Origin of the sequence: Spiroplasma endosymbiont of Melanargia galathea (assembly GCF_964031075.1) — a bacterium.
GTDB lineage: Bacteria > Bacillota_I > Bacilli_A > Mycoplasmatales > Mycoplasmataceae > Spiroplasma_A > Spiroplasma_A apis.
Genome location: NZ_OZ035000.1, coordinates 807,398 through 865,068, shown reverse-complemented (window position 1 = coordinate 865,068; position 57,671 = coordinate 807,398). Strand labels below are relative to the sequence as shown.

Here is a 57,671-nt window from a genome sequence, read left to right as displayed (position 1 = left end):
ATTGTCATTTAAAAATATGTTTTTTAAATGCAATTCTTACGTTAAAAATGGTGCGTACATTTGAAACGAAAAGAATTTGACTAACCGAATCGGATATTTATAAAATTTGGAAAACTATTTTAAATTACCATACTGATAAGTATTTTAATTTTTTAATAAATGAGAAAAAGTGTTTTATTTTATAAATGTTGATTTGGCAGTTTGTCAAAATATTTTATAAAAGGAAACACTCTTTTTTTATGAATAATACTTAATATCAGTAATCTATCAAACTAGCATAATAGTAAATTTAAAAGTTTTTATTTAAGAGATAAATTAACTAAGTAATACTTTTGTATTTTTATAAATTATCCTTAAACATTAGTTTAAAATTTAATTGATGATATTTATTAAAAAAACTATTTATCAAACTATTTATCTAAGTAAGTTAGAAACTAAAACTAAAGTTTTTTTATAAGACACATTAATTAATGAGCTAAAACTAAATATTTTACTTGCTTACTCAAATTATGAGATTTACTTCTCATCAAAAAAACTCAAAAAAGATTTTATTTTTATCTCTCATAATTAACATAAACAAATGGCTAATATTAGAAATAAAAATAAAATAGAAAGGATAAATTAATTATCATGAAAAGAGAAAACAAAAACCCTGATGTTGGTGACCTCACACTTGAGCAATTAGTTGAAGTTACTTCTTTGAAGAATGAGATTAGTTCTTCAAAAAGAAGTTATTTTGGAAAAATAAAATATATTTTCAATAAATCAACTGGCTCAATAGAAGAGTTCATTCAAAAAGCGCCACTTCTTGGTTACTCACTGAAAAGAATTATTTACGCATTTTTTACACTTTATTTAGCAATTGCATTTGTATTTATAATGCTAAGAATTGTAACTACAGATGCAGCTTATTTATCAGATGTAAATTTAGAAAAGCTAGGAATTCAATACGGTGATGAAAGATATAATACATTATTGAATAATAGGATGAAGGCCTTTGGTGTTGCGGGACCAATGTTAGAGCAAATGTTTATTTATTTAAGAAACATTACCCCTTTTATTCCAAAAGACATAATTCTAAATCCGGTTGTTGATGGAGTTACAGGTGAAGTTGGTGGTGAACTAACAAGAATGTGATTTTATTTAGGAGTATTTATGAACAAAGCTAGTGGAGGACAAGTTCTTTCATTGGTTCAAAGTGCTTTTGCAAAATCTATTCCAGTTTCATTTACTGTCGGAGGAACTGCTGTCTTACTATCTTATTTATTAGGTGTTCCGTTAGGAATTATAGCTGCAAAGAATAAAGACAAGCCTGCTGATAGTGCTATAAATGGTACGAGTTTAGTTATAAGTGCAATACCTGCTTTGGTAGTTATTTCACTACTATATAAAATGTCTATATATCTGTTTGGTGCTAATGGTACTTATGATGGATCATCCACTTTCACAAAAATTTGACCAGTAATTGGGGTAATGTTATTAATTATGCCAATGATAGCTGTTCAAACAAGAAGATTTGTTATAGATGAGATGACAACTGATTATGCAAAATTTGCATTATCAAAAGGTCTGAGTGAAAAGTATGTGTTTTATGTTCACATTTTTAGAAATGCGGGGATAAGACTTATTAAAACAATGCCAGAGGTATTTGTTATCACCCTGTTTGGATCAAGTATACTTGTTGAAAGAACTTGGTCAATTGATGGAATGAGTAAATTCATTCTTAACGGTGTCTCTAACAAAGATACATTTGTAGTGCTAGGTTATATATATGTTTCTGCAGCTGCTGGTGTATTTTCAAGCTTAGTAGGAGACTTATTATTAGCGGTATTAGACCCAAGAATAAAACTTACAAAATAAAGGAGAGTCATTTTATGAATCAAAAACAATATACAGCTGAAGAAATGTCTTCTATTGATAACTCTCTTTTTAGAGTTGTTGGTAGTAGGGTCGAAGAAGCTGAAAGAATTACTAATAAACCATATAGCTATTGAAAGTCAGTTTTTACAAGAATAGCTAAATCAAAAACATTTATCATATCAACATTATTATTAATTACAATAATTTTACTTGCTTCAACTATTGGTATTGGTTCTGACCCTGTTCCAGTAGTAACTCCAGGTATCGATATCGAAAATCCATCATGAGATCACCCATTTGGTTTGGGTAAATTTGGTGAAGATTTATGAACTAAAATGTGAATAGGAACAAGAACAACCTTAATCTTTACTTTAATTGTTGCATCTATTCAAATATTTTTAGGAATACTGATTGGTGCAATCTGAGGTTTCTATACAAGATTAGACATATTGTTTATCGAGATTACTAGATTTTTGAGCTTAATTCCTTCATTGATAATGTGATTGATAGTAATTTTCCTATTTGGTGGTGTCACAACATTACCGATACTGATATTCGCTATCTCTCTAACAAGTTGAATTGCCCTTTCAAGTATTATTAGAGTACAAATTATGTTGGTTAAAAATACAGAATATAATATTGCTTCAAAAGTTTTAGGAACTCCAAGTTCAAAAATAATTAGAAAAAATATTATGCCAAAAATATTACCAATCGTTATTCAAACAGCATCATTTGCTATACCAACTGCTATAGCAATTGATTCATTACTTGCTTACTACAACTTTGGATTTGTAACAAATACATTAGACTCTGCATCTTTAGGTTCTATTTTGAATGAACTACTTCTTGGTTCTGATTGAGAAATATACCCACACTTACTATTAATACCAGTATTTTTTGTTGGGGGAATTTCATTGTTGTTCTTTTTAGTAGGAAAAGTATTTGCAGATTCATTGGATCCAAAAACACATAGATAGGAAACCAAATCATGAATAAAGAAAAAAGAATATTGTCTGTTAGAAATATGGAAGTAAAATTCCAAGTTAGAGGAAGATTTTTAACAGCAATAAGAAATGTAAATTTAGATATTTTTGATAAAGAAATCCTAGCGATAGTTGGGGAGTCTGGTTCTGGAAAATCTGTCATCACGAAAACTTTTACTGGAATGCTTGAATCTAACGGGTGAATTAGTAATGGTTCTATAGTTTATAGGCCAAATAAAGAGTCAGTCGATGATACAAAAGTTTATTTTAAAGAACCATTAGACTTAGTTAACTTACAAAGTCCATTAATTTCTAAAGACTTGATTAAAGTTGTGGTTAAAACTAATAAACAAAATATTAAAAAAATATTAAAAAAAATTAGAAGTATTTATAAGCTTAATCCATTGTTTTTTTCTAAAAAAGCAGAAAAAGATTTTTTAGAAGTTTATAGATTAGAAAAAAAGTTATCAAATGAAACTAATGAAACTTTGCAAAAAATTTATGAAGAAAAAATTGCAAGTTTGAAGGCAGGCTTATTTAATAACGAAGAAGAAATAAACAAAATTATTGAAATCAAAAATAATAATAAAACAAAATACAATGAGTTATTAAAAAACAAGCAAGATTATTTACACGAATTATCAAAAGATGTCGATTTTAATAAATCTAATTTACGAAACAAAAAAATAAATAATGTTGAAGCAAAAATTAAATTAATATCAGAAAAATTAGAAATAATAGAAAACGACGAAGTTCGTGATTCTATTGTAAATAGTTACTTCGATGATATTATTCGCTATGAAATCGATATCAATAAAATCAAACCAATAGATATGTTATGTAAAAATAAAATATCTAAAATCATTTTATTGATTGAAAGATTTATTGACACAAATAACGAATGAACTGAGGAAGAAAAAAGTTTTGTTATAAAATATTTCTCACTTAAAAAACATTTAAAGCGTTTTGAAGTTGAGTTAGAAACATTGTGTCATTCTATCATTAATAACAAGGTATTGGATACAGATCATTTTTACAATATCTTAGTCGATTGAAAACGAGTTAAAAACTCGGACTTAGTAAATAAAATAAAAGCTTCAAAAGAAGTTAGACAACTTAGAGGTAAAACAATTTCTACTGTTTTCCAAGATCCTATGACTTCATTAAACCCACTTTTACCTGTTGGTTTCCAAATTACCGAAGTATTAAGAAAACAATTAGGTATGGGTAGAAAAGAAGCTAAAGTAGAAGCTATAGAATTATTAAGAAAAGTTGGTATAACTGATCCTGAAAAACGTTTTAAAGATATTCCTGGAAGATATTCAGGTGGTATGAGACAAAGAGTTGTTATTGCCATCGCCTTAGCTTCAAGACCAAGAGTTTTGATTTGTGATGAACCAACAACAGCGCTTGACGTAACCATACAAGCACAAATTCTAGACTTGATTAAAAGTCTACAAGATGAATATAAGTTTACTGTAATATTTATTACTCATGACTTAGGTGTTGTTGCTAAAATCGCGGATAGAATTGCGGTTATGTATGCAGGTCAAATTATTGAAATTGGAACAGTGAATGATATCTTTGAAAATGCAAAACACCCATATACTTGAGCTCTTTTATCTTCATTACCACAATTAGGTAAAAAAGGTGATGAACTTTATTCAATTGAAGGTACACCTCCATCATTATTTAATGAAATTAAAGGAGATGCTTTCGCACCAAGAAATAAATTTGCATTAGAACTTGACTATATCAAGGAACCTCCAATGTTCAAAATTAGCGAAACTCATTTTGCTAAGACTTGATTATTAGATCCAAGGTCACCAAAAGTTGAAAAACCAGCTATTCTTAATAACTTGAAAGAAACAATTAGAGAGGCCGAAAAGGTAGGTTAACATTATGTCAACAAATACAGAAAACATACTTTTAAGTATTAGAGACCTTGTAATTGAGTTTCGCACTAAAGGAAAGAAATTCAAAGCCGTAAAGGAAGCAAGTTTTGATATTCATAAAGGAGAAATATTTGGTATAGTTGGTGAGTCTGGCTCTGGAAAAACAACAATTGGTAGAGCTATAGTTGGTGTTCAACCAATTAAAGATGGTGCAATTTATATGAATGACACCATTGTAGGGGGTAAACCAACAAGTTTATACACTTTAAACAAAGATATTGCAAAAAAAATTAATAGTATGTTAATTAAGGCTGATATGACTTCAAAAGAACTTGATAGAACATTGGAAGCATTAAAAGATATTTATTATTTTTACAAAGACCAAAATAAATTATTAGATATTAAAGAGCTAAAAAGTAAGCTTAAAGATAGCAAGATAAAATATGTTAAAGATATTTCATTAAATAACTTAAAAGACATCAATAGAATAATTAAAAACCAAGACAGAATGATTAAGTTCACTACAAACTTGAACGCATACATACCTGAAATCTCAAAAAAACTTGAGAAATCTGTATTATCTAAAATCATAGAAACTAAAGAAGCAGTTTTGGACTTAAAGGAATTTGCAACTAATGTATATAACTGCATTGAAGAGATTTTAAATTTAAGAGGTAAGTTCATTGCCAACAAAAATAAAGATATTGAAGTGTTTTTCACAGCAATATTTAAACAATGAAACACACTTGTTGAAAATCACAAAGACTACTTGAAAAAAATTAAGTGAGTCTCTGATATGCAATATCAATCATACGCATTATCAGCACCAAAAAGTAAGAGAGAATCTTTCATCAACTACTACAATAAACTTATTTATATAAAAAGAGACGAATTCTGAAAAGAATGTGTAAATCAATTAAATATTTTAAAAAACCAAGGTATTGATGAATCGGATGAAAACTTTAAAAAATTGTCTTACTACATTCAAGATTTTTGGTCAAACAAAAATTTCAATACCAATGCTTCTAAGAAAATTTTAAGTTTATTGAGTGAAGGTCACCCAATTGATGAGCGTATAGTCTCACTAGGTAATAAATTAAAGAATACAGACTTTGAAAGAAATCTAAAAAACCTAATTGACAACAATGCAACATTATCAAAAAAAGAACTTAAGGATTTATCTAAAGAACTTGAACAAATAAAAAAAATAATTCAAAAAAATATTGTTAAAGACAAAGAGTTGATAGAGAATTTCTACAAATGGAAAGACATTCAAAATCCATACTCTGAAGAAGAAGTTGATTCATTTATAGAGTTAACTGAGTTCTTAGAATTACCTTCTATTGATGAATTTGTTAAAAACTCTTTCTTGTTTGCTGGTCAAACAAGAAAAGAAAAAAGAAAAAATAGAAGAAATATACAAATGATTTTCCAAGATCCTGGTTCATCATTAAATGATAGAATGGCAATTGAAGAAATTATTGCAGAAGGAATGGAAAACTTCCCAGAACTTTACAAAGGTGACGAAGCTAGAGAAAGATTTTTGAAAGAGCATAACGAACAAAATCCTCATGATCAATTAACAATGGAACAAGTAACTCACTCAATGGTTAAAAAACATATCATACTAAATCTTGTTAAATCTGTTGGTTTACTACCAGAACATTTATCAAGATATCCTCATGAATTCTCTGGTGGTCAAAGACAACGTGTTGGTATTGCAAGAAGTTTAGCTATGAGACCTCAATTGATAGTTGCAGATGAACCAATATCAGCTTTAGACGTTTCAATTAGAGCACAGGTATTAAACTTATTTAAAAAATTCCAAGAACTATTAGATTTGACATTTATATTTGTTGCTCACGATTTATCAGTTGTAAGGTATATTGCAGATAGAATTGCTGTTATTTATCATGGTCAAATTGTTGAACTTGCACCTGCAGAAGAGTTGTTTAGTAATCCTTTACATCCTTATACAAAAGCTTTGTTATCTGCAATTCCAATTCCTGAACCAGAATTAGCAAAAGAAACAAAACTTCAATTATATGAACCAGAAAAAGAACACTTCGATTACATATTTGAGCTACCATATTTTAAAGAAATTTTACCAGGGCACTTTGTCTGAGCAAATTCAAGAGAAATTAGAAAAATAAAAAGCAATCTTAAAAATCGAGAAAGGAGCTAAAAATGAATAAACTATTTAAAAAATTCCTAAGTTTATCTAGTGTGGCAATGGGTGGGTCATTAATTACCTCTTCAGTTGTCTCATGTGGATTATCTCTATCATCACTAATGAATAGAGAAATAGACAATGAAACTTATAAAGGAATTTATCAATTCAACGTTACAAGTTGAAACACAGCTCATACTATGCAAGCGGAAGACGGACGATTTTTATCAGATACAAATGATACACTAATTTCATCAGATCCTTACGGAAGAATGTATGGTGCATTAGTTGAAAGTGAGTATGGTGAAAATAATGGTTCAACAGGTACAGTAGGTATCTCAGATGATAATTCTAAGAAATGAACATATAAGTTTAGAGATAATATTTTTTGAACAAATAGCAAAGGTGAGAAGGTAGATAAAGTTAAACCTTCTGATGTTATAAAAGCAGCTAAATATGCTTTAGTCGAAAATAATGGTTCTGATGTTTCTACACTTTGATTATCATTCATCAAAGGCGCTGATACAATTTACGATGAGATCAAAAATCTAGACAAGCAACAATCAAGTGGTTCGTCAAGTCAGTTGATAGATAAAGTTTTTGAAAATCATAAAGATGATTTCGGAATACAGGCCAACGACGAAAAAGGTTTACTAACTTTTATACTTACTAAACCATCTCCTTATTTCGAAAGTTTATTGAACTACTCAGTATTCTCACCAATTTATGATCCATATAAAGGTATGATTACAGATTATAAGGAAGCATATTTTAATGGTGCTTATATCCCTGAAGTAGTGAACCCAAATGGAAAGATTGTTTTAGTAGCTAACCCAAATTATCACCTTAAAGAAAATCTAAACATAAAAAGACTTGAGTATAGCTATTTAGAAGCTGGTTCTTCATCTAGAACTAGAACATTATTTGAGTCTGGTTCAATTACTGGATTTAATTTGTCTGCAGATGATTTAAAAGGATGAAATGATTACATCGGTAAGGATTATGATAACCCTAAATTTGATGGAGCTTATTATACAAAATCAGCAGATAGTCCAGGAACATTTCTACTATTCTATAATTTCTTTAACTCTGCTTTAAATAAAGGAAACTCACAAGCACTTTCTGCATCAAAATTATTACAGTCAAAAGATGTTAGAGCATTCTTATCTACATCAATTGAAAGAAGTAAATTTGTAAGAGCATTTTCAAAAACAATTGATGATTCTCAGATTTCTAAAATGCTTAGAAATACATATACAGGATTTGATGTTGCGAAAAACCCAAGTGAGTCTAATAAAGATTACACAGAATATATTTCAGATATATACGACCAAAAATCAACTATACAAAACAACTTAGCTTCAAAAAGCTGAACTTTGAAAGATGGTAATGATGCATATTTAAACAAATCAGAAGCTTTAGTGGGTAAAAGTCAGTCTCAATTAATTGAAAGTATTAATGAATTTATTGATAAAGAAAAACTTGAAAGAAAAAATGGTAAAGTCGTTTTAAGATTTATTTTAAATCCTTCAACAAGTACATCATTAAATCCATATGTTAACTTTATGGTTAAAACATTTAATGCAATTCCAAATAACCCAATAAAAATTGAAACTTTTGTTCCTACTTCAACAGATGAATATCGAACAGAAGCATCAAAGGGTAACTTTGATATGTTTGTTTCTGGTTGATCTCCTGATTTTAAAGACCCATCAACATTTTTAGAAACATTAACACTTGGTGGTTCATATACCGCTTATAATGGAAATAAAAGATTATTCAAATCAAAAGCATCAGCAACAGATGATGAAGTGTTTGAGGGAAAATATTACGTAGATAAAAAGTTAATTACAAGTGAAACAAAAGATTTATTTAATAGCTGATATAAATATTCAACTGATTATGAAAAGACTGATCTTGAACAAACTGATATAACAAAAAGATATAAAGAGTTTGCAAATGAAGAGTATAGTATGTTATATGAAAACTTCAATGTTCTTCCACTTTATACAAGAGCAATGCCAAAGACATATGTGGTGGACTATACTGAACCTTACTCTAGATCTTATGAAGCATTTGGAACAAGTCAGTTCAAGCACTATGGTGCAAAATTGAATAAAAAGTTATTAACAAGAGAACAATCTACAAAAATTATAGAGGAGTATTCTGAAAAATTAGCAATCATTGACAAAGATTGAACAAAATGTAGAACTGGTCCTCATTGAAAAACACAAACTAGTTGTTAGTTTAAAAAATCTACTTAATTGTAGATTTTTTTTGTAATATATTTATATAAAGGAGTACAAGATGACCAACAAATTACTGGCAAAGAAATTAATAAAGTATCTAAATAACACAAAAGCTAATGAAAGTATTTACAACCAAGGTGGCTTTAAAAGTGTTTTACATTTATATAACGAGTCTCTGATAACCGAGAAGGTAGATAGAAGAATAATTTGTCTAGACACAAATGGTTGAAAACAAGTTAGTATTGGAGGAGATGTTACATTAAGTGCAATCTATCATCTGAGTCCAAAAAAATCTAAAAAATGAATAATAGCAGTTCACGGTTATTCTTCATCAAAAGAATCTAGCGCACTATCAACTTGATATTTAAATGACTTGGGGTTTAACATTTTAGCTTTTGACTTCCGTAATCATGGACAATCTGAAAAAGGTTTAGTAACTCTTGGAACTAACGAAGTTGAAGATTTAATGCAAGTTATCAAATATGTTAACGCTACATTTAAACCAAAATCAATTGGACTTGTTGGTTTTAGTATGGGGGCATTTACAGTTAATGCTTTTGCATTACGAAAAGACTTTGATTGGAAAAAAATAAAATCAAGTTTGGAATCACTGACTCACCATATTTTGGTGTTCGTGAAATTTTTAATAAGTTATTCTTAAATATCACACCACTTATATCAAACTATTTAAAAGATGTTGTAAATGAAGCGATACAAGTTTATCAACAAGATTACGGCGTTGATGTAATGAAACATAATTTGTCAAAGATGATTGTGAATTGTGACAAAAGTTTTCCTATTTTGTTCATCCACTCAAAAGAAGATACAATTACTAATTGCGAAGACACAAAAAAGATATATAATTTAAGAAAGATTTTAGATACCAAAGATAAAATTAAAATTTTTGAAAAAGGTTCTCATATAAGATCATTGATATATAATACAGAAGAATATTTATCGTTAGTAAAGGAATTTATTAAAGGTAAAGTATAAAAAAGAGGTTAAATATATGCAAAAGGAAAAAGAAGTTCTTGTTGAATTGGAAAACATCTCGAAAATTTTTGATAGAAAAGTATGAGCAATTAAAAAAATAAACCTAAAAATATATAAGGGAGATGGGATTGGTATAATTGGTCCTAATCAATCTGGAAAGACTGTTTTAGGAAGATTGATAGCTAATCAAATCAGGCAGACAGGTGGTATTTTAGAATATAATTTTAATCGTGGTGACGTTTTATCTTCAGTGGGTTTTCAGTTTAGGGATACCATTTGACCAGATGGATTCAAAGTTAAAGAAATCGTTAATTTATATAAATCTATATACAATATGGAAGATGAAGCTTGATTGGATGAACTCTCAAGTGTTTTTAATATACAAGATAGATGAGATAATTACTTAAACTCTTGTAATAAGTCGTGATTGCAATTATTTTCATTATTCCTTGCCTTCATTCACAAACCTGAACTAGTAATACTTGATGAGGTTTCAAATACAATAGGTATGGATATGAAGGTAAAAGTCTTGAGCTTCTTGAAAAAATATAAAGAGGACCACAAGGCCACATTTGTAGTCATTTCACCAGATAATTCAATTTTCGATTACCTATGTAATCGAATAATTGTTATGGAATCAGGATTAATACTGTCAGATGATTATGTTAATGACTGAGATTCTAACACTAGATTTGAAGACTATACTTTAAAGGTTATGAAAACTATCGAATCAAAAGAAGTGAAATTAAAACCGGACCCAGTATTTAAACCTATATTAAAAAAATATGAAAAAAAATTAGAAAAAGCAACGGAGATTTATGATGTATTCATAAATAGTTTTGATAATATTGAAACTGTTCAAAATGATAAAATCTTTAATAAAATAAAAAATATTAATTTCAATAGTCAAGAACTTCACCAAAAAATAATAACATTAGCATCAACGGGTTTGAATAAATCTACTATTGACGATGTTAAAATAGCAATCAAGAAACTAATAAAATTATTCAAAGACTTGAAAAAGCAATATAAAAAAGTAGGAACTACACATAATTATTGAAGATTAATAAAACGTTATTTACAAAAAGTAGAGTTCTTTCCAAAATATTTATCAAACGACTTATACGGTGTTTTTAAAACTAACAAAATTATAGTAGATGGAAATGAAATTACCGCCGAATTATCGAAGAAAGAACTAACTCAGCTAAGACTTCTTAAGAAAAAATATATTCAAGAAGAGATTAAAATCATGAAGTTTGAAGCTAAAATTTTAAAAAGACAAGAAAGAAGTAAAAAACAACTACGAAATCTAGAGCAAAAAAACACTAGTGTTTAGAAAGGAGTTTAATGATGAATAAGCATTGAGAAGTATTTAAAACCTTATGAAAACTTCAAATGGAAAACTATCGAAAAGATATATTCAACCTTTTTTCAGGGTGAATTATAACAATCATAACTTTGATAGTTTGATTATCCTTTAAAGACACTTCGGTTGGATCAAACTCAATAAAATATGACCCCTTTGTAGTAGCATCTGCAGTAGGGGTTAGTTGTATTAGAAATTGCTTATTCAACTTCATTAGAACACTAAATGAATTCAAAGCTAAAAACTTTTTTAACAGAATATTCTCAACAAGAGTATCTAAAACTTTTGTCTTTTTCAGTTTGATCATATTTAATCACGTTATAAATCTGCTTGTTTCCTTAATAATTGTAGCAATAGCAATGTTGTATAAAGATCAAAGAATGTCCATACAGGATGTAAATTGGATAATGTTCATAAGTGGTTACTTACTTCTTGTAATTATGTGTAACATGATTGCTTTTATAGTAGCATTCACAATCAAAAAAACAGAATGAGCGTTAGCTATTGGTAATATTTATTATTATGGAGCAATATTTTTACTTGGTTTGGGTATCCCATACAAATTATTAGCAAAAAACGAGTTTATCATTTATATAAGTTATATATTCCCACAAAGATATGCACTTAATATAATGGATGCTGGTTGAATCAATTCATCAAATATGTCCTATCCTGACTTTGATCAAGGATTTGGATATGGTGGGCATACTTGGATCCCTTATTTAGTATCGATTATTTTGATAATGGGTTCCTTGATATTGGTGACTATCATTTTTAATAAGTCTTTTGAGTTTGAGAATAGAAAATACAAAAGATTTATTAATAAAAACAAACATTTAGGAATAATTTACACGATAAAAAGAGCAAGTTCTGTAAATGATCTTAAAGAAATTATCAAAGTTCGTAATGAAATAAATAAATCAAATGAAACTATCATATTAAATAAGCAAAAAAGTCTAGCAAGAAAATATTGAAAGTTGAAAAAAAACTCAGCTTCGAAAAAGGGTGACAATAATGAAGGAATCTAATAAAACATTCAAATTCAAAAATAACTTTAAAGTATTTTTTGATTTTTATAAATTATCTCTTAAGACTTTTTTTGTTTCACCATTAAACATATTATTGGGGATAGTTATAATATTTTTTGTTTTATGAATATGACTTCTTTATAGAGAGAATGACCCTTTTATATTATCTTCTGCAATTGGTAGTTTAATTATTAGAAACGGTCTACATACTTTTTATCGTGGTTTGAATAGCCATAAAGAAACAGGATTTACTAAAAGAATAGATTACACACCAATTAATGTGTGAATAAAACCATTTGCATATATTCTATCTTCATTAACAATTAATGTGATTGTATCAATAGCACTATTATCATCAACATTAATAGTCTTTGATACACAAATGGAATTAGTTAAACATGTAAATTGACCTATGTTCATAAGTGGAGCTTTCTTCCTATGATTATTATCGGTTCTTATGAGCTATAGTATTTACACTTTTTTCAAAAGATCAAGTATGGCGTTAATTTTAGCTTTACTTTTGTATATTTTAGCCTATTATTTGCTTGGTTGTGCCTATCCTTACAATATTATAGCTAAGTATGATTGGTTGAATTCTTTCCTTTATGCATTTCCACAGCGTTATATGATGAATGTTATGCAAGCAGGATGAGTTGGAGCCACCAATTTAGTCTTTACAGACATTAAAAATGCTGGTGAATTCGCTGTTGATTGAAAACTAACACAAAACCTCTGAGTACCTTATCTTGCTACTTTTGGGTTCATTTTACTATTTTCAATTCTTTTAATAATGGTTATAATTATAAAGGTTGAGAAACACAAAAAAGATAAATTTGGGGTTAGTTTAATCCTTAGACTATCAACAAAATACATCAATGACTTGAAAAGATGCGCAAGTCTTGAAGAATTAAAGACGCTAAGAAAAAAACACTTAGAAGAAATAGGGTATCGTTCAGATACTAAGGATTGATCTAAAGTAACTTTCAAAAAGAAAAAGTAATGGAGGTATTATGAAAATAATTAAATTAGATGAGAGTAAATTGAATAGTACAGAAGGAGCGATTGTTAAGCAAATTAACGAAAACCCTGATTATTTCTGTAGTCATTCAATACAAGATGTCTCAAAAGCAAGTAATGTAAGTCCGAGTACAATGACAAGGGTTTGTCAAAAGTTGGGTTTCAAAAGTTTTAAAGCAGCACAAATGTTTGTTTATGAGAAATCAAGAATGCAAAGTGATTATTACAAATTATGAGATAATAAGACGATTGAACAAATTATTCATAATGTGAGAGGTAGTGCTTTATTTACAATAAATGAAACATTAGACGCAATCGATCATAAATATATAGAAGAAATAGCTTCTAGAATATATAATTCCAAAAGAGTAATTGTGTTTGGTATAGAACAAGAGCAAACATCTATCAACTCTTTTGTACTTAACTTAGCAAGAATAGATATTGATGCAATCAGAGTAAGCAATATACATAGTTTTGCACAAAGAGCAGTTTTTTTTGGTAAAGAAGATTTTTGTGTATTTGTAACGAGAACAGGTTGAACGAAAGAAATTATTGAGGCTGTTAAGTGGTCAATGACCAAAGAAATACCTATTTTGATATTAACAACTGACATTGAAACCACTAAAAACCATATAGGTACCATGTCTTGCGATGATATTTATTTATTAGAAACTCATACAATGAATATTGATAAAATAAAATATCCATCAATCTCATCAGTTCCAGGAGAAATGATTATTTTCGATTTACTATTTAATATAATCGTTGGTATGAATAAAGAATTTAGTGATAAGTTTCAAAAAACTAATGAAATATCGTTAAATTGAAACTTTGGAGGTCATTTATAATGGACGCTCAGGCACTTTATAAAGAAAATAAGGAACTAAAAGAAGAAATAGAGATTTTTCGTAAAAAACAAGAGTATATCGATAGCGGAGTTCTTAAGACAAAGCAAGTTTACGATATTGCTCGTTATAATGCTGAAAAAATAATTACAAAAGCTATTGAATTTGTTTATGATGTTAAAAATGATATTGAAAATACATTGAATAAAATCAATGCTAATCAAAATTCGTTCAACAAAGAAGTTAATGAATTTTTATCAAGAAACGAACATTTTATAATTAAAGATAAGGCAGAAATAAAAAACATCGCAGATATGGTCTTAAAAGACATTAAAATATAAATTGTTACATAAGTAGGTCAATAGGAGTTAAAAAAATGAAAAGAATATTAAATATCTTTAGCACAATAAGTTTAGTTGTTTCAACAAGTTCACTAACAATTTCTTGTTTTGAAAAGACCACAACTAACATTGCATCATTAAATTTTAATGGAAATTTGACTGATACACCAATAATTGAAGTTAACGAAAAAAACTTAATAACAACTTTTGTCCGAAAAAATCTAAAAAATGGTCATTATTCTGATAAAGAATTGGAACTATTTTCAAACATAACTATTGATAAAAACTCTATAAAAAAAGAATCTGATACGGTAGACATTTTGAATAATTCTATCTACTCAGTAAATATTAAGGCGGTTGCAAGATCAAGAATACTTACTGGAACACAAAAAATATTCTTCAAATCAAACAACAAGGGGGTTTTGGATGAAAAAACTAATAAGCTAATAGAAAAAAGAGAAAATAATTTATCATTTTATTGATATGATTGAGTCACAAAAGAAAACAAGGATGCTGATAGTGAATCTAATAAATGAGTTGAAGCACCTTTATTAGAAACTGTTGATGATTGTGAGAATTATAAAAATGTAAAATATATCAAGTTGGCTTATTCTGTTCCAGGTGTTTACGATAAAGAAAAAGAACAGGTTATCTCTAATAATTACGATACTGATTTTCAATATACATTGAGAAATAAATCAACAGAAAATGGAGAAAAAGACAATAACTACATTTTTTTAAGCACCAAGAAAAATAAAAAGAAAAAATATATTTTATCTATTGGAGGAGCTTCAGCAGATAAAATTTTATTCAAGTGACACCAAAAAAAAGATATAAAAAAATCTCTTAAAGAATTGATAAGAGAAATGAATTTGGACGGAATTGATATTTCAATTGTTGGTGAAACTTTGAGGAGTTTTGAAAGTAAGTCGACACTCTCACAAGCAATTCGTGAAATAAAACTTGAAAATTGATTAGAAAACAAAGACTTTTTTGTATCCGCATCAATAAACTTTGATCATTTACGAAAAGATAAGTTCGTTGCAGGAAGTTTTTCATACATAGACTTAATTGAGTCATTAAAAGGTTATATTGATATAATATCACCAACTACTTTTAATGTTATGTCAAGATATAAGTTAGAATATTTCGAAGATGTTGAATTCGGAATAAATGATAAAAGTAAAGTTAAAGTACGCAATGGTACAATTATAGAAGCAAGTATTGAAATGCAAACTATGGAATTCTACTACGCTTATCTAAGGTCTTTATTAGATGAAAACTGAAGTATTAAAAATAATCTTTATTACATAAACGATTTACCTATTGACATTTCTATCACAAGTGCACTTAGTGGATTTGGATATTTCAATGAAAATGTCTTCAAATCTGCTTTCGAAGCTCTTAAAAGAGACTTAACAAATGAATCTAAGAAAAACATCATAGGGTTAAATGTTTTTTCATTAAATGATGATATAATTAACTCAAGAAAAATCGTACAATCGTACAAAAATATTTTTAAAGAACAAGACAAGGATATATAAAAAGTTATTCAGAGAGTTAGTGTTTGGTGTGAACTAATAAATGGACTATATATTCATCACTTGGTTATTAGGAGAAGAAGAAGTTTCAACTTTGTAGAACTCCTCGGTTTTCGCGTTATAGAAAAAAAGATATGTAATTTTTTTTACATAACTAAGGATGGTACCGCGATCAAACGCTCCTTTATAAGGGCGTTTTTTTTATATGAAAGGATTTATTATGCAAAAAAATTATAAAGACACATTATTAATCTATCAAACAGATTTCGAGATGAAAGCAGATTTAAATAAAAAGGAACCATTAATGGAAAATAAATGGTTGGAAGAAAATATTTACAATAAAAAAATAGCAAGCAACAAAGATAAACCTTTGTTTGTTTTACATGATGGACCGCCATATGCTAATGGAGATATTCACGTTGGTCACTCATTAAATAAAATTTTGAAAGATTTCATCGTGCGTTGAAAAAATAGTAGTGGATATAATTCACCATATATAATGGGTTGAGACACACATGGTTTGCCAATTGAAACTGCAATCACTAAACAAGGTGTCGATAGAAAAGCAATTAGACCAACAGAATTTAGAGATTTATGTAAGAGTTATGCACTAGATCAAGTGAAAAATCAATCAGAACAATTCAGAAGATTAGGTATATTCACTGATTATTATAAAAAATATATTACTTTGACTCAAGATTATGAAATTAGTCAACTTCACCTATTCTTAAAAATGATAGAAAAGGGATTAATATATAGAGATTTAAAGCCAATTTATTGGTCACCATCTAGTGAATCGGCACTTGCAGAAGCAGAAATCGAATATGCAGAAGTTAGGTCACCTTCAATTTACGTTGGGGTTCCTATAATAAATAATCCTGAATTTAATAATGTAAATGCAATAATTTGAACAACAACTCCATGAACAATACCAGCCAATCAGTTAATTGCTGTTGGAGAAGATATGGAATATGTTGTTATTACGTCAGATGCGTCAGATAAAAAATATCTTTTAGCAAAAGACTTACTTTCTCGGGTGTCAGAATCAGTTGGTTGAGAAAACGTAACCATATTAAAAACTTTAAAAGGAGCAGAATTAGTTGATCTTGAATATAAACATCCTTGATATGATAAAAAAACCGGGAAAATTGTTATTGGACATCACGTTACAGCCGAATCTGGTTCTGGTCTAGTTCATATAGCTGGTGGTTTTGGACAAGACGACTTTGAAATTGTCTCAAAACACAATATCAAAGCATTTGCCCCAATAGATGATCAAGGAAAGTTTGACATCACTGTTGATGATGAAAGACTTGAAGGTTTATTTTACGAAGATGCTAATAAAGTTATCGGATTAGAGTTAGAAAATAAAGGCTATTTATTAAAACTAAAATTTTTAAAACACTCATACCCACATGACTGAAGAACAAAAAAACCAGTTATTTATCGTGCTACAAACCAATGGTTTGTAGGTTTGGATGCAGTTAAAAAAGAAATAGACAACGTTATTGTTAATAATGTTGTTACTTATCCTGAATGATCTAAGGAAAGATTGAGAAACATCGTTAAAGATAGAAATGATTGGACAATAAGTAGACAAAGATTATGAGGAGTACCTATTATCGCATTCTACGATGAAAAAAAACAACCTCAACTAGATAAAGAAATAATTAAATATGCAATTAATGTGATTGAAGAAAAAGGAACTAATTCTTGATTTGAGTTAAGTGCTGATGAATTTTTGCCTGAAGAGTATCGTAACAAAGGGTGAACAAAAGAAAAAGATATTTTAGATGTTTGGTTCGATTCTGGTTCATCAAATATTGCTTTAGAAGAAAACTTTGGTTTAAAAAGACCATTCGATGTTTATTTAGAAGGTAATGACCAATACCGTGGTTGATTTAATTCATCAATAATTAACTCAGTTATTTATGATGGAAAACCAGCATATAAAACTTTATTAACTCATGGTATGACAAATGATGAAAAAGGTAAAAAAATGTCTAAATCAATTGGTAATACTATTAATCCGATTGATATTGCAAATGATTTAGGAGCAGATATTTTAAGATTATGAGTGTTCTCAACAGACTTTACAGATGATCAAAAAATAGGGAAGGATATTCTAAAACAAATTTCAGAATCATACAGAAAAATAAGAAATACCTTAAGATTCCTACTTTCTAATCTAGTTGATTTCAATCCAATGACAGATGGAGCAAAAACCTTAAAAGAGGTCGATAATTTTGCTTTACACAATCTTGCAGTATTCAAACAAAAGGTCTCAGAATCATTTGAAAAATTCAATTTCAACAATGCATATAAGTTAATCAATAATTATGTCGCAAATGATTTGTCTGCATTTTACTTAGACTTTATAAAAGATATTATTTATGTCGAAAAAAGAGACTCTTTAAGAAGACGACAAGTACAAACAGTTATGTACGAACAATTATGAGTTTTAATCGATGTTTTAAGACCAGTTTTACCTCATACTATTGAAGAAGTTTATAAAAATATAAAAAACATCACTTTGCTGGAATCTGTTCATTTATTAGATCTAAGAGTACAAGATTTCATGATGAAAGATGATTTTGTTGAAAAATGAAAAACAGTTTTAAAACTTCGTGACGATGTAAATGAAGCATTAGAAAAAGCTAGAAATGAAAAAATAATAAAAAAAGGATTTGAAGCAGAATTGACTATAAAATTAAAGAAAGATTATGATTTTATAAAACAAATTGATGATTTAAATCAAATCTTAATTGTTAACTCAATCATCTTTGAAGAATCTTTAAGTGATGTTAACTCTAGGGTTGCTGAAGTTAGTGTGAAATTAAAAGAAGGATTAAAATGTGAACGTTGTTGAGCAATATTTGATAATCTTAAAGAAGATATCTGTGAACGCTGTTATGACGTACTTAATTAAGGTGGTATTTTATGAAAAACTTAAAATTAATTCTTAAAACATATGATTATAACGCTAGATATAAACTTCTTTGATGTCTACCATTATTTTTAAGTCTAATATTTTTTGATTGAATAACAAAAGCTTTGATAGTAAAGAATTTTAGTTATGGTCAAGAAGGTAAATTGATACCTGGATTTATAAAAATGGAGTATATCATTAACCCGGGAGCAGCTTTGGGAATGAATTCTGACAATCCAACCCTAGCGATTGCATTAGCAGCATTAGTAACTATAATATTAATAGGTATTTTTGTATTTGTTAACAATAAATTTTGGACACAATCAATAAATGTTATGTTAGCTGGAAGTTTTGCTAATCTACTGGGTAGGGCTTGAGCTCCAAACGTTAGAGATATTAGTGGTGGAGTAGTTGATTTTTTAAAATGAGATTTCCAATTATTAGGATCTGACACATACATATTTAATCTTGCTGATTTATTTGTAAATATTTCAATCGGAATGTTGATTCTTTCGTTAATTATTTTTTCAGTTCAACAAGTGAAAGAAATCTTTTACAAGAAAAATCAACAAAAATATGATTTTTATCTTGAAACTAAAGATAAGCTTCACAAGTTAGAAAAATCTTATATTCATTCTATAAAGAAACAAACCATAAAAAATAGATATGATTTATGAAAAACTTATCTAAAAGATAAAAAAGTAATAAAAACAAATTGAAAAATTAGAAGCAAAGAAATGAACAAGGAGAGTTAAAATGAAATCAATAAGATTGGTGTTAACAAATAATGAAGGTAGATTAGACAAGTTCTTAACAGATAGACTTAAAGATAGTTATAATTTTTCGCGAAGTTATATTCAAAAACTAATAGATGAAGGTTACATAAAGGTTAATGATAATGAAGTAACTCCAAAATATAATCTACTAGAAAATGATGAGATATATGTCGAATTAAAAGCACCAACAGAATTAGATGCTAAACCACAAAAAATTGATTTCAAAATAGTTTATGAGGATGATGATTTAATTGTAGTTGACAAACCAAATAATTTGGTTGTACATCCTGCGGCTGGAAATCCTGATGGTACATTAGTTAATGGTCTACTATATAAGCTGGAAAAACTATCTTCTATTGGGGGAGTTTTAAGGCCTGGAATTGTCCATCGTCTTGATAAAATGACAACAGGTTTGATGATTGTTGCTAAAAATGACAAAACACATAGAGCATTAACAGAAATGTTAGCAAAAAATAAAATCCATAAAGAGTATTTGGCACTCGTACACGGAGTTGTTGAACCAAATACGGGACTTATTGATGCTCCTATCGGGAGACAAAAACATGATCGTAAAAAAATGACTGTAACTGATTTAAATTCAAAAAATGCTCGAACACATTTCACTGTTATGAAACGTTTCAAAAAACATACATTATTAAAGTGTGTTATCGAAACTGGGAGAACCCATCAAATAAGGGTACATATGAATTATATAAAACACCCTGTTTTAGGAGACCCGCTTTATGCTTATAAAGAAGACGAAAAAATGGAGTTTGGACAATACTTGCATTCTCACAACTTAAGCTTTGAGCATCCGATATCAAAAAAAAATATCAGTCTAAATAGTGATTTACCAAAAGAATTTAATGATAAACTTAAAGAGTTAGAAGAATAGGTGTAAAATATGAACGCAAATCTTAGTGAATTAAAACTAAACTTGGTACACTTTTTAATTAAAGTTGAAAAATATAAGGCTTTACCTAAATACAGTAATGAGAATATTTCTTATTTAGTTAATCCTAAAAATAAGTTCCAAATTGTATGTGTTACTATTGGTAACCCTGTAACATCAGACAAAAATTTAGAAGAAATAAAAAATACAGTTAAGTCTGCTAAAAGAGAAAAATTAAATACTTTGATCATTGCCTTAACTTCAAATTTAGAGATATCGCTTGTTGATGGAACTTTAATAGATGTTGACTCTTTAGAAACTATTAAAACTAAATTAAGTAATCATTTCCCAAGAATAAATAGTCTTGTTATTGAAAAAAACGAAGTTTCTCCAGAAATCGATGAAGAAGAATTATTAGCCTCATTAAAAAATCCTTCAGAATCTAGTAATATTAAGTTAAAAAATCTAGCTGCAAGAATGACAACTAATAGTGCGCTGTCAATTTTGTTGGGTGCAATGTTTATAATTTTACCAATTGTTACTTATATAATGTGAACTATGTTAAGTATGAGAAATCCAAATACTCCTTTAAAATCTGATGCAGTTGCCTCACTTTTCTTTGGTGCTACAAATAGATCTTTAACAGTTATTGGACAACAATATTGAAGAATATTCACATATGGTTTTACAGCTAATAATGGTGGATTGTTGAAAGCCATAATAGAAGTATTTATTATTGGTTCTTTATCCTTGAAACTATCTAAATACACAGAAGGTGTTCTGGGAACACTGAAATTTGCATCAATTACATTAATAACCTATGTTCTTGCTGGATTATTTGTATCAGTCATGATACCTTTTGGTCAATTTAATGGTGTATTAGGTTTCACGGCCTCAACAATTGCAGCTTTAGGTGTTACAACTTGAGATAAGAAAAACGACACCGTTATTATTTTCTCTAAAAATAGAATTATTATGCCGCTTCTTATAATGATTGCATATTCATTATTTTTTAAAACAACAAACGAAATAATATTAATAGTTACTGCATCAGGTATTTCTGGAGCTTTAACTATGTTGATGACTTATAATTATAAAAATCTTGATAGATACTTTGTTATGCCAGTTGTAATGATTGCTGGATTCGTAATCATTCCAATTATTTTCCTATTTTTACCATATTCTTCTTTAGCAGAAGACCGTGATTCAATTAATGCTATGGGAGCTTATATACAATACAATACTTTTAGTGTTGAGCAAGCTAATCGCTTTTTAGGACTAAATAAATGAAGATTGTATTTCAATGCTAACGGAAACTTAGTACGTTTTTAATTAGGAGGTTATAATGATAAGTAAAAGAAAGAACTATATCGATTGAGATACATATTTTTTGGCAATGGTTCAGTTAAATGCTATGCGAAGCAAAGATCCAGAAACACAAGTAGGTTGTGTAATTGTCAATAATTTAAATATTGTCATTTCAACTGGTTACAATGGACTACCTAGGGGACTAGATGATAATAATTATCCTTGAGATCGTAATGGTGACTGAGAAAATACTAAATATCCATACATAGTTCACGCAGAATTAAACGCTATCCTTTCTTCACAAAGAAGTGTTGATGGATGCACATTGTATACCTCTTTATTTCCATGTAATGAATGTTCTAAAAGTATAATTCAGTCAGGAATCAAAAAAATCATATATTCATCTGACAAATATTGCGATACAACTGAAAATTTAGTATCAAAAAGAATGTTAAATGATGCAAATGTAATTTTGGAATATAAAGAAGCTGTAGTATTAGAGTTAAAATAATAAAATAAAAATTAATACAAATAAATCCATACTTTGAAGTATGGATTTATTTGTATTTATGAGACATTTATTTTATTTTGTCATTGAAATGTAACTTAATAAAATTTTTTACATCATTTGGCAAGATGGTTTTATAATTGTTAACTAATGTCTTGACACTATTACCAGCCCCCAAAGGTAGGTTAATGTTATATTTCTTACTTAGGGTTTCAATTGCGGTCAAAAAATGATATCTAGCAATTATGCTGGCACAAGCAACAGCAATGACTTTATCTTCTGCTTTAGTGTAAAATTCAATATTTTTTATAATATTAGTATTTTGGTCCTCGAGATAAGAAAAATACTTTTCTTTATTAACAAATTGGTCCATTATTATTTTGTCATAGTCGATTTCAGTGTATTCTAAAAATTGATTTAAACATTTGTTGTGTGCTATTGCTTTTAATTTATGTGTATTTTGGTATTTATCGTAAAGATGATTATATTCCTGATTATCCATTATATAAAATGAATGTTTTATATTTTCAAGTAATAATGGATAAATTCGGTAAATATCGTTATCAGTTAACTTCTTAGAGTCTTTTATTTTAGAGGAAACGGTAGGCTCTAACTTGGCAAAGTCCTTAGGAACTAATGCACAACAAACAACAAGTGGACCAAAAAAGTCACCAACTCCCACTTCATCACAACCAATAACACTAATATCATTGAAACTTTCAATCACTAAATGTTCTTTTTTTTTGACTGTTTACTGTGTTATTGTAAGGTAAATTGAATTTAATAGCATACTTTTGTCAATTTGAAGACTGTATCAATATAGTATTATTTGTATAGATGCTTATAACATCATTATTAGAAAGTCTAATAAGGTATTTTATATAAGGATTTTTACTTTGTTCAATGTAATTGTCATATTCTTTAGTGATACTATTGATGATTGTTAGGCTAACATTTTTTCAAGATTTGTTATTCACAATTGTACTCCTTAAAATCTACCTTAATATTATACTATTGCTTTTTATGTTCTATTTCACAAATAAAAGTTGGTATAATCTTTTTAGTAAATAAAGGAGCGCTTCTTGATGATATTTAATATTGGGCCATGATGACTTTTTGATATCTTAGCGTTAGCAATAATTATATCAACTACAGCTTTCGGTGCAAAACGAGGGTTTTTCGTTTCTTTTTATATCTTGCTTGTTGAACTTGTTGCAATTGTTTTAATGATGTTTATTCCAACAATAATAACTAATTCAATTAATAAAACGGTTGTGAATTTTTTAGCCTCAAAAGGATTGGCTTCTGCATTTGAATCAATGTCTGATAGTATAAAAGACGTTTTGTTGAATTTATTCAAAACCATGGGTATTACTAGTGATCTAAATTTTGATTCTCAAGGCCTAGGCTATGAGTTTTTTACTGTTTGTGTTGCTTGTGTTCTTTATTTAATTTTAACAATATTGACATTTATTTTAGTCAATCTTATTGGTCTATTCTTATTTATAGCTGTTAAAAAAAGAATTAGACGTTTAAAAATAATTGGTTCAGCAGACACAATGTTAGGGGCTGTTAATGGGTTTGCAATAGGAATGACATTTTCTTTAATATTTACAACACTTTTATCGAATCCATTCATAGCAACTGAAACACAAACTCTTGGAAGATTGAATTTTAATGAAATGAGTGAAAAAGAACAAGCGGATTGGACAAAAGACGGTAATTCATTTAATAGATATGCAATTAGTAGAAAAATCTCAACTGAGATTCCTTATTTGAATTTTTCATCTATAGTTTATACTAATCAATGTATTCAAAAATATATGATTAAACCTTTAACAACTATTGCTAATCAAAAGATGGAATCTATGGATACCTCGACTTTGAAACCAGTTTTTAAAGAATTTGAGGAACTGATGGTAAATGGATACACTAGTGACAATCCTTTAACTGCTCCAATTTCAGCTTGTATAAATCTTATGCCCGAAGACAGTAAAAGTGTATTTAGAATTACAAGTGAATTATTACTTATGGGAATTCAAGCATTTGTTACCAACACAGCAAAAACAACTGTTAATAGTTATGAGCTCATTAATAGTTTAGAAGATTTTAAAGCAGAAAAAAGTATAGAAACAAAACTTCAATGAGTAACACCAGAAGTATTAAAAGATTTTTATGATTGAAGCAAGCAAAAATCAGACGCATCACAAAATGAAACTAATCCTTTTATAAAAATCGCTAACAATATAGACAATATAGATAATGCAACTGATGACAGTGAAAGACGAGCACTTTCAAAAGTTTTGAGAAATCCTGTTAAGACATATAGTTTTATGAGAAACATTTACTACGTAAATCAGACAACAACAAAAAACATGGAAACATTCCCATTCTTAGCTTCATTATATTCTTCCAACTTCTTTATAAAAGGTATGGAGTTTGTACCGACTGGTGGTTTATTGACACAAAAATTAGGTCAAATTGAAAACTGAGACAATTTAAATCCAAATGCATTGATGGTTTTAGGAGGATCTAAAAATCCGGATATTGCTAAAAAAAATTATAATGGATTTTGAATAAATAAATACTTTGCGTATGCAGATTTGGGTGAGAATGATTAAAGTTGGTATAGATATTATAGAAATAAATCGTGTTTCTATCGAAGAACGTCTCATAAAAAGAATACTTCACACCGAAGAAATCGAGTTGTTAAATGCAATTGAAGACCATCAACGTAAACTACAATTTTTAGCGGGTCGATGAGCCGTTAAAGAAGCTATCTTTAAAGCAATTGATATAGACATAGCACCACATAACATCAATGTAAGTTATTTAAATAACAAGCCAATAGTAAAAAATGATCAATTAGAAGACATTCAAATATCTATATCACATGAAAGAAACTATGCTGTGGCAATTGCAATAAAACCATAATATCAATATATAATTATTTACAGTGAGGTGTTTATGAAACAATATCTAGAATTAGTAAAAACTATCTTAGAAAAAGGCGAAACAAGAATGGACCGTACTAGTACTGGAACTATTTCATTGTTCGGTACACAAACAAGATATGATCTTAGGGAAGGTTTCCCTCTTTTAACAACTAAAAAAGTGTTTTTTAAAGGAATAGTACATGAAATTCTTTGATTTATAAAAGGAGATACCAATATAAAATACTTAGTCGATAACGGGGTAGGGATTTGAAACGAATGACCATTCGAAATTTATAAAAAATCTTTTGATTACAAAGGGGAAACTTTGAACGAATTCGTGGAAAAAATAAAAAATAGCGATGAGTTTGCAAAAAAACACGGAGATTTAGGTCCAGTATATGGAAAACAATGAAGAAACTTCGAAGGAGTTGACCAATTTACTAATTTGATAAATGATCTAAAAAATAACCCTTATTCTAGAAGACACATTGTAAGTGCTTGAAATCCTTCTGAAGTACCTTTTATGGCTTTGCCACCATGTCATTCTTTATTTCAATTTTATGTATCAAGTGATGGCTATTTAGACTTACAACTATATCAAAGAAGTGGAGACATTTTTCTAGGTGTTCCTTTTAACATAGCTAGTTATTCTTTGTTGTTAACATTAGTTGCATTAGAATGTAATTATAAACCTAGATACTTTATTCATACAATCGGAGATGCTCATATATACTCTAACCACTTGGAGCAGATTAATTTACAATTATCTAGAGAACCCAAAACATTACCAAAATTAAAAATTAACTTCAATAATAAAACAATTTTTGATGTTACTTATGATGATATCACTTTAGAAGGATATGAAAGTCATCCACCAATTAAAGGAGCTGTTGCAGTATAATGATTACTTTGATTTGAGCACAAGACGAAAAAGGAGTAATTGGTTTAAACAATAGACTACCTTGAAATATAAAGTCAGAAATGCAATTCTTTGTTAACTACACAAAGAATAAAAAAGTATTAATGGGGCGTAATACATGAGAGTCTTTAAGATTAAAACCACTCCCTAACAGAACAAACTATGTTGTAACATCTCGAGTTATTGATTTGAAGCACCCCGATCTAATAATAATCAATGATTTTGAAAACTTTCTAAATTCTTATAAAAATAGCTCAGAAGAACTTATAATTATTGGTGGAAAGCAAATTTACGATTTTAGCTTAAAGTTTGCAAATAAACTTGTTGTTAGTGTTGTTAAAGGCCTTTATGAAGGGGATACTTTTGCACCTCAAATCAATGATAAAGAATTTACATTAACAGAAACCATATATAACGATGAGTTCGAAGTTAAAATATATACGAGGAATTAAAAAATGGAAAAGAAAAATGAATTAAATGCAAATGAAGTAGCGGTCTCTGACCAAAAGCAATTACAAGTTAGAGAAGAAAGAAAAGAAAGAGAAATTGTTTCTAAATGAAGAATCTTTTTTAGTGCTTGAACGATATGAAGAACTGTAAAAAAAGCTAAAAAAATGACAAAAAAAATAAAAACAGACCCTAACATGTATTCTGAGGAGTATCGTTATAATTGAGTCAAGAAAAAAATCAGAAAAGTTCTAAAGATTGCAAATGTTAACATTTCAGTATTTGGTATTGATAATTGATTGGATAGAGGAATAGTTTTAGCACCAAATCACCAATCAAATTTAGACCCAATTCTTTTATTAGCAATTAATGATTATTCATTGCAACAACCTGTTGCATTTATCGCAAAAGAAGAATTATGAACAAAAAAAATATTTAAGCATTTTATGAACTTAACTGATAACATTTCATTAAATCGTGATAGTCCTAGAAGCGCCTTACAAGCTATGAAGGAAGGTAAGGAACTTATCAACCAATATAAAAGAACTGTTGTAGTTTTCCCTGAGGGTACAAGAAGTGCCAAACAAGAAATGAACGAATTCCTTGGGGCAAGCATGAAAATTGCTCAAATGGCATATGCACCAATTGTTCCAGTAACAATTATTGATTCTTGCAAACTATTTGATAAAAATAGGCCAAAAAAAATAGAAGTTAAGGTAATTTTTGGTAAACCAATGATGCCTGAAAAATTTATTTCAATTAAAACAGAATTATTAACTAAAAATGTTCAAAAAGAAGTTCAAAAAAATATGGATAAATACATAAATTTTGATCCAAAAGCAAATGGCTTAGTTCCTAAAAAAGTGGACAAAAAAAATAAATGTAGCTTTTATTAATATTTATCAATCTTATAGATTGGAATAGGTGAACGTAATGAGCTTTGTTAAGATCATTGAAAAGAAAAAAAATAAGATAGAACTATCAAAAGAAGAAATAACATGATTAGTAAGTTCATTTACTAATGGCTCTTTAAAAGATTATCAAATGTCTGCGTTTAATATGGCGGTTTGATTTAATTCAATGACTAAAAATGAAATATCATATTTTACACAAGCTATGGTTAATTCTGGAGTAACTTATAATTTAGAAGGTGTAAATGGGCCAACTGCCGATAAACATTCAACTGGTGGTGTTGGAGACAAGACTAGTTTAATTTTTGCACCGCTAGTAGCTGCATTTGGGGTAAAAGTTGCCAAATTATCAGGAAGAGGCTTAGGGCAAACTGGTGGAACAATTGATAAACTTGAAAGTTGTCCTGGTTGAACTGGTGAAATAAGTGAAAGCAAGTTCAAACAAATTTTAAACGAAGTTGGACTTTCGATTATGAGTCAATCCGAAGATATTGTACCCGCTGATAAAAAAATATATGCATTAAGAGATGTTTCTGGTTCTGTGGATTCAATACCTTTAATAGCTTCAAGCATCATGTCTAAAAAACTGGTAATACCAGCTGACAAGATTATTTTAGATGTTAAAGTAGGAAGCGGAGCATTTATGAAAACAGTCGATGACGCTATTGAGTTGTCAAAGACTATGATTAATATTGGCCTATCTCATAAAAGAGATGTAACTGCTATGATTACAAATATGAATCGTCCTTTAGGAAGGGCTATTGGAAACGCTTTAGAAGTAAGAGAAGCGTGGAATACACTTAATGGTAGCGGACCTTCGGATTTGATAGAATTGTGCGTTAAAGCAGCCAGCATAACGCTTGTAGAGTCTGAGATATTTGAAAATCTTAATTTAGCTGAACAAGAAATAATGAAAGTATTGAAATCTGGTAAAGCAGCCAACTTGTTAAAACAATTTATAATAGCGCAAGGTGGAGATTTCTCGGTTATCGAAAATTACGATAAAAATTTTAAAACAGCCCATACTATCGAAATACGTTCTCCTAAAAAAGGTTATATTAATTTCAAATCCGCTGAATCATTAGGCCTTTTATCAATGGAATTAGGTGCGGGTAGAAAAACTAAAAATGACAAGATAGATTTCGCTTCTGGCATATATCTAAATAAAACAACAGATGATTATGTAGAAGAAAACGAAGTCGTTATGACATTATTTACAAACAAAGACAATTTAGAGAGTTTTACATTACAAGCTCAGGCTGTAATAGATATTTTACCTCAACCAATAAAAGAACCATTAATCCTTAAAATAATGAACAAACACGACATTTAGCATCGTGTTTTTTAATATGTTTTTTTGAAATCAATTATCGATTTTCAATTAGTACTAAAAAATTACCACCATATTTATTTTTAAAATTTTTTCAATATTCTCAAATTTGTTTTACATTTTCTTACACTCGTACTTTATAATGTAAAATTAAAAAAATCAAGGAGGTGTGTTGATTTTAAAATGTTGTCGGTGAATAAGAATATAAATAAACAAATTTGATTAACAAACCTTTTTAGTAATACTTTTACTATATATTCCAGTTAGTCATTTTTACTAAGATAAAAAAATATAAGGAGAGACAAAAAAATATGAAAAGATTATTAAGTTTAATCGGAGCAATCAGTATTGGTGCTTCGACGAGTGCAACAGTTGTTGCATGTGGCGCTAAAAATACTCAATTAATAGACTCAAATAACGAACAATATAAAAGCGTAATCACATCAAAATTAATGTCACAAACGGCAAAAGCTTTATTTATGAATCAAAATGAAAACATCGATTACAATAATAAGCACATAAGTACTTCTTCGATATTAACCTCACTTGTACAAAATAAAACATTGAGCGAGTTAGATATCACAGAAGTAGGAAATTCAAATGATATAAATGTAAATAGTAAGTTTAATGATGTTTATAATACTTACTTTGATAAAAACTTGATGGCAAAAGAGTTAAACTTGTCAGATAATATTTACCAAAGTGGTGTCAAAGCTCTAGATAATGAAACTATTGAGTCATTGAAGAAAGTTACAGATCTTTTACCAACAATATTAAATTTATGCACAAATCCTTCTAGTTTAGGTCAATTGCTTTTAATGTTAGCAAAAGACCCTTCATTTATTACAAATTTAATTTCAGAAGATACTTTAAAATCATTGGCAAAAGTACTTGATAATGATACTCTAAAATTATTTGAGAAAGCTTTTAGCAGCAATATTTATAAAGACATGACATATCAAGATTCACTTGATTCTAGTGTTATTGGATTAGCAAACGCTGTAAACAATCTATTTTCGATTGAAGGTTTTGATACATTAAAGTATGATACAAAAGATGATATAAATTCAAATTATGATAAAGCAATAGATTCACTTGCTAATAATATTTCTTATCTACTGAGTGGTGAAAAAACAATTAGTTTTGACATAACTAAGAATATTAAAGCTATACCTGAAGTTATTAGATTTGTAAGAACTTTATTATTGCCGCTTGATCAATTCAAGTTTGAAGATATTACATCCAGAGCAATGACCTTAAACGAGGTTGGTGCCATGAGGGATACAAAAATTGTTTCTAACAAAATAGATATAAAGAATATTTTTAACATATTAAATGCTTTATCAACTGATAATGAAGGCTTCATCTTAAAAAATATAGTAAACTTTCTTTTAGGAACTGACGACAAATTAAATATTAGTTACATGGATGCAATATTTGGAACTGTAAAATATAAAGGAAACAAAAAAGGCGGTTTAATCAAATTAGTTTCTAAATTTGTTGAAAAACTTAATAAAGCAGACTTCGTAGAATTCTCTGTTGTTGCGGGACTAAAAGTCAAAATTTCAATTGATTTTATTATAAGAGCATTTTTAAATATGGGTCTAGGGCAAAATAAGGATGATAACGGTTTAACTAGTTATGTTGAAGATGGTACAATCACCGCTGATACATTATTAGGTGTTGAAGCTCTACCAGATTTCTTAAAAAATGTTATAAAAGCCGTAAACGAAAACAATGACTGAAATAAGTTTGCCTTAAATTGAGTTGGGTATTTATGAAATAATGATAATAAACACTTAAATTTAAGTTTAAAGAGTTATTTAGACAAAACTGTTGGTGAGTTAGTAGAGATGTTTCAAAATCAACCAACAGATAAAGCATTAGGATTTGATCACGTAACAAATAATGCATTAGATATGATTTTTAATAAGAAATTGTCAGATATTTTCAAAGATTTAAAAGATTCTACAGAAAAAGTTGAAAAATCTACAGTTGATTTCGATACCTTAGCAAGTTTATTTAAAAGTATGTATGAAAATGATGCCTTACAAAATGCTCTTAACGATGTTAACCATTTATTTAAACATCTAGGACTAAATGATGATGGAAGTTTTGTAGAGTCATCAGTGTTAAGTAATGTAATCAAAATGGGTGCAGAGAATAAAGATTGATTAACTCCTCTAATTGGTTGTCTTGATAACTATATAAATGAAGAAACCACTAATTTAAGCACCATTAAAGAAAAAGTTTACCAATATTTTAAAAAGCTAACTGTTGATATTGAAATAAATGCAGAGAATGATTTTATTTATAAGGTATCAGATGGGAAAATTACTAACATATTTAATATAAAGTTGAAAACAACCAACTCTAAAGCACAAATAAGTGAAATAAGATTACTAAAAAACTAGTCATCATTAATGACTAATAAATGTAACTGAATACTCATTGAACATTAATATGTTTAATGAGTATTATGTTTTGTGAAATACTCATTAATTTAAACTGTTTTTAAAACTTTTAAAGTTTAAAACAACTTGATACCACTTTATGGGGCTTCAAACCAATCACAAACAAAAAAGCCTAGAATCACATCTTCTGAGTTTGTTTTTGGTTGTTTATGACCCTTATATGAAGCAAAAACACTATCTTTGTTTAGTGATAATGAGTCTAAACTATTGATCAATAGATTATTTATTACAAGTAAGTAATTTTTATAAATATTATTTAGAAAATAATCACTCTTTATTGATATTTTGAACAAAATAAAATATAATTAAAAATGTCTGGAACAGGTTTAAATATAGCCCATGTTGTTTATTTAGCCCTATCAAATAAGCATTTTTATAAATTTAATTATAATAATAGACTTGTTTTGGATTAAATCTTTTAAAAGTGCTCCGCCCAGAGTACTTTTTATTTTCTTTACTTACAAGTTACAATTTTTTAGTCAATGTATATAAAAGATGATTATTCATTTTTTTAAAAATTAATTAAAATTTATTGACATAATGACTTATTATTTTGTATAATTGAAAAGGTTCTTATCTTTAAGAATTATCAGAAGACGCTGACTTAGCTCAGTTGGTAGAGCAATTGACTAGTAATCAATAGGTCGAAGGTTCGACTCCTTTAGTCAGCACCACTTATTATCTTGGGGAGATAGCGAAGTGGCTAAACGCGGGTGGCTGTAAACCATCTCCTTTCGGTTCGGCGGTTCGAATCCGTCTCTCCCCACCATTTTTTTATTATTGGGCTATAGCCAAGCGGTAAGGCAAAGGACTTTGACTCCTTCATGCGCCGGTTCGAATCCTGCTAGCCCAGCCATTTTATCAATACGTCTCGTTAGCTCAGTCGGTAGAGCAACTGGCTTTTAACCAGTGGGTCATAAGTTCAAGTCTTATACGGGACACCATTTTTTATTAATACCCCCGGGTGGCGGAAGTGGTAGACGCACTGGACTTAAAATCCAGCGATTTTAAACGGTCGTGCCGGTTCAAGTCCGGCCCCGGGGACCATTTATAGGACTTGATAAGACACATGTGTGTCTTTTTTTGTTTTCTAGTTTTGAGTATTTATAATAATCATACTAGTAAGCACGGAGAATATTTTTTTAATAAAACGGAAAATATTTTAAAAAAAGTTACTGAAAAGAGTAACTTTTTTCTTTTAATAAATATAAAATACTTTATGTCAATAATGTGATTTTAAAAGACATTATTATGAAGAGAGGTGTAATGTTAAAGTAAGATGATTGTTTTATAGTTGAAAAAAGTAATTTTTTTATAGGTCTAAAAATTACTTTTAAAATTTATAAAAAGTGTTTTATATAAAATCTTGTTTAAAATTTTTTTAATAATTAACTAATTTGACTTTAATATAATCAATTAACTATAGTTAAATAATTTCCGTTTTTTTTAAACTATATTAATTTGTCATTTAGTTATTTTTTTAATAATAATTTTATTGATCATAATATCTATATTAAATAATAAATATATTAATTTTATTAATGTGAATAAGGACTGATTTTAATTAGTCCTTATAAAAGGAGAGTATAATGAAAAAATTAATAGGATTATTAGCATCAATAGGACTTATTTCATCTACTGGTTCAGCTGTAATTGCATGTGGTGGTACAAAGAATAAGTCCGAGGAAAAACCAACAACACCCACAGAAAATTTAGGAACAGTTAAAACTGATATCAATGAAATAACAAGTAAATCTCAAAAAGTTAAGATAACTGTCAATTTAAAAGATACTTTAGCACCAAATCAAGAACTATCTCTATTTTCTGACTTAGGTGATAAATCTATATTAGAACTACCCAAAAAGCTTTCTAAAACTTTTCTCGATAAAAAAGTTTATACAGGTACAATTAAAGTTAAAGATCTTGGTATTGTAACTGAAAAATTATCTGTTAAGATTGGTGATAAACTAGTTGGATCAGAAGTTTCAATAAAAATTAATATAATAGGAGATGTAAATCTTTCTTCTACAAAAATTGCAAGTAGTTCTGATGAAGTAACTTTAAAAGTTGAATTATCTTCAGCTTTGGCTGGTAATGAATCTTTAGAAGTTATTTCTGATAAAGGAGATAAATCTCTTTTAAAACTAAGTAAATTTGTAAAAAATGAAAAAGACCCGAAATTTTATACAAGTATCATCAAATTAAGTAAAAACGTTGATGGTACAACTACAGAAATGTTAACAGTTAAAAAGGGGGACAAATTAGTTGGAAAAGCTACTCCTATAGAAATAATGCCGGTTGGAGAAGTAACTCTTAATAGCAAAATCATTACTAGTATAAAACAAAAAGTAGATATTACAGTTAAAATAAATAAAACCTTAAATGAAACAGATAAAATAGTTGTATCTTCTGATAAAGGTACTGAGTCAGTTCTTCAAATTTCTGAGTTTACAAAAGTAGGTAGCTATTTTAAAGGTACTATTAGTTTGAAAAACTTAAAAGATGTGCCATTTACTACTGAAAAGTTAACTTTTAAACTTGGAAATGATAATATCGGACCTGGATTTACTATAGATATTAAGCATTTTGGAGAAACATATGCTTCAAAAGTCATTTTTAATAAAAAAGATGATACCAGTAAAATAGAAGTTATGTTAAACAAACCCTTAGGGGAGGGCGAAAAGTTATATATATCAAAGTCTAAAGAATCAAACTTCAATGTTACTAATTTAGTAATGGATCCAAAAGATAATAAAAAATATACTTTAGATGTATCGATTAAACCAGAAGCAATTGGTTATGGTCCTTTTGACACACCCGCAACAGAGTTTATAAGTATAGTAATTAATAAAGACAACAAATCTGGTGTTGTAGGTTTACCTTTACCATTTGTTTTTGATTATCATAATGTTGAGATTTCAATGCTTTCTGACTTTTTAAAAGATGTTAAGTTAAGTCAAAGTGTAGATCTAAAAAGTCAAAAACAAATTAAAGATGATTTCATAAGTTATGTTAATAAATTGGTAGAGAGTTATAGTTCTTTTGCGCCTGTCTTAAAAAAACTGGATATAAATAAACTTGTTAATGAAACAGTTAAAATTGAATATTTTAATGATAAGAAAGAACTAGCAAAAGATAATATTGATACAGTAAGGTCATTTACTTTTGAAATTATAAAGGGTAAAGAAGACTCATTAAAAGGATTACATTTAACAGGTAAAGCAGAGGCATATGTAAGTAAATAAATATGATATTAATGATCTATCTAATATTAATGACTTTAATAGAGAAAACCCCATAAAAAATTTTAAAAATATAGAATAAATTGAAAAAAGTCTTATCTTAATAAACTAGGAAATAAATTCTACACTAGAAAAAGGTGTAGTTTTTTTATTTCATAAAATTTAACAATTGTTCAATGATTAAAAATAATAAAAGTTTAAAAAAATCGAAAATGAGAGTTGTTAAACTGGAATATAGAATTATAAAAGTAAAAACTATAAGAATTTTATTTGAAACTCGAAAAAAATTACAAGAGATACTAAATTAAAAGATAATCTTGGTATGAACGTTTTGATTAGAAAAAAGAATAGGAAAGGGATAAAAAAAAGATGATTTTAATATACAATGAATAATCGTTGATTTGAATAAAAAACATAAAAGATAAATAATAGAGATTAAAAATAAAGAACTTTGTTTAATAAAATACAATATCTAAACATAGCATTAAAAGTAATATTATTTTAATGCATAGGGCAATTTTTCACCAAAAAGCAATGTTAGAAATTGTAAATATAACCATTCAAAGGTGTGATTGAATATATTTAAGTGATTCAAAATTGATCTATGGAATTAGAAAAATAATTATTATTTGAGACAAAAATGATTTGATATAAAGGACAGAACCCTAAGATACTATCTAAAAAGATAAGGATTTATTGTTAAAGTAAGAGTTAAAAAAAAGGTAAGCAAGAATCAAAAAACGCTAACATTAAGTGTAAATATTTAATAAGTGTGACTATAATACTAAAAACGACAATATTGTAGCAATTGATGTTTCTTATATTCGTGGTTTGGTAGAAGGAAATAATTACTATTCATAAGTAGTTATTAGTCATAAGACTAACAAGAGAAGATTGACTCTTATTACAAAAAAATGCATGTTACACTTAATAAAATAAGCAAAACAAATTTTATATTGGACTTAGATCACGGTTATTGATACTCAATTTAGGAAGTAATAAATTTAGTAAAAAAAATAATAGTAAAATGTTAATAAGCTCAGTAAACAAATCATTATGAAATAGAGAAATAATATATTTCTTTGTATTGTCTAAAAGGTGAATGTTTAAATTATATGAATACATACGTAATGAAGTTCAACGACATAAAGGGGTACAAAAATTGTTTTAATAACAAAAGAATAAAAAAAAGTATTATATTCAAAAACGCCAGCTATCGCCAGCGTTGATATTTAATAACCGTAGAGTTTATATTCTTAGCTTATAAAGATGTTTTAAAAAATAATAATTGACATTTTAAAAAAAGTATTTTAAGTATTTTTAATAAATATTTTTAGACAAAATCAATTAAAAAAGAATATTAAAGCATTACAATAATTTTTTTCTAAAGTATTTTCTTGTCCTATTTTTATTGATACATTCACGCTAAATAATATATCATCTATATTATATTTTGAAGGTTTTTACTTTATATTAGATATTCAAATTAAACACTTCTAGGTTTTTTTTATTTTAAAAATTTCGTGATCTAACATGGATTCTTTCACTTTTGTTTCTAAATCTAATTTGATTTTTCTAGAACTTGTGCTTGATTTGTATAAGTTTCTAAACCTACTAGTTGGTATGCAAAAATATTTTAAAATTCAATTTATTCAACACCATTAACTGTAAAAGTTACTTGAATAGCTGATTCAGAAGAAAAGCTTTTTCCTAGAACCGCCTCAACTTGTGCCTTCCCTGATGTTCCTTCAATAGAAATATTTTTAATTGATATATCATAAATATTATTGCTATTCATACCTGTTTCTAAATTTTTTTCCTTGATAGCTTGTCTAATCTCGAAATCTTTGTCAGATTCAGATGTATTTGACTTAATTTTAAGTTTGCCAAGTTCTTTAACTTTTAGAACATCTTCTAATTTATTTTGTTCAAATATTTTAATTTTGGCACTACCTGTAATGTGGTAACCGTCTAATGTCTCTTCTTTTCCTTCAATCATTTCAAGATTGACAAATGCAATCTTGTCTTGATTATTTACAGCTAATTTTGAGTCATTTTTTAAATAACTAACATTAACCATTGATAATAGTATATCTACATCTATTGTAAAACCATATTGATTCAATAATTTTTTTGCAAAAATTATTAATGTTTCTTTTACCTTTTCTTGGTTTTTAATATCGTTTGAATTAACACCAATACCTTCGCCAATCACATTTTTAATAATACTTAAGTTTAATTTTGTTCTTTTACCTTCCTCGCTTTTACTAATATTAATTTCAACATTTCCAACTTTTTTATCATTTAATTTAGCTGTTAAAATTTCTTTTGCATTTGTGCTTGGTAAATCAGTTTTTAAAGTAACTTTAAAAGTTATTTTTTTATTTTCTTTAGTACCATTTTCAATTTTTATAATTGAAGAGGTTCCTTTATCACTTGTTAAAGTAACTTTATCAGCTTCTGTTAAATCTTTTTCTAGTTCAACAGTAACTGTTACAGCATCTTCTTTAGATTTAATTTCAGTTTTATCGGCTGATACTTTACCGATGCTTTCAGTCTTGTTTCCACAAGCAACAACAGTTAATCCTGTTGAAGCTATCATTCCCATTGCTCCCAATATTCCTAATAATTTTTTCATACTCTTGTTTCTCCTTTTTTATAAATTAATAAATAATATATTTTCATATACTATATTAATTATAATTAAAAAAATGATTTTTAATATTTATTTTAATTTTAATATTTATTTTAATTTTTAATAAGTAATGTAAGTTATAACTTTTTTTGTTATATTTGTTTTTCTAAGTTTTATTTAAATCATAATCTTTAATTCAATTAAAACTATATGTTTCACATAAATATTTGTTACAAAATAAAAAAAACGAAATTATTCATTTTTAATATTATCTATATATAAGAAAATTTTTTTATATGAAAAATATAAAAAACAATAAGTCAAATTTTTAAAGTTTTGAACAAAAATTAGAAATAGTTAAGGAGTGATCTATAAACCATCAAACTTGAAAAAAATTAACTTAAAAGTGCAATGTTTCATAATAAGTTGCAGGAAAATGAGTATTTGAATGAGAACAGTATGGTGAAGAATACTTAAGAAAAATATTTACAATGGTTGGCCAATGAACAGAACTAAGTAAAGGAAACAAAGAATTAAGGGGTAGTTATTTGAAAAAAACTCAAATAACTAAAAAAGTTATTAGAAATAGAATTTTCTATTTTAAAAAAAGTTCTATCATTTAATGAATAATTTCGAAAAACATAAAAACTAAAATACCTATATATAAAAAAACGAAACAATAATGGTCTATCAAGTTCCTATATTTTACTTTTAAAAAAAACACAAGTAATGTATTGTAGATGATTAAATAGAGAAAAACAATGTTCAAATAAAAGTTTGAAGATATATTAGCCAAGAAATTTAATAAACTATTTCATGAGCATAATCAAATATATGGGTGTGTATGAATCAGAATAGTCTTAAAAAATGATGTAATTACATAGTTTCTAATAAAATAGTTTATAAATATATGTTTATTTTAGGTATTAAATTAAAAATAAAACCAAAGAAAGACACTAAACCAAAAGAAAACAAAGTTAAAAAATAATTTGATACCAAACATAGTTAATAGAAAAGGAAATGCTTATAATAAAGGTTAACCATTTGTTAGAGGTGTTAGTTAGTTGCTATATGGTAAAAATAAGTTTGCAGATTAATGTGTAATAAAAAACCTTAATAAGGGTTTTCTTGTAGGTTAAGACATTTCAATGAGAAATGATAATAAAATTTATTTTAATATATTGCGTATGGCGAAAAAATATTTTAAAAAATAAGAACCTTATATTTCACTTAGATAATGGATTCCAATATACATTTAATTTCTGTAAAAATGTGGGTTTCAAAACAATATTCAAAATATCACTTAATAATATGAGTAACTTTGTTGATGGTGATGCTTGTAAAACGTTTTTTCTCTAAAATCCGAACGATTTTTGAAAAACCAAGCAAATTTTCAATCTCCATATAATAACGTCATAGAGTATTTTCGATATTAATATTTATTTTATGTGCCTAAACGGTTTCTGTGATTATTTTCTTGTTGCTGACTTTTGATGCCTTAATTAAATTTTTACAATTCAATAAATAATATAATATGAAAAAAGTTGTACTTATAAATATACTTATATAGCAAAATACATATTTTTCTAAAAAAATGTAAAGATATATATTTATTAAAAAAATTCATTATTGAAATTGTTGTAATCGATAAAGTAATTAAAGCACTTCTTGCTTACTCAAATACATAATTTAAAGTTATTATAATTCTTATTTAACAGTGTCTTAATAATATTTAATAAATAATGTTCTAACATGATCATTGAAAAGATAAAATATTAATTTACCATTTTCCTAATTCGGAATTAATTGATAGTGTTGCTAAGATAATTAGTCTAGCAATAAAAGATAAAATTCAATACATAAATATATAATAAAAAGCCGACTATACTTTTTTAGTTCTATTTAAGTTTTTTGGTCTATCCTGATAAATAATATTAATTTAAAATTTAAAAATTTTATTTTAATAATCTTAAAATAGGGTGAATATTCTTTTTAACCTTAAATTTTTTACAATTTTGTCACAATACTTAATAACTCATTTTGTTTCACTTATGTTGAATTAACGTAAATTAAAAATAAAAAATTTGAATTTTTATACTTATTTAAGTAGAAGTTAATATCCCTCTTATATAAATGACTAAAATATAATTACTTTATTTTTTACTAGAATAAAAATGTAAAAGTTTTAAAAGGGTATTAAAACTTTTATAATATTTTGTAGGTTTTTATACTTTATTTTAAATAAAAAGGGGAGAATACCTTTAGTGAATTTGATTCTTTTTTATACCCAGTAGCTGTTAATTTTCATATATAATTTTTAAAAAAGTTTATTATTTTGTATAAATAAAAAAATTGTTTTTACTTATTTAACGCTATATTAAAACAAGTTTATATATTTAAGTATATTAAAATTTTTACAAGTTTTAATTTATATTTAATTGTAAGGTCTTGAAATAATATCAAAAGTTATAATAAATTATTAAAAATCAATTTTACTTATCAATTAATTACAAATAAGTATGCAATTTATTTTTAGTATTCAAAGAAAACTTCGTTGTAAAAAAAATTGGGATAATAAAACATTTCCAAATTTGAAAATTATTTTTGATTATTATAAAAAATAATTTAGGTTTTTAAAGTACAAAAAAGTATTTAAAAAACTCCATATAAATTTATGGAGTTTTTTTTGTCTCTTTAATTTTATTTCCCATTATATATAAATAAAACATTAATTTTTAATAATGCTAATAGTTATTGGACCACCAACGAATTTAACTTTTTGAAAAACATCAGCCTTTTTTACACTTAATTGAAATGAACTTTGATCACTTGCAATATTTATGTTAAATATTTCTAAAAATTTTTCCTTGAATTCATCTTCATTAAATCCATATGCTTCGCTAGCCACATTTGCAAAGAATGAGTCGTCTGATGTGAGTTGTTCACCAAATCCGTTTTCAAATAAATCCTTAACAATATTATCGTTACTTACTTCATCTTCACTAAATAGAGTAACACTATCTATGCCTTTAAAAACAAAGTTCTTAATATCTAATTCTGAAACCATATTTTCATCCACTTTGTAGTTAAAAGTTATTGTTAATTTATCATTAGTTAGTTTTATACTACTATTAAATTTATTTGTTACTTGAACAGTTCCTGATTTATTAGAGTCATCATATTTTTTTATTTCAAAATTTAAGTCTCCATTATTAACCGCATCCTTAGCTTCAGTATTTAATTTTACAAATGCTTCTTTTACTGCACCTAAAATTATAGATTCATTTTCTGATGACCCAGTAACTTGACCTAAATCTGTTGAAACGATTTCAACGTTTTTTTTCTCTGAAACATTAACTTTTGCTTCACCTAAAACAATAAAACCTTTAATGTCATTTTCATGCCCTTCTTTTACAGTAATTTTGATTGAACTTATTACTTTAGTATTATCCTCGTTAATTTTTGCACCAGCACTATCTAAAAAGTCAATATTTACCATATTTACAATTTCATCCACTGAGATATTGTAATTTATTCCGAATGCTTTAGCACCTTCTATAACTTTATTAACATAAAGTTTTACAGATTCTATAATACTAGCTTGCTCTTTGATTTTTCCTGGTTCTATTGATAATTTACCTTTATTTCCAAATTCACCAGTTATGAAACCTGCAACCCCTTCTTGGTTTATTGCATCTTCTATTAATTTTAAATCGAATTCTTTTCTGTTTAAATTAATTTCAACATTACCAATTTCTTCATTATTTAGTTTAGCAGTTAAAACTTCGCTTGCCTTATTTTCCACTAAATCTTTTTCTAAAGTAATCTTGTAAGTAACTTTTTTTGTTTCTTTTTTTGTTTCTTCTATTTTTAAAAATGTATTTTCACCTTTATTACTTGTTACAGATATAATGTCATTATTTGCTATATCTTTATCAAGTTCAACTGTTAATGTAGTTGACTCTCCCTTGATACTTAAAGTGTCCATTTCTAATGAAACTTTTCCAATTTTTTCTGGTTTCTTTTCTTCTGTGTTTTTGTTTCCACAAGAAATAACTGTTGCACCGGTTGATGCAACCATACCTAAAGATCCTAATAATCCTAACAATTTTTTCATATAATTTTCTCCTTTTAGTATATTAATATTTAATACACATAATAATATAATACACAAAATTGTGAAATTTAATATCATAATAAAATGATTTTTAGATTTTAGAAATTTTTTAGTAATGAATTACTAAAAGTTTTTTAATCAGGGGAATGAAAAAACCTAAGACAATTTGAATATCGTCTTAGGTTATTCGATTTAATTTCTATTTATGTATTTATTAAAGTCTAAATTATATTCAAATTTATTAAAACTTGATAAATTTTCTTTTTTATCTGTTGAAGGTTTAGAACCATCTACTTTTTCTGCTATTTGATTCTCAATTTCGTTTTGATTAAGTGCATCATCAAAAACTTTAAATCATTTTTTCAAATTTTCTGAATAATTTTTATTATCTGTTGCACCTTCAAATCCAACTTCTCAGAAAACCAGTTTACCATTTCTAACTAAAAGATAGAAAGGTGTTCCTCTATTTGAAGATAAGTAAGTTTTAACCTTATCCTCGGCAATCTTATAGTATCTTTTGTAGTTGCTTTCAATTTCTGGTTTTGTTTCAAACCTTACTTTTATATAAATTCTTACTATTTGTTCTACGATTCAATTGTAAATATTTTTACTTCAATTTTCATTTCAATTGTTTGCTTTTTCATCTATAACAAATTGATGGTAATCTATTTTATCGTGCTTTATTTTTCGACCAAAATCGGTTAAATTACCATTATTAATATCAGATTCATCTAAATGCTTTGAATTATATTTATTATTAGCTTCCAATAATAGGTTCTCCAACTCCTTATTGGTCATTTTTAATGTATCTTCAAATTGTTGACAATAATCACAATCTTTCGCTCCAATGTATAATAAAAAACTATCTTCGTTTTTTATTCATGATTTAAATTCTCTAAAGTTAGCGTTACTACTACAAGCAACTACCGAAACAGTGGATGATGCTATTAAACTAGTTGCAGTAAGTACACTGATAAGCTTTTTCATTTATTCACTCCTAAATATCAATATTATTTTACACATTTTTATACCAAACTTTATATATTTTCTAAAAAAGGGTAATAAGATATAAAAGAATTTATTAAAATAATATAAGTGAAGTAATTAAAACAATCTGCTAATCATGAAATGAATTATTATACACAAATTTAAAATATAGGCTTATTATAAGTTAATAACATAATAATTCTTAATCAACACATTAAATATTTCATATTTTAAATAATAAATTTTCAAATAATTTAAATAAATATTAATACAAAAAAACGCTAGTAATTCTAGCGTCAGTATTTATTGATTTACTTCAAAATTAAATTCTATATTGGTTGTTTTTTCGTTAAATATATTATTAAATTTTTCATTAATTTTTAATTTAGCAGTTCCTTTATTATTATTTAAGTTTGTTTCCACAATTTCTAAGTCCTTGCTAACAAAAGAGTTTTTTAAAAAAACATCTGTATTTTTTTCTAGCAATACTTTTTGAATATCATCTTCTATTTTATTTTGACCTGATACTGTAATTGTTCCTAAACTACGTTCCGTAATCATACTATCTAAAGATTTCTTTTCTGCAAGTTTTACATTAGCTTCACCAACAACATGGTAATCATCAATGTCATCTGCGTGGCCATCTTTAACTTTAATTTTAATTGATGCTACAGCTTCGTTTTCAGCACTCTCTTTTTCTGATTCATTTAAATAAGTTATTTCCACCATATTTAAAACTGCTTGCACGTCTAATTTTATTATCATTTGAACTAATTCTAAATTTAAAACGTTTTTTACGTATTCTTTGACTGAACTTTTAATAAAATCCTTATTTGACATATTACCTTGGTCAATAGACAAATACCCCTTGTTACCAAAAGGGTTAAAATTTGCAAAAATTCCTTCGCCACCTATAAACTCTCCGATAAGTTCTAAATCAAATTCAGCTCTTGGTGATATTAATAATTCAACACTTTTATCTGTTGCTTTTCCGTTCAAATTAGCAACCAATTTCTCTGTGATCTCTTCTAAAGGTAAATCACCCTTTAAAGTAATTTTAAACTCGTATAGTTTATTGTTTTTACTGTTAGCGACACCATCAGCTATTTTTAAAATTGAAGAATCACCTTTATCACTTGTTAAAGTAAGGTTTTTAGTATTGGTTAATTCCTTGCTCATTTCAACTTTCACAATTGATGTACCAGACTTCTTACTAATATTATCCTCATCTATGGTTATTTTTACAACTGAGTTTCCTTCTTCTTGTTTGTTTCCGTCTTCTTGTTTTTTTTCTGAATCATTATTTCCACAAGAAATAACTGTTGTACTTGTTGATGCTATCATACCCAAAGCTCCTAACAAGCTTATTAATTTTTTCATATTTAGTCCTCCTTATATATAAAAATATTATATATATGTTAATAATACTACTATTGAGTATTTTTATAAGAACATTAAAATACTTTTTAAAACTATAAATTAATTTAAATTAAAATATGTATAACTTTAAATAGAAATATAAAAAATACGAAAAGTCTTATATTTAAACCTTTTTTCTTTGATAAAACCTTTTTTAGGTTTCTCTGAATGCTCTAGTTATTAGTTGTGTTTATTTTCTTTTTTATGTATTTTTTACATTAGCTTTACAACCAATAACAATATAATGGGAAATATTATTTGATATATAAAACTTTAAAATTAAATAATGTTGTATTAGAGTTTTTATACATCATTTCTAATTTTTATTGTCATTATTATTTAGGGATTTGCAATACTTTTTTATAACTGATTTTTAGGAAAAAATATAGTTTACTTCTAAAACATATTTTAAATGTTCTTCAAAATAACCCCGTTAACAAAATATTTAAAATTCCTCAAAATAATTTATTTCTTACTATTAAAGGATTAAAGTGATATAAATATCGTATAACAAGCTAATTCATTCAAATTGTTCAGAATTTAAACTTATATTTAATATATTATCAATTATAAGTTTACAAAGTTGTTTGCACAGTAAAATAACATGCGAATAATCTATAACTATAATTTATTGTTTTAATTGGTACAAAATTAAACTATTTTAAATTAGGTAGTTTTTTTCGTATATTACAATATCAACTGTTTCAAATTTGAATCCTATCTTTGATCATTGTTTGATTCATTATGTAAATCTTAGTTAGATTTGTTTTAATTGATATAAGTACTACAAAATAATGAAGAAACTTACTTATTTATTTTTTTCCAGTTCTTATATGTTACTTAATAATAAAAGATTTAAATTTATTACTTTCAATGTAAATTCTTTATAAAATATTAAATTTCTTACACAAAAAGTTAAAGTTGGTAAATAATTTAAATAAAAATTTGTAAAAATTCAATTTTTCTGACTACATATATTTATTTAATAACATTTATAAATTTACATTTAATTGTTATAAGTGTCTAAATAATTATAATTGTAAACTCACTTTTTTTAAAAATAGAAACATAACCAAATAAATTGAACTCTTTTTCTATTCAAAAATATAAAATAAAAAAAACGTTGGTCTAGCCAACGTGAATAAAGAATTCTTTGCTTCTTACTGATTTTAATTTACTTGATTTTTCGCGATTGAAAAATTAAATGTTATATCATTATCATTTTGGATTGAACTATTGAACTTAAATTTAAGTTTAGTTAATCCAAAGGTTTTTTCCTCGTTCAATTGAACATTGTCTAATTCAATATCTTGATTTTTAAAAGCGGTAGTTAACTCTTCGTTATTATTTTCTTCTAATAATTTTGTTTGTATAGCTTGTTTTAATTGTTTTTGATTACTTACATTTTCTACATTTATTTCTCCCAACTCAAATTTGGTAACTAATTGTAATACTTTTTTTTGTTCTGCAAGTTTTACATTAGCTTTACCAACAATATGGAAATCATCTACTTCATCATTATGACCTTCCTTAACTGTAATGTTTATAGATGCAATAGGTCCGTTGTCTGTGACTACATTATTTGATGCATCTAAATAATCTATATTTATCATATTAATAATTGTGTTGACATTTAAATTAAATATCAATTTAACTATTGGTAAGTTTAAAACATTTTTAAGATATAATTTTGCAGCTTCTTCGATATAATTTTTATCATTCATTCTATTAGGTTCAATTGAAAGAAATCCTTTATTACAAAAAGAGTTGAAATTACCAATAGTTCCTTTCCCATTAATAAAATCTTCAATACTACTTAAATCAAAATCTGTTCTTTTTAAAATTTTTAATTCTACACTTTTATCGGTCTCTTCACCATTTAAATAAACTGTCATTTTTCTGTAGTATCTTCTTTTGGTAAATCATTTTTTAAAGTGATTTTAAAACCATATAATTTATTGTCTTTACTGCTAGCCATACAATCACCAATTTTTAAAATTGAAGAGTTACCTTTGTAACTTACTACAGTAAGTTTATTTAAAGACAATAATTCTTTATTCAATTCTACTTTTACAGTAGTAGTTCCTGCTTTTTGATCTATTTTTTTCTGACAAGATTTACTGATTTTACTTCATTTTTTTCCTCTGGTTTATTTCCTTCAGTTCCATTTCCCTCTGGTTTATTTCCTTCTTCTTGTTTTTTTCTTCTATTTCATTATTTCCACAAGAAACAACTGTTGCACCGGTTGATGCCACTATACACAAAGCCCCTAACAAGCTTAATAATTTTTTCATTTTTTTCCTCCTCATATACAAATTTCATTATATATGTGTTAATAATACACTTTATAAGTTTGTCTTGAAGAATATTAAAAGGGTTTTAAAACTATAAATTAATTTATAGTAAAAAAAAGAAACGTTTTTAAACAGATATATATACAAAAAAATAAGAAAAATGTTATATTTTATAGTTTTTTTTGATATCATTAACTTGCTTATATCTTAAATAACCAAGGAGGCTATTACTATGCGCGAAGGAGTTATCTTACGTTGTTCAATTTGCAAAGAAGAAAATTATATTGCTAAGAATGACAAAAGAAAAGAAAAAATCGAAGTAAAAAAACATTGCTTTAAATGTAATGCACATCAAGTACATAAACAAAAAAAATAGGGATGCTTTTTGTGTCTCTTTTTTTTAAGCTAAATGAGAGGAATATATTATGAAAAAAGAGCTTTTATTAAAAATATTAGAAGAAAACAATGCGGAGGCTATTTTATTGTACTCTCCCCAAAATAGATACTGATTCTCAAGATTTCCATCTTCGTTAGGATATATTTTATTTACAAAAAATAAAAGATATCTATTTGTTGATGGAAGATATATTACTGCTGCTAAGGAAAGCAACTTATTATTGAATATTGATGAGATTGTTGGTTTTGGAAATCCTTTTCAATTGATAAACAATATAATAAAAGAGAATAATATCAAAAAAATAATATTTGAGTCAGATTGAGTATTTGTCAACGAAGCCAAAAGGTTTGCTAAATTATTAGATGCTGAGTTAGTTGAATATAACTTTGAAGCTGTAAGAATGGTTAAGGATAGTTGAGAGATTGAACAAATTAAAAAAGCTTGTGAGATAACACATCAGGTATTTTTAGAAGTTTTAAATTATGTTAAACCAGGTATTACTGAATTGCAATTAGCTAGATTTGTTAGTGACTCATTTTTGAAAAACGGAGCACAAAAATTAAGTTTTGATACAATTGTTGCTTCTGGAGTTAATGGTAGTAAGCCACACGCTGTGCCAACAGATAAAGTGATTGAAGAAGGGGACTTTGTAACCTTGGACATGGGTTGCTATTATAATGGTTATTGTTCAGACCAGACAAGAACATTTGCAATCTATAATGATCAAAATGTGAAAATGAAAGAGATTTATCAAATAGTTTATGAATCTCAACAAGCTGGTATTGATGCAATAAAACCAGGTGTTTTAGGTAAAGAAATTCATAAAATTTGTTTCGATTATATCGAAGAAAAGGGTTATGGACAATATTTCACTCATGGAACAGGTCACGGTTTGGGTATAGAAATTCACGAAGAACCTTATAATTCTGTTGCGGGTGATAAACCATTAGTACCTGGAATGTGTGTCACAGTTGAACCAGGAATTTACATCCCTGGTCTTGGTGGAGTTAGAATTGAAGATGATATTTTAGTAACAGTATCAGGATATGAATATTTAACAACACCACTAAGATCATTGCAAATTACAAAAAATAAGTAATTTCTATGAAAGAATTGAATCATGTAGCAATTATATTGGATGGCAATGGTCGTTGGGCAAAGTTACAAAATAAAAATCGAACATACGGACATAAAGCTGGTATGGAAAAAATATTTTCAATTATTATGATTGCAAAAAAACATAATATTAAGTTTTTAAGTTTATTTTGTTTTTCTACTGAAAACTGAAACAGGCCAAATATTGAGGTTAAGTATTTAATGAAGTTTCCAGGAGAAATATTTAGCAAAGAAAAACAACAAAAATTTATCGATGAGGGAATCAAAATAGTTTGGGTTGGAAGAAGAACAAAAGTTCCTAATGCAACTCGTAAATATCTTGAAAATATTGAAAAAAAGACAGCAAACTTAAATGAAATAGTTGTTAATATTGCTATTGATTATGGAACTAGTGAAGAATTAGAAAACAGTTTGAAGGCTTTGTGTCAAGAAATCAAAAAAAACAATGTTAATGTTGATAATCTACAATATAATGACATTAGTAAGTACTTTTATACGAAAGATTCACCAAATATTGATTTTTTGATTAGAACTGGTGGCGAAAAGCGTTTAAGTAACTTTATGCTACTACAAGCAGCATACGCAGAACTGTATTTCACAACTACTTTCTGACCAGAATTTGATGAAATACATTTTGAAAAGGCGATAGAGGATTATTATAAAAGAGATAGAAGATTTGGAACAATTAAGGAGTAGTTATGAAAAATAAAATGCAAGACAACAATAATTCTGAAGAAAAAAACCTAGATGTTAGTTTTAAAACAACAACAGGTATGAGTGTTTTAAAAGTTAGAACTTTGTCTGCTATTATTTTGTTGATACTATTAAGTTTATATGTTTTAACTGGTGCCTTATATTCTTATCTACCGAACTCAAAAAATATTGAAATTGCTTCTTATTTTTCAATATTAATGAATATTGCAGTACTAGCGATCAGTATTTTTGAAATAAATAGGGCATTAGGTTTTAAAAAGTGATATCAACAACTAATATTAATAAGTTTAAATGTGATTTTATATTTATTCCCTGTGTCAAAAGACTTATATAATTTCTCATTTTATCGATTATTAAATATGGACAACTGATTTGCAACCTGACAATTTACCTTACTTTTCCCGATGATTTTTCTTTTCTACATCATTTTAGGATTACTAGATAAGTCTATAGGGTTTAAAAATACAGGAATAAATTTTGTAATTTGTTTACTGATAACATTTGGGATGAAAGCTTTTACAATAACTTCTTTAGATCTGCAAAGACCTTACAACACAACCCCTGAATATTCATTTAATACAGCGGTTTGAATATGGTTAATGATCATATTTGCTGATACTTTTGCATATATTGGTGGAGTTAATTTAGGTAAAACACCTTTAGCTCCTAAAATAAGTCCAAAAAAAACTTGAGAAGGTGCATTAATAGGTTTATCTAGTGCAACAGTATTTGGAATAATTTATTCTGTAATATTTTTATATTTATTACCAGATTTTAAACCATTTAATTCAGCTATTTCTGAATTACAATCAAGATCTGGTAATAACTACACTGTTATAGCATTTTATGTAATTTTTAGCTTATTATTTCCGATAATTGGTTTGTTTGGTGATTTACTCTTTTCATGAGTTAAACGTAGCGCAAATATTAAGGATTTTTCAAAAATCATCCCAGGACATGGTGGATTCTTAGATAGAATGGACTCGGTCATTTTATCATTTGCTGTTCTATTTTTGATAATAGTTTTCGTATAGATGAAAAAATTAATTTTATTTGGGGCTTCGGGAAATGTCGGTCAACAAACAATAGATGTCTTATCATTTAAAAAAACCGAGTTTGAAATAGTTGGTTTAAGCGTTGGTAACAATACAATGAAATTGAAAGAAATGATAGCTACTTTTCCAAATATTCAAATGATTTACGTTTCACAAGATCCAGAAAAATGACAACAAGAGTTTCCAAATGTAAAATTTATAAATGATGATATTTGTAAACTATTGACTTTAAAACATGATATTGTTGTTAATGCTTTATCAGGTTTTTTTGGTCTTAAAGTAACCCTAGAAGCAATTAAGAAAAACTCAATCATTCTAAATGCCAACAAGGAATCTTTTGTGGTTGCGGGTGATTTAATCTCGAATTTATTAATTAATTATGAAAAGGCTAAAATTTACCCCCTAGATTCAGAACATTGTGCTATTTTTCAATGTCTCGATGATAAAAATAAACCAGAAATCCTTTATTTGACAGCTTCTGGTGGTCCGTTTAGAAATATTTCACTTGAGGAAACTAAAAATGTTACTTTAGAAAGAGCTTTGAATCATCCAAATTGAAACATGGGAGCTAAAATCACTATTGATAGCGCTACTATGTTTAATAAAGCATTTGAAATTCTTGAAGCATTTCATTTGTTCAAAATTAAAAATATTTGTACGTTAGTACATCCTGAATCGATTGTACATTCTATGGTAGGTTATGCTGATGGTTCGATAATATCACAAATGTCGGTGCCAGATATGAAGCAAGTAATCAATTATTTTCTTGAATATCCATTGAGAACTAATTTTGAAGGACAAAAAAACTTAAGTTTTCAAAAAAACTTAAGTTTAAATTTTAGTGAGATAGATCAAAAAAGATTTCCACCAATTAAAATGGCACTATCAATTCTTGGTAAGGAAAACTCAAAAGCTATTGCGATGAATGCAGCAAATGAAATATGTGTTGATTATTTTTTGCACAATAAGTTAAAATTTAATCAAATTACAGAAATTGTTTTACAAGTATTTGAGAATACGGAGAATATAATATTGAATACATACGAAGATATTTCGAATTTTGATTCAAAAATACGAAAAAAAACAATACAATTAATTAATGAGGTAAATTAAATGAGTAGTCTAATGATCGTGCTTGGATTTTTTGTTGGAATCTTTGCATTACTAGCTTTAATAACAATACATGAGTTCGGACACTTTATTGTTGCCAGATTATCTAAGGCATATGTATATGAATTCTCGATTGGATTTGGACCAAGAATATTTGTTTTTAAGGGAAAAGAAACTTGAATATCAATCAGAGCATTCCCGTTAGGTGGTTATTGTTCAATTGCATCAGATAAAGTTGATCCACCAAAAGACCGCGAAGATGTGGTTGTACCCAAGGAAAGACAGATGGATTATATTGCTAGATGAAAAAGATTTTTTTTCATTATTGCAGGTCCACTAATGAATTTATTTATTGCATTACTTTTATTTACAATAATATTTGCCAGCACCCAAGTTAAAAAGAATGATATGTCTTACTTCGGAGCTAAATATGACCAAAATAAAATCGCATATAAACTGATTGAAAAAGAAGAAAAAAAGCTTCTCAAAACAGATAAAGTCGATATCAATCAACAATATGTTATTTGAGGTTGAACTTTAAAGGACTTTGATTCAAATGAATTTATTTTTGATAATATTTGTGATAAAACAACAAAATGCGACGATAAGATTAATGAGATAAGTTCTCAACAAGCAGTCGATTACAAAAAAACGGTCTATAATTTTATCGATAATTTGAAACGTGGTGAAAATCATAAAAGTGTACAAATTATGTTCCAATATAAAAAAGTAGATAAATTCTCAGGTTTAGCCTTAGATGGTTACAAAGATGGAAGAATTACTGAAATGTCAAGTACGGATATAAATGACAATTTATATTATGAATCTGGACAAAATGTTGGTATTGCTTCGCCCGATAGATTTTATAAATCATCAAACGAAGCTTATCTTGCGGGTTGAAAAGAAACATTTGATCAATCATTATCGATTATCAAATCACTAGGTATGATATTTACTGGACATTTTTCTCAACTTTCAGGACCAATTGGAATAGCTGGACAAACGGCGACAATGTTGCAATCCGCAGATCAATTTTTCTTATATGTTGCAATGATTAGTGCTAATTTATTTATTTTGAATTTGATGTTTTTCCCTCCTTTTGATGGTTACAAAGTTGTGGAACTTTTCATAGAAATGATTATTAGAAGAGAAATTCCTCAAAAGTACAAAATTATTATTTACACCATTGGTGGGGTCTTATTTTTGGGATTATTAATCGCTGTTACTATAAAAGATTTTATTGTTTAACTATTTGGAGGAAAAATGGATAAAAGTTTGAAGGAGTTTTTTGATAAATTAAGTATCTTTTTAAGTGAAGAGGAAACTCTTTATTTTAAGGATGCTCATTTATATAAAAAATCTGAATTCATAAATTCTTTAAAAATGTTACGCATATTTGTTAAACTTAAAGATTTTTTGCCGATTATTTTACTTGAAAGATTAGAATCAGAGTTAGTTAACAATACATTTTTACCAACTAAACTAAACTTACAAGTTGAAAATACAAACTATAATAAAGAGTTAATTTGAAATTATATAGAATACATAAAAGACAAAAAAGCTGAAGTCAAGACGGGTACAATTAAAACTCTTTCTCCAAAACTAATAGAATACAATGTTGTTAATAGAACGGTTATTTTTTATGCTGAAAATGAATTAGAAAAAAATCTTCTCGATATGCATTCTGATTACTATAAGAATAAATTGATCAAGTACGGTTTTACAAATATCAACTTATCTGTTATTGTTAAAAATGATTTAGAGTCAAATGCATTGAATGAAGTGAAAAAAATGTACGAAGATGCTTCGTTTTATAATGAAAATCATTTAAGACAAAATACAACTGTTGTTGCAAAAAAACCTAAATATAAATCTACTAAAGTTCTTTTAGAAACTCCAACTTATGAGAGTATTGCTGATTTAGAAGAAAATGCTCAAAATGTCACAATACATGGTCAATTAATTTCAAAAAGTGCTCGTGTTTCTAAAACCGGAAGAAAAATATACCACCTTCCAATAACAGATGGTAAATCATCAGTTTTGTGTGTCTTTTTTCAATCAGACTCTAATCCAACTTATTTTGATGAATGTACTGATGATAACAAAAGTTTTTTTGCGGGTTATGAAGATCAAATGATAAACAAAGATGATTGAGTAGCTTTTAACGGAAAATACATTTACTCAGAATATGAAAAAAACTATATTTTTTACATAGATAAATTTCAGAAAATTGAATCAAAAACAGTTTTAAGAAATGATAATGCAGTTGATAAAAGGGTGGAACTTCATACTCATACCAAAATGAGTGCAATGGATGGTGTTAGTTCTGTAAAAGAATATATTGAAACTGCTAAAAGATGGGGTTGAAAAGCCATTGCTATTACAGACCACCTAAATGTCCAATCATTTCCTGATGCCTATTGGGCGTTAAAAAATGCAAATGATTCTATTCAAAGCGATCAAGATTTAAAATTAATTTATGGAAGTGAAGTCGTTATGTTGGATGACGATTTCTGATTTGTAAAAAATCCTAAGCAAACTAAACTAAGAGAAGCTAAATTTGTTGTATTTGACTTAGAAACAACAGGTTTATCACCAGAATATGACGAAATAATTGAATTTGGAGCCAATGTTTACGATTATAAAAATGGGACTTCTAAAAAGTTTGATATTTTAATTAAACCATCAAAACCTATTTCGAAGTTCACAACAGATTTAACTAATATTACAAATGAAATGCTTGAAGATAAAAATACAATCGAATCAGAAATAGGAAACATAATGGAAATAATTAAAGATGGAATTTTAGTTGCTCACAACGCGAACTTTGACTTTAATTTCTTAAATGTTTTGGCCATTAAGTTTGGATATGGAGAATTAAAAAACACAGTAATTGATACTTTAACACTTGCACGTAGTCTTAAACCAAAGTTAAAGAACCATCGATTAGGAACGGTTGCTAAGGCTTATGGAATATTATATGACGAAAAAATTGCCCACCGTGCAGATTACGATGCTGAGGTTCTAACTAATCTTTACGAACATATGTGAAGTGATGCAAAAAAAATAAGACCAATTGACATTGATAGTGATTGAGACTTGTTCAGAAATAACCCTTATGAAGAAGAAAATTATAAAAGAGTTAGAGGTCATCACTTAAATATCATTGCCAAAAACCAAGAAGGACTAAAAGATTTATATAAAATAATTTCGTTATCTCATACAAAAAACTTCTTAGGTAGTCCAAAAATATTCAAAAGTGCTATTTTAGAATTTAAAAACCGAAATAACATACTAATTGGTGATGGTTGTGTTAATGGGATGGTTTTTGATTATGCACGTACAGGAACTAAAAAAATGCTACGTGAAGCAATAAGTTTATTGGATTATATTGAAATACAACCTTTGAGTGTCTATAAAAAACTAATACAAGTAGGAGATTTAACTCTTAAAGATTTGAAATTTTATTTAAAACTTATAATTACTGAAGCTAAGAATTTGAATAAATTAGTTGTAGCTACGAGTGATGCACATTACGTTGACCCTGATAAGAAAATCATTCGTGATATTTATATCAATACAAAAGGACTAGGTGGAGTATATCATCCGTTGTATGATTTCAAACAAAGAGTAAAAGATAATCCTGATCAACATTTAAGAACTACTTCTGAAATGTTGAAAGAGTTTGAATGGCTTGATGATGAAGAACTTGTGAGAGAACTTGTAATTACTAATCCAAATCTTATTGCAGAAGTTATTGACTCAGGTATATGCCCGATTAAGTTTGGTTCTTTTCCACCGAATATCGAGGACGTTGATAAAATGCTTGAGGATGAATGTTATAAAAATGCGAGATCACTTTATGGAGAAGTGTTACCAGAAATTGTGGAAAAACGCTTACAAAAAGAGTTAGAGTCAATCATAAAACATGGTTTTGCTGTTGTATATTGAATAAGTCACTTGCTAGTTAAAAAAAGTCACGAAGATGGTTATTTAGTTGGAAGTAGGGGTTCTGTTGGTTCATCATTTGTAGCAACAACCTCGAATATAACAGAGGTTAATCCCTTAAAAGCACATTATCGTTGCCCAAATTGTAAATATTCTGACTTTAACACACCACCAGAAGTGAAATGTGGTTATGATTTAGAAAAAAAAGTTTGTCCAGAATGTAACAACGAAATGATAGGTGATGGTCATGATATTCCCTTTGAAACATTCCTAGGTTTTGATGGTGATAAAGTACCAGATATTGATTTAAACTTTTCAGGTGAATATCAACCGATTGCTCATAACTTTACCAAAGAAATGTTCGGAGAAAATAATGTTTTCAGAGCCGGTACAATTTCAACAGTGGCAGATAAAACAGCTTATGGATTTACAATGGGTTATTTTGAAAAAAAATTCGAAAATCAATCTCAAATTAGGAAAGTTGAAATTGAAAGATTAGCTAATCTTTGTACTGGTGTAAAAAGAACAACAGGTCAACACCCCGGAGGAATAATTATCCTTCCTAAGGAATATGAAATTGAAGATTTCACACCTGTTAATTATCCAGCCGATGATGATACGAGTGAATGAAAAACAACACATTTTGATTTCCACTCAATTCATGATAACTTATTAAAAATGGATATTCTAGGTCATGTTGACCCTACCGCTTTAAGAATGTTATATGATTTAACGGGTGTAAATCCAATAACTATACCTACAAATGATAAAAAAGTTTACTCATTATTCTCTAATTTGTCAGCTTTAGATATAAATTCAGATGAATTACTTGGTGAATCAACTGGGGCCATTGGATTACCTGAATTTGGTACTCAATTTGTTAGAAATATGTTGAAGGAAACTAAACCACAAACATTCGCTGATTTAGTCCAAATTTCTGGTTTGAGTCATGGTACTGATGTCTATGTTGGTAATGCTCAATCTTTGATCAAAGATGGAACAGCTAATATATCTACTGTAATTGGTTGTAGAGATGACATAATGGTTTACTTGATGTCAATGAATTTAGATGCATCTACAAGTTTTAAAATTATGGAAAGCGTTCGTAAAGGAAAAGGGCTTAACAAAGAATGAATTGATATGATGAAGGCACATAATGTTCCTGATTGATATATCAATAGTTGTTTGAAAATAAAGTATATGTTCCCTAAGGCGCATGCAACTGCCTATGTTTTGATGGCATACAGAGTTGCTTGATATAAAATTTATTATCCAGAAGAGTATTATGCAACTTGATTTTCTACAAGATCAGATTTTTTTGATTTAGAAACAACCATAAAAGGACCTGAGGCAATTAAGTCTAAGTTAGAAGATATTAAACAAAGACTATTTAATAAAATGCCTGTCTCTGCAAAAGAAGTAGGGCTTATTACAACTTTTGAAGTACTTCTTGAAATGTATGCAAGGGGTATAACAATGGAAAATATCAATTTTAATATTTCTGATGGTACGAGATTTAAAACAGTAATTAACCAAGAAACCGGAAAAAAAATACTATATCCGCCTTTCAATGTAATAGATTCTTTGGGTGAAGCAGTTGCTAATTCAATAGTTAACGCTAGAAAGGTAAGACAAATTACAAGTGTCAATGACTTAAAACAACGAACTCAAGTAACCCAAACGCAATTACAAATTTTTGCTAAGTTGAAAATTACAGATAATCTAAAAGATGATGAGCAACTTGCATTCGATTTTTAAAAAGTCTTTTAAAAGGCTTTTTTTGTTTCTAGTTTTTAAGATAAAATAACTTTGGTAAGGAAATTTAAAAATGTCATTGAAAATTATTGAAGAAAAATATAAAAAAAATATAGAGATTATTTTGGAGAAATATGGATTTGATTTATACGAATTAAATTGAATTTTTTATTTTGAGTCAAATGTTTTACAAGTTTTAGTTGAGAACATCGATAAAAAATCGATGTTCATAGATTTCGACCTACTTGTAAGCGCAAATGAGGAAATTTCTAATTTATTAGATCAAGAGGATATCATAACCGATAATTATATATTAGAAGTATCAAGTGCTGGTGCTGAACGCCAAGTTAAAAAAGAAGAAATTCTAATAAATAATATCGGAAGCTATTTCTTTGTCAAATCTAATATCAGTTTTGAAGGAGTTAATGAATTTAATGCTTACTTAGATGCTTATGATAAAGATTCAAAATATTATACTTTCTCCTTTTTTATTAAAGGAAAACCAAAAAAAGTAAAACTTAGATACGAAGACATAAATTTTATAAGGTTTGCAATAAAGTTTTAAACTTTTTTTTTTTTTTTTGCAATAAATTTAATTATGTGACGATATATCTAAGGGGTATTTATGGAGCTTAAATTTGTAAAACAAAAAAGTGCAAAAGATTGTGGTCTAGCTGTTAGTTCGATGTTAATAAACTATTATCACAAAAAGAACTTTTCTATTGAAGAACTACGTTTCCAGAATACTTTAGAAGATAGTGAAATGAGCTTGCATAATATTGAAAAATTACTAGAAGTTTATAAAATTGAATTCAAGTCTTTTTATTGTGAATTCGAAGAGTTCTCACAGCTTGATATATCTAATCCAGTAGTTGTAAATATTTTGAATGCCAATAAGGATGAACATTATGTAATTGTATATAAAAAGAAAAAAAATCATTTTTTAGTAGCTGACCCAGATAAAAATGATATATTATGAGTCAAAAAAGAAGAATTGGCGTCTGTTTATCAGGGTTATTTTTCTACAACAAGTCTTTTAAAGAGGATTACTTTTAATAGTAACAAATTAATATCATGATATAAGTTACTTGGTTATTATTTGAAAGAGATTTTAATGATTCTATTTATATCTTTGTTTTTAAATCTTTCGATATTATTATCAAA

The 57,671-nt window shown here is 27.3% G+C and carries 45 protein-coding genes and 5 tRNA genes (1 of these 50 cut by a window edge); 41 read left to right on the top strand and 9 right to left on the bottom strand.

The features are described from left to right. The first annotated feature begins 630 nt into the window (after nt 1-630). From oppB to AAHM92_RS03805, 18 genes are all read left to right on the top strand, one after another. The gene (oppB, locus tag AAHM92_RS03890; RefSeq protein ID WP_500222126.1) at nt 631-1,860 is read left to right on the top strand and encodes an oligopeptide ABC transporter permease OppB; all 1,230 of its coding nucleotides are present in this window, start codon (nt 631-633) and stop codon (nt 1,858-1,860) included. A gap of 14 nt (nt 1,861-1,874) precedes the next feature. After that, complete coding sequence (gene oppC / locus AAHM92_RS03885; protein ID WP_500222125.1) at nt 1,875-2,837, top strand: oligopeptide ABC transporter permease OppC; 963 nt, start codon at nt 1,875-1,877, stop codon at nt 2,835-2,837. Between the two features lie 11 nt (nt 2,838-2,848). Next, complete coding sequence (gene oppD / locus AAHM92_RS03880) at nt 2,849-4,741, top strand: oligopeptide ABC transporter ATP-binding protein OppD (protein WP_500222123.1); 1,893 nt, start codon at nt 2,849-2,851, stop codon at nt 4,739-4,741. A 4-nt stretch (nt 4,742-4,745) separates the two neighbouring features. Further along, nucleotides 4,746-6,923, top strand: coding sequence for an oligopeptide ABC transporter ATP-binding protein OppF (oppF, locus tag AAHM92_RS03875; protein WP_500222121.1), 2,178 nt, complete (start codon nt 4,746-4,748; stop codon nt 6,921-6,923). 2 nt (nt 6,924-6,925) lie between these two features. Continuing rightward, nucleotides 6,926-9,154: an ABC transporter substrate-binding protein gene (locus AAHM92_RS03870; RefSeq protein WP_500222120.1), complete on the top strand. Its 2,229-nt coding sequence runs from the start codon at nt 6,926-6,928 to the stop codon at nt 9,152-9,154. A gap of 61 nt (nt 9,155-9,215) precedes the next feature. Next, nucleotides 9,216-9,818 (top strand): alpha/beta hydrolase family protein, encoded by a 603-nt coding sequence (locus AAHM92_RS03865; protein ID WP_500222118.1) that lies wholly within the window; start codon nt 9,216-9,218, stop codon nt 9,816-9,818. Beyond that, entirely contained in the window at nt 9,737-10,150 is a 414-nt protein-coding gene (locus AAHM92_RS03860) for a hypothetical protein (protein WP_500222117.1), read from the top strand. Before AAHM92_RS03865 ends, AAHM92_RS03860 begins: the two co-directional genes overlap by 82 nt. Nucleotides 10,151-10,166: 16 nt before the next feature. Then, complete coding sequence (locus tag AAHM92_RS03855) at nt 10,167-11,486, top strand: ATP-binding cassette domain-containing protein (protein ID WP_500222115.1); 1,320 nt, start codon at nt 10,167-10,169, stop codon at nt 11,484-11,486. Between the two features lie 14 nt (nt 11,487-11,500). Continuing rightward, nucleotides 11,501-12,544: an ABC transporter permease gene (locus tag AAHM92_RS03850; RefSeq protein WP_500222113.1), complete on the top strand. Its 1,044-nt coding sequence runs from the start codon at nt 11,501-11,503 to the stop codon at nt 12,542-12,544. Continuing rightward, the gene (locus tag AAHM92_RS03845; protein ID WP_500222111.1) at nt 12,531-13,544 is read left to right on the top strand and encodes a hypothetical protein; all 1,014 of its coding nucleotides are present in this window, start codon (nt 12,531-12,533) and stop codon (nt 13,542-13,544) included. Before AAHM92_RS03850 ends, AAHM92_RS03845 begins: the two co-directional genes overlap by 14 nt. A 10-nt stretch (nt 13,545-13,554) precedes the next feature. After that, complete coding sequence (locus AAHM92_RS03840) at nt 13,555-14,409, top strand: MurR/RpiR family transcriptional regulator (RefSeq protein WP_500222110.1); 855 nt, start codon at nt 13,555-13,557, stop codon at nt 14,407-14,409. Then, the gene (locus AAHM92_RS03835; RefSeq protein ID WP_500222108.1) at nt 14,409-14,747 is read left to right on the top strand and encodes a hypothetical protein; all 339 of its coding nucleotides are present in this window, start codon (nt 14,409-14,411) and stop codon (nt 14,745-14,747) included. The genes AAHM92_RS03840 and AAHM92_RS03835 overlap by 1 nt, the downstream gene beginning before the upstream one ends. 35 nt (nt 14,748-14,782) lie before the next feature. Then, the gene (locus AAHM92_RS03830; protein WP_500222106.1) at nt 14,783-16,291 is read left to right on the top strand and encodes a lipoprotein; all 1,509 of its coding nucleotides are present in this window, start codon (nt 14,783-14,785) and stop codon (nt 16,289-16,291) included. A gap of 217 nt (nt 16,292-16,508) precedes the next feature. Continuing rightward, nucleotides 16,509-19,217, top strand: coding sequence for an isoleucine--tRNA ligase (gene ileS / locus AAHM92_RS03825; protein WP_500223122.1), 2,709 nt, complete (start codon nt 16,509-16,511; stop codon nt 19,215-19,217). A gap of 11 nt (nt 19,218-19,228) precedes the next feature. Next, nucleotides 19,229-19,972: a signal peptidase II gene (gene lspA, locus AAHM92_RS03820; protein WP_500222105.1), complete on the top strand. Its 744-nt coding sequence runs from the start codon at nt 19,229-19,231 to the stop codon at nt 19,970-19,972. Nucleotide 19,973: 1 nt separating this feature from the next. Further along, complete coding sequence (locus tag AAHM92_RS03815) at nt 19,974-20,888, top strand: RluA family pseudouridine synthase (RefSeq protein WP_023789799.1); 915 nt, start codon at nt 19,974-19,976, stop codon at nt 20,886-20,888. 9 nt (nt 20,889-20,897) lie between these two features. Further along, entirely contained in the window at nt 20,898-22,217 is a 1,320-nt protein-coding gene (locus AAHM92_RS03810; RefSeq protein ID WP_500222103.1) for a hypothetical protein, read from the top strand. 13 nt (nt 22,218-22,230) lie between these two features. Next, complete coding sequence (locus tag AAHM92_RS03805) at nt 22,231-22,704, top strand: deoxycytidylate deaminase (protein WP_500222101.1); 474 nt, start codon at nt 22,231-22,233, stop codon at nt 22,702-22,704. Between the two features lie 67 nt (nt 22,705-22,771). Here the strand turns inward: AAHM92_RS03805 and rnhC are convergent, their stop codons facing one another. Then, nucleotides 22,772-23,428 (bottom strand): ribonuclease HIII, encoded by a 657-nt coding sequence (rnhC, locus tag AAHM92_RS03800; RefSeq protein ID WP_500222100.1) that lies wholly within the window; start codon nt 23,426-23,428, stop codon nt 22,772-22,774. Next, nucleotides 23,403-23,678, bottom strand: coding sequence for a DUF3378 domain-containing protein (locus AAHM92_RS03795; RefSeq protein WP_500222098.1), 276 nt, complete (start codon nt 23,676-23,678; stop codon nt 23,403-23,405). Before AAHM92_RS03795 ends, rnhC begins: the two co-directional genes overlap by 26 nt. Nucleotides 23,679-23,786: 108 nt before the next feature. Here AAHM92_RS03795 and AAHM92_RS03790 point away from each other — a divergent pair, with 108 nt between their 5' ends. From AAHM92_RS03790 to AAHM92_RS03730, 13 genes are all read left to right on the top strand, one after another. Continuing rightward, on the top strand, nt 23,787-25,322 hold the full coding sequence (locus AAHM92_RS03790) for a CvpA family protein (RefSeq protein ID WP_500222097.1): 1,536 nt from the start codon (nt 23,787-23,789) through the stop codon (nt 25,320-25,322). After that, entirely contained in the window at nt 25,315-25,635 is a 321-nt protein-coding gene (locus AAHM92_RS03785; RefSeq protein WP_500222095.1) for a holo-ACP synthase, read from the top strand. The genes AAHM92_RS03790 and AAHM92_RS03785 overlap by 8 nt, the downstream gene beginning before the upstream one ends. A gap of 33 nt (nt 25,636-25,668) precedes the next feature. Next, entirely contained in the window at nt 25,669-26,538 is an 870-nt protein-coding gene (locus AAHM92_RS03780; RefSeq protein ID WP_500222093.1) for a thymidylate synthase, read from the top strand. Beyond that, a complete protein-coding gene (locus AAHM92_RS03775) occupies nt 26,538-27,008 on the top strand; it encodes a dihydrofolate reductase (protein ID WP_023789784.1) in 471 nt (156 codons plus the stop codon). The genes AAHM92_RS03780 and AAHM92_RS03775 overlap by 1 nt, the downstream gene beginning before the upstream one ends. Nucleotides 27,009-27,011: 3 nt before the next feature. Then, nucleotides 27,012-27,899: a lysophospholipid acyltransferase family protein gene (locus tag AAHM92_RS03770; protein WP_500222091.1), complete on the top strand. Its 888-nt coding sequence runs from the start codon at nt 27,012-27,014 to the stop codon at nt 27,897-27,899. 37 nt (nt 27,900-27,936) lie between these two features. Then, on the top strand, nt 27,937-29,247 hold the full coding sequence (locus AAHM92_RS03765; protein ID WP_500222090.1) for a thymidine phosphorylase: 1,311 nt from the start codon (nt 27,937-27,939) through the stop codon (nt 29,245-29,247). A gap of 308 nt (nt 29,248-29,555) precedes the next feature. After that, complete coding sequence (locus AAHM92_RS03760; protein ID WP_500222088.1) at nt 29,556-31,658, top strand: MOLPALP family lipoprotein; 2,103 nt, start codon at nt 29,556-29,558, stop codon at nt 31,656-31,658. A gap of 658 nt (nt 31,659-32,316) precedes the next feature. Then, nucleotides 32,317-32,392 (top strand) — tRNA-Thr (locus AAHM92_RS03755). Between the two features lie 11 nt (nt 32,393-32,403). Then, nucleotides 32,404-32,487 (top strand) — tRNA-Tyr (locus AAHM92_RS03750). A 12-nt stretch (nt 32,488-32,499) separates the two neighbouring features. Then, nucleotides 32,500-32,574, top strand: a tRNA-Gln gene (locus tag AAHM92_RS03745). Between the two features lie 12 nt (nt 32,575-32,586). Beyond that, nucleotides 32,587-32,662 (top strand) — tRNA-Lys (locus AAHM92_RS03740). A 14-nt stretch (nt 32,663-32,676) separates the two neighbouring features. Then, nucleotides 32,677-32,765, top strand: a tRNA-Leu gene (locus AAHM92_RS03735). Nucleotides 32,766-33,307: 542 nt separating this feature from the next. After that, the gene (locus tag AAHM92_RS03730; RefSeq protein ID WP_500222087.1) at nt 33,308-34,963 is read left to right on the top strand and encodes a lipoprotein; all 1,656 of its coding nucleotides are present in this window, start codon (nt 33,308-33,310) and stop codon (nt 34,961-34,963) included. 1,645 nt (nt 34,964-36,608) lie between these two features. Here the strand turns inward: AAHM92_RS03730 and AAHM92_RS03725 are convergent. Continuing rightward, a complete protein-coding gene (locus tag AAHM92_RS03725) occupies nt 36,609-37,598 on the bottom strand; it encodes a lipoprotein (RefSeq protein WP_500222085.1) in 990 nt (329 codons plus the stop codon). An 841-nt stretch (nt 37,599-38,439) separates the two neighbouring features. Between AAHM92_RS03725 and AAHM92_RS03720 the strand changes: the two genes are divergently transcribed. Beyond that, complete coding sequence (locus AAHM92_RS03720; RefSeq protein ID WP_500222083.1) at nt 38,440-38,583, top strand: hypothetical protein; 144 nt, start codon at nt 38,440-38,442, stop codon at nt 38,581-38,583. Nucleotides 38,584-40,323: 1,740 nt separating this feature from the next. On the opposite strand, the gene AAHM92_RS03715 is transcribed toward AAHM92_RS03720, so the two are convergent. The 6 genes from AAHM92_RS03715 to AAHM92_RS03690 all read right to left on the bottom strand — a co-directional run bounded on the left by AAHM92_RS03715 (nt 40,324) and on the right by AAHM92_RS03690 (nt 46,412). Beyond that, a complete protein-coding gene (locus AAHM92_RS03715) occupies nt 40,324-41,712 on the bottom strand; it encodes a lipoprotein (protein WP_500222081.1) in 1,389 nt (462 codons plus the stop codon). A 192-nt stretch (nt 41,713-41,904) separates the two neighbouring features. Then, nucleotides 41,905-42,699: a lipoprotein gene (locus AAHM92_RS03710; protein ID WP_500222079.1), complete on the bottom strand. Its 795-nt coding sequence runs from the start codon at nt 42,697-42,699 to the stop codon at nt 41,905-41,907. A gap of 303 nt (nt 42,700-43,002) precedes the next feature. Further along, entirely contained in the window at nt 43,003-44,079 is a 1,077-nt protein-coding gene (locus AAHM92_RS03705) for a lipoprotein (RefSeq protein WP_500222078.1), read from the bottom strand. A 1,208-nt stretch (nt 44,080-45,287) separates the two neighbouring features. After that, nucleotides 45,288-46,013 carry a hypothetical protein gene (locus AAHM92_RS03700; protein ID WP_500222076.1) on the bottom strand — a complete coding sequence of 242 codons (726 nt, stop codon included), beginning with the start codon at nt 46,011-46,013 and terminating at the stop codon, nt 45,288-45,290. After that, the gene (locus AAHM92_RS03695) at nt 45,998-46,180 is read right to left on the bottom strand and encodes a hypothetical protein (protein ID WP_500222074.1); all 183 of its coding nucleotides are present in this window, start codon (nt 46,178-46,180) and stop codon (nt 45,998-46,000) included. Before AAHM92_RS03695 ends, AAHM92_RS03700 begins: the two co-directional genes overlap by 16 nt. A 64-nt stretch (nt 46,181-46,244) precedes the next feature. Further along, entirely contained in the window at nt 46,245-46,412 is a 168-nt protein-coding gene (locus tag AAHM92_RS03690; RefSeq protein ID WP_500222072.1) for a lipoprotein, read from the bottom strand. Between the two features lie 232 nt (nt 46,413-46,644). Here AAHM92_RS03690 and rpmG point away from each other — a divergent pair, with 232 nt between their 5' ends. The 9 genes from rpmG to AAHM92_RS03645 all read left to right on the top strand — a co-directional run. Then, nucleotides 46,645-46,788: a 50S ribosomal protein L33 gene (rpmG, locus tag AAHM92_RS03685; RefSeq protein ID WP_023789764.1), complete on the top strand. Its 144-nt coding sequence runs from the start codon at nt 46,645-46,647 to the stop codon at nt 46,786-46,788. Nucleotides 46,789-46,837: 49 nt separating this feature from the next. Beyond that, nucleotides 46,838-47,908 (top strand): aminopeptidase P family protein, encoded by a 1,071-nt coding sequence (locus tag AAHM92_RS03680; RefSeq protein WP_500222070.1) that lies wholly within the window; start codon nt 46,838-46,840, stop codon nt 47,906-47,908. Between the two features lie 5 nt (nt 47,909-47,913). Continuing rightward, on the top strand, nt 47,914-48,621 hold the full coding sequence (uppS, locus tag AAHM92_RS03675; RefSeq protein ID WP_500222068.1) for a polyprenyl diphosphate synthase: 708 nt from the start codon (nt 47,914-47,916) through the stop codon (nt 48,619-48,621). Nucleotides 48,622-48,623: 2 nt separating this feature from the next. After that, nucleotides 48,624-49,673, top strand: a complete 1,050-nt coding sequence (locus AAHM92_RS03670) for a phosphatidate cytidylyltransferase (protein WP_500222067.1) — start codon at nt 48,624-48,626, stop codon at nt 49,671-49,673. Next, nucleotides 49,674-50,807 (top strand): 1-deoxy-D-xylulose-5-phosphate reductoisomerase, encoded by a 1,134-nt coding sequence (gene dxr, locus AAHM92_RS03665; RefSeq protein ID WP_500222065.1) that lies wholly within the window; start codon nt 49,674-49,676, stop codon nt 50,805-50,807. Then, a complete protein-coding gene (gene rseP, locus AAHM92_RS03660) occupies nt 50,808-52,052 on the top strand; it encodes an RIP metalloprotease RseP (RefSeq protein WP_500222063.1) in 1,245 nt (414 codons plus the stop codon). A gap of 15 nt (nt 52,053-52,067) precedes the next feature. Beyond that, on the top strand, nt 52,068-56,510 hold the full coding sequence (locus tag AAHM92_RS03655; protein WP_500222061.1) for a PolC-type DNA polymerase III: 4,443 nt from the start codon (nt 52,068-52,070) through the stop codon (nt 56,508-56,510). 70 nt (nt 56,511-56,580) lie between these two features. Continuing rightward, entirely contained in the window at nt 56,581-57,072 is a 492-nt protein-coding gene (locus AAHM92_RS03650) for an LSm family protein (RefSeq protein WP_500222059.1), read from the top strand. A 60-nt stretch (nt 57,073-57,132) separates the two neighbouring features. Further along, nucleotides 57,133-57,671: the 5' end (the start) of a cysteine peptidase family C39 domain-containing protein gene (locus AAHM92_RS03645; protein ID WP_500222057.1), read on the top strand. Its footprint extends 1,483 nt past the window's final position; the window shows 539 of its 2,022 coding nt (coding positions 1-539); its start codon is at nt 57,133-57,135; the stop codon falls past the right edge of the window.